This window comes from Halomonas shengliensis, from assembly GCF_900104135.1.
Classification (GTDB): Bacteria; Pseudomonadota; Gammaproteobacteria; order Pseudomonadales; family Halomonadaceae; genus Halomonas; species Halomonas shengliensis.
This window is the reverse complement of sequence record NZ_FNIV01000014.1, coordinates 51,224-95,514: the sequence shown is the minus strand read 5'-3', so window position 1 is coordinate 95,514 and position 44,291 is coordinate 51,224. Positions and strand designations below refer to the sequence as shown.

Genomic DNA, 44,291 nt, shown 5'->3' with positions numbered 1-44,291 from the left:
AGGGCTTAGTCGTTCTTCGTGAACCGCCGTGGTACGGAACCGTATGCCCGGTGGTGTGAGAGGACGGGGGAGGCGACTCCCCCTCCTACTCGATTCCCGGTCCAGCCCCCGAAGCGTTGACCCCGCTCACGCTGCGCCCCGCAAATGCGCCGATTCGGCGACGATTTTCGCTTGACTTGTCCACCCCTCGCGGTTCCGCACCGCCTCCTGTGCATGACACGGCCGCCAGGCCCCGTGCCCATGGGGCTTATGATAATTTCTTTCTAAATCAATAGGTTAAGCAAGATCAAAAATTGACCAATCTAAGGGCAGCCCGCTATCCATGGCGATTAGGCGACCTTTTCGAGGGGTTGTGAACAGGGTTATCCACAGAATGTGTGGAAAACGGCGCGGCGCCGGAAACGGTGGGGTGGGAGGGGCTCTGTCAACCCCGAATGGGGGAGGAGAGGGCCATCGCAGCCTGGCCGGCTGCGATAGCACCAGAGCTTACTCGGGCTTCACGGCACGCAGGCGGCGCAGCAGCGAGGAGGTGTCCCAGCGGCCGCCGCCCATCGCCTGGACGTCGGCATAGAACTGGTCGACGAGCGCCGTGACCGGCAGGCGTGCCTCGAGCTGGCGTGCCTGGTCCAGGCAGATGGCGAGGTCCTTGCGCATCCAGTTCACGGCGAAGCCGTGTTCGTACTGGTCGTCGATCATGGTGGCGTGGCGATTCTCCATCTGCCAGGAACCGGCGGCCCCCTTGCTGATGACGTCCACCACCCGCCGGCGGTCGAGGCCCGCCTGCTCGGCGAAGTGGAGCCCCTCGGCCAGCCCCTGGACCAGCCCGGCGATGCAGATCTGGTTGACCATCTTGGTCAGCTGGCCGCTGCCGGCCGGGCCCATCCGGGTCACCGCGCGGCCATAGTGATCGAGGAGCGGCTCGGCGCGGGCGAAGTCGGCCTCGCTGCCGCCGCACATGATGGTCAGCGCGCCGTTCTCCGCCCCCTGCTGGCCGCCGGAGACCGGCGCATCCAGAAAGCCGATGCCGTGCTCACGGCAGGCGGCATCGAGCTCCTCGGCCAGGTCCGCCGAGGCCGTGGTGTGATCCACCAGCAGGCTGCCCTCGGCCATGCCGGAGAGGGCGCCCTGCTCGCCGATGGTCACCTGGCGGACGTCGTCGTCGTTGCCCACGCAGACCAGCACCAGGTCGGCGCCCTGTGAGGCCTCGCCAGGGGTGGGGTGGTGGCTGCCGCCGTGCTCGGCGGTCCAGGCCTCGGCGCGGGCGGCGGTGCGGTTGTAGACGCGCACCGCGAGGCCGGCGCGGGCGAGGTGGCCGGCCATGGGGTAGCCCATGACGCCCAGGCCGATGAAGGCGACGGTGGAAATCTGCTTGCTCATCCTGGTGGTTTCCTCTTGTTGGCGGATGTCGGGTGGTGGAAGGGCAGCGTGCTCATGACGCAGAAAGCCGCCCGAGGGCGGCTTTCTGTGGTGGGGCATGCCTGCCGATCGTGCTTACTTGGCAGGATAGTCGCGCTGGGCGTGACCGGTATAGAGCTGGCGCGGGCGGCCGATCTTGTAGCTGTCGCTGAGCATCTCGTGCCAGTGGGAGATCCAGCCGATGGTGCGCGACACCGCGAAGATCACGGTGAACATGTTGGTCGGGATGCCCATGGCCTTGAGGATGATGCCGGAGTAGAAGTCGACGTTGGGGTAGAGCTTGCGCTCGACGAAGTACTCGTCCTCCAGGGCGATCTGCTCCAGGCGCTTGGCGATCTTCAGCTGCGGGTCATCGATGCCGAGCTCGGCCAGTACCTCGTCACAGGTCTCCTTCATCACCTTGGCGCGCGGGTCGAAGTTGCGATAGACGCGGTGGCCGAAGCCCATCAGCTTGAAGGGGTCGTCCTTGTCCTTGGCCTTGTCGATGAAGCGCTGGATGTTCTCCTCGGAGTCGTCACCGATCTCGTCGAGCATCTTCAGCACCGCCTCGTTGGCGCCGCCGTGGGCCGGTCCCCACAGCGCGGCGATGCCGGCGCTGATGCAGGCGAAGGGGTTGGCGCCGGTGGAGCCCGCCAGGCGCACCGTGGAGGTGGAGGCGTTCTGCTCGTGGTCGGCGTGGAGCATGAAGATGCGATCCATGGCGCGGGCATAGACCGGGTTGATCTTGTACTCCTCGCACGGCGTGCTGAACATCATGTAGAGGAAGTTCTCTGCATAGTTCAGGTCGTTGCGCGGGTAGTTGAAGGGCTGGCCGACGTTGTACTTGTAGGACATCGCGGCGATGGTCGGCATCTTGGCGATCAGGCGAATCGCGCTGATGATGCGGTCTTCCTCGACGTTGATGTCCATATGGTCGTGGTAGAAGGCGGCCAGGCCACCCACCACGCCGCACATGATCGACATGGGGTGGGCATCACGGCGGAAGCCCTTGAAGAAGTTGTTGATCTGGTCGTGGACCATGGTGTGGTTGCGGACCCGCGACTCGAAGTCGGCATACTGCGCGTCGTTGGGCAGCTCGCCGAACAGCAGCAGGTAGCACATCTCGACGAAGTCGGACTGCTTGGCCAGCTGGTCGATCGGGTAGCCGCGGTGCAGCAGCACGCCCTTGCCGCCATCGATGTAGGTGATGGCCGACTGGCAGGAGGAGGTGGCCATGAAGCCGGGGTCATAGGTGAACAGGCCTTCGGCACCGAGCCCGCGGACGTCGACCACGTCCGGGCCCAGGGCGCCCGAGTAGACGGGCAGTTCGATCGTCTTCTCCAGGCCGTCTACCGTCAGCGTCGCTTTCCTGTCAGCCATGGAAGGCCTCCTCTCGAGTTCGTGATTAGGGCGATAAGTCGTTCTTTCTGTGAGTATCTTCGCGGGGGATGCCGGCGAAAAGGTTCGCCCACTATAGAAGCGTCCCAGCGATTGTCAATTAGCCCATGGCCCGGCGCGTGCTGTACACGATCATGCTGGGCGTAGAGGTTGTGAACAGGAAATGGTGCAGAGCACCATGGGCCGTGGCCTGCGCTGGGGGGCGCCTTCCGAATAGCCGCCGCGGCGGCGCCCGGATGCTTTGCACCATGGTCTAGTGGGGCGCCACTCGGTTTGTCATGGCGGGGGCGGACCCCTATAATCCACCCCGCGCGACTGGCAGGAGCAGCCGGTCTTGCCCCCTCGGCAACGGCCGACGCCTTCCCGAAACCACCGCCCGCCCGACGCCTGTTCGGGGCTTCCTTCGGCGGGCCATAGAGAGTGTGTAGAGAGCCGTGAATAGCAAACGACCCGTAAACCTGGATCTGTCCACGATACAGTTTCCGCTACCCGCCCTGACGTCGATCGCCCACCGCATCACCGGCGTCATCCTCTTCATCGGCCTGATCTTCGCCTTCTGGGCGCTGAGCACGTCGCTGTCCTCGCCGACCGGCTTCGTGGCCGTGAGCGATGCCCTGGCAGGCAACTTCCTGGCCAAGCTGATCGCCTGGGGCCTGCTCTCCGCCCTGGCCTTCCACTTCGTGGCCGGCATCAAGCACCTGCTGATGGACATGGATATCGGCGTGACCCTCGAGGGCGGCCACAAGAAGGCGCAGATCACCGTGGTGGTGAGCGCCGTCCTGATCATTCTGGCGGGAGTCTGGGTATGGTAACCAACATCACGAACCTCGGCCGCAGCGGTCTCTCCGACTGGCTGATCCAGCGGGTCTCCGCCGTCATCCTGGCGGTCTACACGCTCTTCATCGTTCTCTATCTGCTGTTCAACCCGAACCTCGACTACGCCACCTGGAGCGGCCTGTTCGCCCAGACCTGGATGCGTATCTTCTCGCTGCTCGCCTTCATCTCGCTCGCCGGGCACGCCTGGGTCGGCCTGTGGACCGTGACCACCGACTACCTGAAGCCGACCGCGATCCGCGTGAGCGTCCAACTTCTCGTCATCCTGGCCATCTTTGCCTTCCTGGTCTGGGGCATTCAGATTCTGTGGGGAGCCTGATTCATGTCCAACATGCGTAGCCTGTCCTTCGACGCCATCATCATCGGCGGTGGCGGTGCCGGCCTGCGGGCCGCCCTGGAACTCGCCAAGTCCGGCAAGAAGACCGCGGTGCTCTCCAAGGTCTTCCCGACTCGCTCCCATACCGTCTCCGCCCAGGGCGGCATCACCTGTGCCATCGCCTCGGCCGACCCCAACGACGACTGGCGCTGGCACATGTACGACACCGTCAAGGGCGGCGACTACATCGCCGACCAGGACGCCGCGGAGTACATGTGCTCCGAGGGCCCCAAGGCGGTGTTCGAGCTCGAGCACATGGGTCTGCCGTTCTCCCGCTTCGACAACGGCCGCATCTACCAACGTCCGTTCGGCGGCCAGTCCAAGGACTTCGGCGCCGGCGGTCAGGCGGCACGTACCTGTGCGGCGGCCGACCGTACCGGCCATGCCCTGCTGCATACGCTCTACCAGAACAACCTGAAGAACAACACCACCTTCCTTAACGAGTGGTACGCCGTCGACCTGGTCAAGAACGCCAACGGCGACGTGGTGGGCTGCATCGCCATGGACATCGAGACCGGCGAAGTGGTGCACGTGAAGTCCAAGGCGACCGTGCTGGCCACCGGTGGCTCCGGGCGCATCTACGCCTCCACCACCAATGCCCTGATCAACACCGGTGACGGCATCGGCATGGCGCTGCGTGCCGGCTTCCCGATGCAGGACATGGAGATGTGGCAGTTCCACCCCACCGGCATCTACGGCGCCGGCACCCTGGTCACCGAGGGCTGCCGCGGCGAGGGTGGCTACCTGGTCAACAAGGATGGCGAGCGCTTCATGGAGCGCTACGCGCCCAACGCCAAGGACCTGGCCGGCCGCGACGTGGTCGCCCGCTCCATGGTCATGGAGATCCTCGAGGGCCGCGGTTGCGGCGAGAACGGCGACCACGTCTACCTCAAGCTGGATCACCTCGGCGAGGAGGTCCTCGGCAAGCGCCTGCCCGGCATCGTCGAGCTCTCCAAGACCTTCGCCCACGTGGACCCGGCCAAGGAGCCGATCCCGGTGGTGCCGACCTGCCACTACATGATGGGCGGCGTGCCGACCAACGTGCACGGCCAGGCCATCATGCGCGGCGAGGACGGCAAGGACCAGATCGTCAACGGCCTGTTCGCCTGCGGCGAGGCAGCCTGCGTCTCGGTCCACGGCGCCAACCGCCTGGGCGGCAACTCGCTGCTCGACCTGGTGGTGTTCGGCCGCGCGGCGGGCATGTTCATCGAGGGCGCCCTCAACGAGGGCATCGACTACCTCGAGGCCTCCGAGTCCGACGTCGAGAGCGCCATGAAGCGCATCACTCGCTGGAACGAGTCCGAGGGCGGCGAGACCGTGCCGGAGCTCAAGCGCGAGCTGCAGGGCATCATGCAGAACTCCTTCGGCGTGTTCCGCGAGGAGGAGAACATGCAGAAGGGCGTCAAGCAGCTGGCCGAGCTGCGCGGCCGCATCGCCAACGCCCACCTGCCGGACAAGTCCAACGCCTTCAACACCGCGCGCGTCGAGGCGCTGGAGCTGGACAACCTGATGGAGGTCGCCGAGGCCACCGCCATCGCGGCGCTGGAGCGCAAGGAGAGCCGTGGCGCCCACTCCCGCTACGACTACCCGGACCGTGACGACGTCAACTGGCTGAAGCACTCGCTCTACTTTCCGACCGAGAAGAAGGTCGGCAAGCGCGACGTCAACTTCGCACCCAAGACCGTCGACATGTTCGAGCCGAAAGTCCGCACCTACTGAGGGGAGTCACGATGCTTCAGGTATCCATCTACCGCTACAACCCGGAAACCGACTCCGCACCCTACATGCAGGAGTTCCAGGTCGACACCCAGGGCCGTGACGTCATGGTGCTGGACGTCCTGCACATGATGAAGGAGCAGGACAACGGGCTGGCCTACCGCCGCAGCTGCCGCGAGGGCGTATGCGGCTCCGACGGCATGAACATGAACGGCAAGAACGGCCTGGCCTGCATCACCCCGCTCTCTGAGGTGGTGAAGAACGGCAAGCTGACGTTGCGTCCGCTGCCGGGCCTGCCGGTGATCCGCGACCTGGTGGTCGACATGGGGCTGTTCTACCAGCAGTACGAGCGCATCCAGCCCTACCTGCAGAACGACGAGCCGGCGCCGGCCATCGAGCGCCTGCAGTCGCCGGAGGATCGCGACAAGCTCGACGGCCTCTACGAGTGCATCCTGTGTGCCTGTTGCTCCACTTCCTGCCCGTCGTTCTGGTGGAACCCGGACAAGTTCGTGGGCCCGGCCGGTCTGCTGCAGTCCTACCGCTTCCTGGTGGACTCCCGCGACACCGCCACACAGGAGCGACTGGCGGAGCTCGAGGACCCGTTCAGCGTGTTCCGCTGCCGCGGCATCATGAACTGCGTGGCGGTCTGCCCCAAGGGGCTCAACCCCACCCGCGCGATCGGCAAGATCCGCGAGATGCTGCTGGCCAGCGGCACCTGAGCCGATGGCACTTAAATCGTGTCCCGCGGCTTGTTATCATGAGTCGCACGTCATCGCCTGTGACCCGGTGTCGCAGGCGGTCGGGACACGCGTCATGGAGCCGGTGCCCTGGGCACCGGCTCCTGACCATGGAATTCAGGCTTCCCGGCCAGTGACGGCCGGAAGCGCCGGCAACGCCTAGCCCCCGCCGGCAGGGCACCACCGATGTCGCCGTGGCCGCGTCGCGGTGACGCCGATACCACCCCATCAGTGCAGGGTGACCGAGAGATGCAACAAGGCATAATGGAGTTGATGTGGCGCTCCTCCCACGTCAGTGGCAGCAACGTCCACTACGTGGAAGCGCTCTACGAGCAGTACCTCGACGATCCCTCCGCCGTTCCCGACGAGTGGCGCCAGTACTTCGACGAGCTGCCGCGTCCCGACGACGGCCCTTCCCATGATGTCCCGCTGACCCCCGTACGCGAACAGTTCCACCAGCTGGGCAAGCAGCGCCGCACCGCCCTGGCGCCGGCCGCCGGCGACGGCGAGGAGAACCGCAAGCAGGTTCGGGTGCTGCAGCTGATCAACGCCTACCGCTTCCGGGGTCACCAGAAGGCCAACATCGACCCCCTGGGCCTGCGCAGCCAGCTTCCCGTTCCCGACCTCGACCTCTCCTTCCACCAGCTCGCCAAGCAGGACCTGGACACCGAGTTCCAGACCGGCTCCTTCTTCCTGGGCATGGACAAGGCGCCGCTGAAGGAGATCGTCGACGCCCTGGAGCAGACCTACTGCCGCTCCATCGGCTGCGAGATCATGCATATCGTCGACACCGAGGAGAAGCGCTGGCTGCAGCAGCGCTTCGAGTCGGTGCGCAGCGCGCCCTCCTTCAGCAACGAGGTGCGCCAGCACGTGCTGGAGCGCCTGACCGCCGCCGAGGGGCTCGAGAACTACCTGGCCTCCAAGTACCCGGGCACCAAGCGCTTCGGCCTCGAGGGCGGCGAGTCCTTCATCCCGATGATGGATGAGCTGATCCAGCGCGGTGGCGGTTATGGGGTCAAGGAGGTGGTGATCGGCATGGCCCACCGGGGTCGCCTCAACCTGCTGGTCAACATCCTCGGCAAGAATCCCGGCGAGCTGATCGATGAGTTCGACGGCAAGAAGGTGATCGAGCGTGGCTCCGGCGACGTCAAGTACCATCAGGGATTCAGCTCCAACGTCATGACCCCGGGTGGCGAGGTCCACCTGGCGTTGGCCTTCAACCCCTCCCACCTGGAGATCGTCTCCCCGGTGGTGGAGGGCTCGGTGCGCGCCCGCCAGGACCGCCGCGACGACAGCGACGGTACCAAGGTGCTGCCGATCAACGTCCACGGCGACGCCGCCTTCGCCGGCCAGGGCGTGGTCATGGAGACCTTCCAGATGTCCCAGACCCGTGCCTACAAGACCGGCGGCACGGTGCACATCGTCATCAACAACCAGGTCGGCTTCACCACCTCCAATCCGCTGGATGCGCGCTCCACGGAGTACTGCACCGACATCGCCAAGATGGTGCAGGCGCCGATCTTCCACGTGAACGGTGACGACCCGGACGCGGTGCTGCACGCCACCCAGGTGGCGTTGGACTATCGCCAGCAGTTCAAGAAGGACGTGGTGATCGACCTCGTCTGCTACCGCCGCCGCGGCCACAACGAGGCCGACGAGCCCAGCGGCACCCAGCCGATGATGTACCGCAAGATCAAGGAGCATCCCTCCTCGCGGGCCGTCTACGCGCAGCGTCTGGTGGAGCAGGGCGTGCTCTCCGAGGAGGACGCCAAGGCGATGATCGAGACCTACCGCGAGGACCTGATGGCCGGCAACCACGTGGCCAACGCCCTGGTGCAGGAGCCCAACACCTCGCTGTTCGTCGACTGGAAGCCCTACCTCGGTCACGAGTGGACCGGCCACGCCGACACCTCGGTGCCGATGAAGAAGCTGCAGCGCCTGGCGGCGCGGATGTGCGAGATCCCCGACGGGGTCGAGGTGCAGCGCCAGGTGGCCAAGATCTACGACGACCGTCGCAAGATGCGGGCCGGCGGTATGGCCCTCAACTGGGGCTTCGCCGAGACCCTGGCCTACGCCACCCTGCTCGACGATGGACACCCGGTGCGCATCACCGGCCAGGACGTCGGCCGCGGCACCTTCTCCCACCGCCATGCGGTGGTGCACAACCAGAAGGACGGCAGCGCCTACGTGCCGCTGCAGCACATGGCCGATGGCCAGCCGCGCTTCACCATCCACGACTCCTTCCTGTCGGAAGAAGCCGTGCTGGCGTTCGAGTACGGCTACGCCACCACCGCCCCCAACGACCTGGTGATCTGGGAGGCGCAGTTCGGCGACTTCTTCAACGGCGCCCAGGTGGTGGTCGACCAGTTCATCTCCTCCGGCGAGACCAAGTGGGGACGCCTGTGTGGCCTGACCATGCTGCTGCCCCACGGTTACGAGGGACAGGGGCCCGAGCACTCCTCGGCGCGCCTGGAGCGCTTCCTGCAGATGTGCGCCGAGCACAACATGCAGGTCTGCGTGCCCACCACCCCGGCGCAGATCTTCCACCTGCTGCGCCGCCAGGTGATCCGCAAGCTGCGCAAGCCGCTGGTGGTGATGTCGCCGAAGAGCCTGCTGCGCCACAAGGACGCCACCTCGAGCCTGGACCAGCTGGCCGAGGGCCGCTTCGAGATGGTGCTGCCCGACCAGGCCAACCTCGAGGCGACCAAGGTCGAGCGCATCATCCTGTGCGCCGGCAAGGTCTATTACGACCTCGCCGCCTGGCGCGAGGAGAACGGCCGCGATGACGTGGCGATCCTGCGCATCGAGCAGCTCTACCCCTTCCCCAAGGAGGAGCTCTTCGAGGCGATCGAGGCCTACACCAACGTCACCGACATCGTCTGGTGTCAGGAAGAGCCGCTCAACCAGGGCGCCTGGTACCCCAGCCAGCACCATATGCGCGCCGTGGCGGAGATGCTCCAGGAGGGCCTCGGCGGCCGCCTCAAGTTCGCCGGCCGCCCGGCCTCGGCGGCACCCGCGGCGGGCTACATGTCCGTGCACATCGAACAGCAGCGCCAGCTGGTGGAAGACGCCTTCAACCTCTGAGGCCGCCCACCGGGACGAGAGAGAACACACAAGGGATACGACATGGCTACCGAGATCAAGGCCCCAACCTTTCCGGAATCCGTTGCCGAGGGCAGCGTCGCGGCCTGGCACAAGAAGCCGGGCGACAGCGTCGAGCGTGACGAGCTTATCGTCGAGATCGAGACCGACAAGGTCGTGCTCGAGGTGCTGGCCCCCGAGGCCGGCGTGCTCAGCGAGGTGCTGGCGGAAGAGGGCGACACCGTGGCCTCCGAGCAGGTGCTGGGCAAGCTCGGCGAGGGTGCCGGTGACAAGCCGGCCGCCAAGGATGAGGGCAAGGCCGACGCCAAGGCCGCCAAGGGCGATGCCAAGGCTGACGCGCCGGCCGCCGGTGGCGGCCAGCAGCATGAGGTGAAGGCGCCGACCTTCCCCGAGTCGATCCAGGAAGGCACCGTGGCGAGCTGGGCCAAGCAGGTCGGCGAGGCCGTCAAGCGTGACGAGGTGCTGGCCGAGATCGAGACCGACAAGGTGGTGCTCGAGGTGGTCGCGCCCGCCGACGGCGCGCTTGCCGAGATCAAGGCCGAGGAGGGCAGCCAGGTGACCTCCGAGCAGGTGCTGGCGATCTTCACCGAGGGCGCCGGTGGCGAGGCCGGGACCTCCGCCGACGCCGAGCCTGCCGCCTCCGCCGACGACGGCGCCAGCGACGAGAAGGTGGGCGACAAGATCCTCGCCCCCGCCGCGCGCAAGCTGGTGGCCGAGCATGACCTCGACGTCAGCAAGATCGAGGGCACCGGCAAGGGTGGGCGCATCCTAAAGGAGGACGTGCAGCGTGCCGTGAAGGAGGGCTCCGCCAGCAAGTCCGCCAAGCCGGCCGCCGGCGGTGGCGCCAAGGCCGCCGCGGCCGCGCCCGCCGTCGAGGGCGAGCGCCCCGAGAAGCGCGTGCCCATGAGCCGCCTGCGCCAGACCATCGCCAAGCGCCTGGTCCAGGCCCAGCAGACCGCCGCCATGCTCACCACCTACAACGAGGTGGACATGGGCGCGGTGATGGACCTGCGTGCCCAGTACAAGGACACCTTCCTCAAGACCCACGACACCAAGCTCGGCTTCATGGGCTTCTTCGTCAAGGCGGCCAGCGAGGCGCTCAAGCGCTTCCCCGACGTCAACGCCTCCATCGACGGCAGCGACATCGTCTATCACGGCTACCAGGACATCGGCGTGGCGGTCTCCACCGACCGCGGGCTGGTGGTGCCGGTGCTGCGCGATACCGACAGCATGAAGATCGCCGACGTCGAGAAGGGCATCGTCGACTTCGGCAAGCGCGCCCGTGACGGCAAGCTGGGCATCGACGAGATGCAGGGCGGCACCTTCACCATCACCAACGGCGGCATCTTCGGCTCGCTGATGTCCACGCCGATCCTCAACCCGCCGCAGACCGCCATCCTGGGCATGCACAAGATCCAGGAGCGTCCCATGGCGGTGAACGGCAAGGTGGAGATCCGCCCGATGATGTACCTGGCGCTCTCCTACGACCACCGCATGATCGACGGCAAGGATGCGGTGCAGTTCCTGGTCACCATCAAGGAGCTGCTCGAGGATCCGGCGCGCCTGCTGCTGGACATCTGAGCCCGTTTCGACGACGGAACCGCGCGAACAAGCAACGACAGGAGCCAACATGGCCGACAAGTATGATGTGATCGTGATCGGTGCGGGCCCCGGTGGCTACGTGGCCGCCATCCGTGCCGCCCAGATGGGCCTCAAGACCGCCTGCGTCGAGAAGTGGATCGGCAAGGAAGGCAAGGTCGTCTTCGGCGGCACCTGCCTCAACGTGGGCTGCATCCCCTCCAAGGCGCTGCTCGAGGCCTCCCACAAGTTCGTCGAGGCCAAGCACGACTTCGACGACATGGGCATCCAGGCCGGCGACGTCCAGATGGACGTCAAGAAGATGATCGCCCGCAAGGACAAGATCGTGAAGAACCTCACCGGTGGCATCGCCGGCCTGTTCAAGGCCAATGGCGTCACCGGCATCGAGGGCACCGGCAAGGTGACCGGCAGCAAGCAGGTCGAGGTCACCGACCAGGATGGCAAGGCCACCACCTATGAGGCGGACAACATCATCATCGCCGCCGGCTCCGTGCCGGTGGAGATCCCGCCGACCCCGCTCACCGACGACATCATCGTCGATTCCACCGGTGCCCTGGAGTTCACCGAGACGCCCAAGCGCCTCGGCGTGATCGGCGCCGGCGTCATCGGCCTGGAGCTGGGCAGCGTGTGGAACCGCCTGGGCTCCGAGGTCACCGTGCTCGAGGCCATGGACAGCTTCCTGCCGATGGTCGACGCGGCCATCGCCAAGGAGACCCAGAAGCTGCTCAAGAAGCAGGGCCTGGACATCAAGCTGGGCGCGCGGGTCACCGGCTCCGAGGTCAAGGATGGCGAGGTCACCGTCAAGTACAGCGACGGCGACAGCGACCAGGAGATGACCTTCGACAAGCTGATCGTCTGCGTCGGCCGCAAGCCCTACACCCAGGGCGTGATCGCCGACGGCGTGGGCGTGGAGACCGACGAGCGCGGCTTCATTCAGGTCGATGACCAGTGCCGCACCAGCGTGCCGGGCGTCTACGCCATCGGCGACTGCGTGCGCGGCCCGATGCTGGCCCACAAGGCCTCCGAGGAGGGCGTGATGGTCGCCGACATCATCGCCGGCCACAAGGCCGAGATGAACTACGACGCCATCCCCAACGTCATCTACACCTTCCCCGAGGTGGCCTGGGTCGGCATGACCGAGCAGGACGCCAAGCACAAGGGCATCGAGGTCAAGACCGGCAGCTTCCCGTTCGCGGCCAGCGGCCGTGCCATGGCCAACAATGCCACCGAGGGCCAGGCCAAGATCATCGCCGACGCCGAGACCGACCGCGTGCTGGGCATGCACATCGTCGGCCAGCACGCCGGCGAGATGATCGCCCAGGGCGTCATCGCGCTGGAGTTCGGCTCCAGCGCCGAGGACCTGGCGCTGACCTGCTATGCCCACCCGACCATGTCGGAGGCGGTCCACGAGGCGGCGCTCGCCGTGGAGGGCCACGCCATCCACATGGCCAATCGCAAGAAGCGCAAGTAAGCCGCACAACGAGCGCCGCCGTCAGCCGGCGGCGCGCCCCTTCCGGCCATGCATCGGAGGGGACGGTGGTGCCCCGCACCCTCGGCCCGCGCGGCCATGCAGGGCGCCGTTCGAGTCACATGCAACCAATGGCATGAATCGATGAACCTTCACGAGTATCAGAGCAAACAGCTGTTTGCCGACTATGGTCTGCCGGTGTCCAAGGGCTTCGCCGTGGATACCCCCGAGGAAGCCGCGGAAGCCTGCAAGAAGATCGGCGGCGACATGTGGGTGGTCAAGGCCCAGGTCCACGCCGGCGGTCGCGGCAAGGCGGGCGGCGTCAAGCTGATCAAGAGCCCGGAAGAGGCCAAGGCCTTCGCCGAGCAGTGGCTGGGCAAGAACCTGGTGACCTTCCAGACCGACGAGCACGGTCAGCCGGTCTCCAAGATCCTGGTCGAGACCTGCACCGATATCGCCAACGAGCTCTACCTTGGCGCCGTGGTCGATCGCGGCACCCGCCGCGTGGTGTTCATGGCCTCCACCGAGGGTGGCGTCGAGATCGAGAAGGTCGCCGAGGAGACCCCCGAGAAGATCCTCAAGGCCGAGATCGACCCGCTGGTGGGCGCGCAGCCCTACCAGGCGCGCGAGCTGGCCTTCGCCCTGGGCCTCAAGGGTGACCAGGTCAAGCAGTTCACCAAGATCTTCCTGGGCCTCTCCAAGCTGTTCCACGACAAGGACCTGGCGCTGCTCGAGATCAACCCGCTGGTGATCACCGACGAGGGCAACCTCCACTGCCTCGACGCCAAGATCAACCTCGACGGCAACGCCCTCTATCGCCACCCGGACCTGCAGGCGATGCGCGACCCCTCCCAGGAGGACGAGCGCGAGGCCGAGGCGGCGGCGTGGGAGCTCAACTACGTGGCCCTCGACGGCAACATCGGCTGCATGGTCAACGGCGCCGGCCTGGCCATGGGCACCATGGACATCGTCAACCTGCACGGCGGCAAGCCGGCCAACTTCCTTGACGTCGGCGGCGGCGCCACCAAGGAGCGCGTGGCCGAGGCGTTCAAGCTGATCCTCTCCGACTACAACGTCAAGGCGGTGCTGGTCAACATCTTCGGCGGCATCGTGCGCTGCGACATGATCGCCGAGGGCATCATCGGTGCCGTCGAGCAGGTCGGCGTCAACGTGCCGGTCGTGGTGCGCCTGGAAGGCACCAACGCCGAGCTGGGCGCCGAGAAGCTGGCATCCAGCGGACTCAACATCATCGCTGCCGAGAGCCTCACCGACGCGGCTCAGCAGGTAGTCAAGGCAGCGGAGGGCAAGTAATGAGCATCCTGATCGACAAGAACACCAAGGTCATCTGCCAGGGCTTCACCGGTGGCCAGGGGACCTTCCACTCCGAACAGGCGATCGCCTACGGCACCCAGATGGTCGGCGGCGTGACCCCGGGCAAGGGCGGCCAGGAGCACCTCGGCCTGCCGGTGTTCAACACCGTCAAGGAAGCCGTGGAGAAGACCGGCGCCGAGGCCAGCGTGATCTACGTGCCGGCCCCGTTCTGCAAGGACTCCATCCTCGAGGCCGCCAACGCCGGCATCAAGCTGATCGTGTGCATCACCGAGGGCATCCCGACCCTCGACATGCTCGACGTCAAGGTCAAGTGTGACGAGCTGGGCGTGCGCCTGATCGGTCCCAACTGCCCGGGCGTGATCACCCCCGGCGAGACCAAGATCGGCATCATGCCGGGCCATATCCACAAGCCCGGCAAGGTCGGCATCGTGTCGCGCTCCGGCACCCTGACCTACGAGGCGGTCAAGCAGACCACCGACTACGGCTTCGGCCAGTCCACCTGCGTGGGCATCGGCGGCGACCCGATCCCGGGCTCCAACTTCATCGACATCCTCGAGATGTTCGAGAAGGACCCGGCCACCGAGGCGATCGTGATGATCGGCGAGATCGGCGGCACCGCCGAGGAAGAGGCGGCCGCCTACATCAAGGCCAACGTCTCCAAGCCGGTGGTCTCCTACATCGCCGGCGTCACCGCCCCTCCCGGCAAGCGCATGGGCCACGCCGGCGCCATCATCGCCGGTGGCAAGGGCACCGCGGACGACAAGTTCGCTGCCCTGGAGGCCGCGGGCGTCAAGACCGTGCGCTCCCTGGCCGAGATCGGCAGCGCCCTGAAGGAAGTGACCGGCTGGTAAGCCGAGCGCTTCGCAAGCGATGTCGAAAGGGCGCCTTCGGGCGCCCTTTCTCGTCGATGCCATCGCGACAGGACGCCGAGGGAGGGGAGAGAAGCACATGACACGGTTTGTCTGGATGCTGGTGGGCGTCGCGCTGCTGCTCGCCGGCTGCAGTGAGACGCCCACCGGGCGCTCGCGGCTGGCGCTGGTGCCCGACGGGATGCTGGCCGAGATGGGCGAGCAGAGCTTCGCGGAGATGCGCCGCCGGCGCCCCGAGGTGACCGGCTCCCCGGCCAACGCCCTGGTGCAGTGCGTCAGCCGCGAGGTGGCTGCCGCCGCGGGCGCGGTCTACCCCGGTGTCAGCCTGCCCGCTGCCTGGGAGGTGGTGCTGTTCGAGGACCCCAGCCCCAACGCCTTCGCCCTGCCCGGTGGGCGCATCGGCGTGCACAGCGGGCTGCTGCGGGTGGCCGAGTCCCCCGCCCAGCTGGCGGCGGTGCTCGGCCACGAGGTCGCCCATGTGCTGGCCGAGCACGGCAACGAGCGCCTCACCCAGCGTCTCGGCATCCGCGCGGTGCTGCTAGTGGTGGGGCTGTTCAGCGAGGGCGACCTGGCCGGCGACACCCTGATGCGGGCGCTGGGCCTGGGGGCGCATCTGGGCATCGCCTTGCCCTTCAGCCGCGCCCACGAGGAGGAGGCCGATGCCATGGGCCTGGCCATCATGGCCGAGGCAGGCTTCGATCCCCGCGAGAGCGTCGCGCTGTGGCGCAACATGGCCGCCGCCGGCGAGGGCCAGCCGCCGGCGTTCCTCTCCACCCACCCCGCCCATGATGCCCGCATCGCGGGCCTCGAGGCCGACATGGAGGCCGCCCTGGCGCGCTACCGGGAGGCCAGCCTCGCCCGCTGCGGTTGAGGAGGCGAGGGGCGGGCAAGCCGTGCCTCGTCTCCATGCCGCTACCTTCGCGCGACCTCTTGGCAGCAAGGCCGTCAGTCAGCCGGCGAGCGCGCCAGCCAGCGGGTGGCCTGGACGAGGAACAGCGGCGCACCGGCGGCCAGGTAGAGGTGGTAGGAGGCCAGGCGCCACACCAGCACGGCGGCGGCGGCCTGCTCGGCTCCCAGCATCGGCAGCAGCAGCCCGCCGACACCCAGCTCGGCGGCCCCGGCGCCTCCAGGCAGGAAGCTGAACTGGCTCGCGGCCATCGCCAGCATCTGGGTCAGGAAGATCCATAGCCAGTCGATGCTGCCGCCCACGCCCAGCACCGCCAGGTAGAGCAGGCTATAGCGCAACAGCCAATGGGCGCTGGTCAGCATCAATACCGCCAGCAGTGTGGTGGGGGGCAGCCGCAGGGTCGTCAGGATCGCCTGCCGACAGACCAGCAGTCGGCGTGCCAGCCAGCGGCGTCGCCTGCCGCTCAGCCAGCATGCCGGCGGCTGGACGGGAGAGCGCAGCAGACGGGGCAGGCAGGCCATCGCCAGACAGGCAGCGAACGCCACCAGGGCCAGCGCGACGAGGGCCAGCTGGACCAGCCAGCGGTGGGGCCACGCGGTGTCGCCCAGCAGGGAGTAGGCCACCACCCCGGTCAGCATGCACAGGAAGAACAGCAGGTCGCAGCCCTGGTCGAGCAGGAAGACCGCGGCGCCCCTGGAGGGCGGCAAGCCGCGCCGGGCCAGCAGCACCAGCAGGGTGGCCGGGCCGCCGCTGCCGCCTGGCGTGGCGCACAGCGCGAACTTGGACGCCAGCTCGATGCCCAGGGCGCCACGCTGGCCGAGCCACCCGGCCCGGCCGTCCAGCATCAGGCGCAGGCGGGCGGCGTTGAGGTTCCAGCAGGTGAAGGCCACCAGCACCATCAGCCCCAGCAGGCCGGGAGGGAAGCGCCTGATCGCCGCCAGGGACTCGGCACCGCCCAGCCAGGCGGTGACCAGCACAGGGGCCAGCAGCGCCAGCACGATCGTCAGGCCGTGCCATGGCCGCCAACGTGGCAGCGGCCGGCGAGGGTCAGCCATTCAGCGAGATCGCCTGATGCGGGCTGCCCTGGCACAGCCGCCGATAGTGGCCCAGCAGGTCGTCGATGACCCGGGGCCAGGCGAAGTGACGCTCCACATGGCGGCGGGCATGACGCCCCATGGCGTCGGGGTCGTTGAGTAACAGCTCGCGGGTAGCGCGGGCCATGTCACCGGCATCCCGGGGCCGGCAGAGGATGCCGGCACCCAGCGGCACATACTCCGCCAGGGCGCCGGCCCGGGCGGCCACCACCGGCAGGCCGCTGGCCATGGCCTCCTGAGCCACCAGCCCAAAGGTCTCCCGGGTGCCGGCGTGCAGCATGGCATCGGCGCTGGCGAGCGCGGTGGCCACCTCGTCGGGAGGGCAGTAGCGCGGCACCACGCTGACGTTGGCGGGCACCCGGCCGGGCATGCCCGGCCCCATCAGCAGCAGGTGATAGCCCGCGCCGAGGCGGGCCATGGCCGCCAGCAGCACGTCGATATGCTTCTCGGGGGAGTGTCGCCCGGCGAACACCAGCAGGCGGGTCGCGTCGCCGAGCCCCAGCCGGCGGCGCAGGTCGGGGTCCCGATGGCGGGGGTGGAAGCGCTCCAGGTCGACGCCCAGGGGCTGCACGCGGACACGCTCGACGCCCCAGTCGGCGAGCCGGCTGGCCATGGCGGTGCAGGGCGCCAGGACGCTGTCGAAGCGGCCATAGAGCTCCCCGACATAGCGTTCCAGGCGCCGACGCACGCCACCGCCGAAGCGATCGCCCATCAGCCGCGGCAGGTCGGAGTGGAAGAAGCCCACCGTGGGCACCCCCAGGCGCTGGCCGGCCTCCACGGCGGCCCAGGCGGTCACGTAGGGGTCGCCGGCCTCGACCAGGTCGGGCCCCATGGCGATCAGGGCGTCGCGCCAGGGCGCCCGGCGCAGGGGGAAGCGATACCCCTGACCGAACGGCAGCCGCGGGGCGGGCAGTGTGTGGATATCGCCCAGGGAGCCGGCCTCGGCACCGGGCACCAGCAGGCTGGCGCGCAGGTCGGGATGCCGGGCCAGCAGGCGATGCTTGGCCTCGAGATAGGTGCGTACCCCGCCGCTGGCGGGGGCGTGGAACATGGTGATATCGACGAGATGCACGCGGCCTCCTGACGCCTGGTGATCCCTTCAGGCTAGGGCGCGAGTGCGACAGTTCGACGACAGTGCGGCAGGACCGGAGACGAAACGCGACACGGCGGCCCGAGGGCCGCCGTGCGATAGGGGGGAGGGCTGTGGTGGACCGAGCCTATTCCGCGGGGCGCGCCACCAGCGAGCGGGTCTCCTCGCGGGCCTCAATCAGCGCCACGCGGATATGGTCGCCCAGCTTGAAGCGCTCCTCGCTCTCCACCTGGATGCGCCCCTCCTTGTCGTCGATGGCCACCTTGTCGCGGTCGCTGTGCAGCATCGGGGCCGGCACGAAGGCAGTGGCGCCGTTGGCGGTGAGGCGCACCCGCATGCCGCCGCGGTTGATGGCGATGATCTCGGCGTCGAAGGCCTCCTGAGCCTCGGCGGCCGGGCTCAGGTAGCGCACGTAGAGCCAGTCCTTGACGTCGCGCTCGGCCATGCGGTTGAGGCGACGGCGCTCGGTGAGCTGCTCGGTGAGCGCCAGGCTCGCCTCGGCCGGCGCCTGCTCGCCCTTGAGCACTCGCTTGATCAGGCGATGGTTGACCATGTCGCCGTACTTGCGGATCGGCGAGGTCCAGGTGGCGTAGGCGGGCAGGCCCAGGCCGAAGTGGGGGCCGGGCTTGGCCGACATGCTGGTGAAGCCCTGGAAGCGACGCAGGCGGGCGTCGAGCCAGGCGTCGTCGCGCCCCTCGAGCTCGCGCTTGAGCTCCCGGTAGCGCGAGAGCTCGGTGAGGGCCTCGCGCTCCACCTCGATCTCCTGGCTGGCCAGGAACGCCTGGGCGGCCTCGGCCTTGTCGTCCTCGAAGGCGCGGTGCACGTTGAAGATGCCGTGGCCGACGTGTTCGGCGAGCAGGTGGGCGCAGCAGGCGTTGGCCGCGATCATCGACTCCTCGATCATGCGGTTGGCGATGCGCCGATGCTCGGTGCGGATATCCAGCACGTTGCCGGCCTCGTCGAGGTCGAAGACGAAGTCGGGGCGGTCCTTGAACACCAGGGCATGCTTCGCGCGCCAGGCGGCACGGGCCTCGGTGAGGTCACGCAGCGCCTTGAGCTGCTCGCCGATCTCCGCCTCCGGCGCCCACTCGCCCTGGCCCTCGAGCCAGTCGGAGACGCGGTCGTAGACCAGCTTGGCCTTCGAGGTCGCGGTGGCGGCGAAGAAGCGGTAATCGCCCAGGCTGCCGTCGGCATCGACCACCAGGGTGCAGGCCAGCACCGGGCGTTCCTTGCCCTCCCACAGCGAGCAGAGGTCATCGGCCAGCTGCTCGGGCAGCATGGTGACGTTCTGGCCCGGCAGGTAGACGGTGAAGGCGCGGGTGCGCGCCTCGAGGTCGGCGGCGTGGCCCTCCTCGACATAGGCGGTGGGGTCGGCGATGGCCACCGTCAGCTCCCAGCCCCCCTCGGCGCGCGGCACGATGCGCAGGGCGTCATCCATGTCGCGGGTCTTCTCGCCGTCGATGGTGAAGAAGGGCTCGGCGGTGAGGTCCTCGCGCGTCAGGCCCTCGTCGCGCAGCGGCCAGTCGTCGCCGGCATCGGGGCACTCCTGCTCCAGGGCGTGGCGGGCCAGGGTCACGCGCCACGGCACCGCCGGGTCGTCGGCCTTGGCCACCAGCTCGTCGATCTGGGTGAAGAAGCCGCGGTCGTCGGGCTTGAGCGGGTGGCGCACCAGCCGCGCCACCACCCAGTCGGCGTCGCCGATGCTCGCCTCGTCGAGGCTGCGCTTGATGCGCGCCTTGAGGACATTGCGGATCGAGGGGTGGTCGGGCACCACCGCCAGGCGTCCCTCGCGCTTCTGCACCCGGGCGATGAAGCGCTCGAGGCCCGGCTCGATCAGGGTGTCGGGCTCGACGCTCTTCTTGTCGCCCTCCTCGTGAAGCACCGCCTCGACGCGATCGCCGTGCAGCACCTGCTTCATGGCGGGGGGCGGCACGAAGTAGGAGTCGCCCTCGTCGGTCTCGAGGAAGCCGAAGCCCTTCTCGGTGGCCTTGATCACGCCCTCGACACGAGGGGTGGTGGAGCGGATCTGTTGCTTGAGCTGGGCAAGCAGGGCGTTGTTCTGCAGCATGATCACGAACGTCTGGCGGGAGGTAGGGGGGCCACTATACGGATTCGCGGGCGCGGCGCCAAACGCCGCGGCGTGGGCCATGGCGAATCAGTGGCTTGGGAAGAGAACGGGGGGCAGGGACACGGGCCGGCGCCGCCGCAGGGACTGCCAGAAGGCCTGCCGGAGTGGCTCAGCGCACCGTGATCACGCTGCACTCGGCGGCGTGGGCCACCTTGTGGGAGACGCTGCCCACCACGAAGCCCTTGAGGTCGCTCAGCCCGCGGCTGCCCATGACGATGGCGTCGACGCCGCGCCGGCGCGCCTCGCCGAGGATGGTGCGCGCGGGGTCGCCCTGGCCGATCATCGTCTCGACCCTGGCCGCGCCCTGCTCGCGGGCGGCCTCGGCGGCACGCTCGATCACCTGCTTGCCGGCCGCCTCGCGCTCCGCGCGGCTGGCCTCGATGGCGATGGCGCCGATGCCCCATACCAGGGTGGTCTCGTGGGCGAGTGTCTCGGGGATATGCAGCAGGTGTAGGGTGCTGTCCTCCTGGCGGGCCAGCTGGCAGGCCACGGCCAGCGCCCTCCTGGCATGTTCGGAGCCGTCGACGGGTACCAGGATGGAGGTGAACATGGCAGGGATCCTAGTGGCGGATGGGAAGAGGCGTGCAGGGGGATACCTCGAGCCTAGCGGGTTTCGCGGGCGAGGTCATGCCGGCTGGCGCCCGGTGGCCTCAACCTTGACCTGCATCAGGCCGCCGCTCGCCTTCCGCCTCCAGGCGGCGCAGCTGCTGCCACAGCTCCCGGCGCAGGTCGGCCAGGCGCGGTGCCTGGCCCTCGGCGAAGGGCAGCGGCCGGGTCAGGCGCTGGGTACGCAGGCCCAGGCGGGCGCTGGTCAGGCCGATCCCCAGCCCCTGGGCGGCGCGGGTGGAGAGGCGCCCGGCGAGGTTCATGGAGAGCAGCTCCATGCCGGCATCGCCGGTCATCTCGGTGGCGCCGGCGAAGGCCATCTGGCGCAGCACCTCGCGCAGCAGCCGCAGGCGCGCCGCATAGCCGAGCTCCAGGCCGTAGAGCCGGCACAGGCGGTCCACCATGGCCAGGCTGCGCCAGGCCACCAGCGCCATGTCCACCAGGGTCAGCGGGCTCACCGCCACCATCACCGCGGTCTCGCCGGACATCCGCGACACCAGGCGGCGTGCCTCGCGGTCGCGGGGGGCCAGCAGGTGGTGGTCGAGCAGGACGAGCAGCTCGGCGCCGCCGTGGTGGGGCTGGCGGGCAGCCAGGAAGGCCTGCCAGTGGGGATGGTCGTCGTGCAGCGCCAGGGCGCGGCGCAGCGCCTGGGCGGTGGCATCGGCCTCGCCGCGGGAGGCCGCGGGCAGGGCGGTCAGCCGCTCGCGCAGCCGGTCGTGGCGGCGCAGGCGACGCAGGCGCCACAGCTCGCTCGCCAGCGCCGAGCCGCCGAGGCCCAGGGCCAGCAGCAGCACCAGGCTCCAGGCGCCAGCCAGCCAGTCGCCGCCGAGGCCCGCGCTGACCAGGGTGAGGCCGGCCTCCACGACGCCCAGGCCCAGGGTGGCGGCGAGCAGCAGTAGCAGTCCCCAGCGACGGCGGCGCGGCCGTCCCAGGTCGGGTGTTGGCCCCGCCTCGCTCGCCGTGTCGCCGGCCACCAGCGCCTGGCTCTCCCGGTCGTGGGCGAAGGCCTCGGCCGGGCGCGGGTCGGCCCCCGGGGCCTCGGTCGGCGGCGCCTCGGGGGCGAAGCGCTGGCCCGGGCGGGGATCCTGGGGGTGGCTCATTGCAGCTTGTCTCCGATCAGCCAGTCGAGGGCGGCATCCATGCGGATATGGGGCAGCGCGCCGCCCTCCAGGGGCAGCGGGCGAAAGGCGGGGAAGGCGAAGCCCTGACGGGCCCAGAAGGCGTCGTCGGGGAGCCGCTCCGGCACCTCGCCGGGGAACAGCAGCAGCGGCTCGCCGTCCAGCCCGGTGCCGCGCAGCGCCGGGGTGCGCCGCCCGTGATGTTCCACCTCGCGCGCCTCGCTTGCGCGGATCGCCGCCACCGACAGGGCGCGCACCGGCACGTCGGCGAAACGCAGGTCCTTGAGCGGCTCGGCCAGCAGCGCCTCGAGCAGCGCCACCAGGCGCGGATGCTGCTCCGGGGTGACGTGGTCGGCCTTGGTGGCGGCGATGGCCAGGCGGTCGATGCGCGGCGCGAAGAGCCGCGAGAGCAGGCTGCGCCGGCCATAGTCGAAGCTCTGCATCAGGTTGGCCAGGGCCCGGGCGAGGTCCTGGAAGCGCTCGGGGCCGGCGTTGAGAGCGCCGAGCAGGTCCACCAGCACGATCTGGCGATCGAAGCGGCGGAAGTGGTCGCGGTAGAAGGGGCGCACGATGTGCTGCTGGTAGTAGCGGAAGCGCCGCGCCAGGGTGGCGTAGTTGCTGGTCTCCGGCAGCGCGGCCAGCGCCTCGGGGTCCGCCTCGGCGATCCCGGGGAGCGGGAAGAACTGCAGCACCGGGGCGCCGGTGAGGTCCCCGGGCAGCAGGAAGCGTCCGGGCTGCAGGTCGGCGAAGCCCGCCTCCCGGGCACCGCGCAGCCCCGCGGCGTAGTGCTCGGCGATCTCGGCCAGGCGTGCCTCGTCGGCCTCGCCGGCGGGGTCGAGTCCGGCCACCGCGGCCTGCCAGTCGGCGAAGTGGGCGGCGCGCTGCTCGCCGCCCAGGGAGGCCTGGCTACGGCACCAGCTGGGGTAGTCATGGGCCAGCAGCGGCAGGTCGAGCAGCCACTCGCCCGGGTAGTCGAACAGGTCCAGGGTCAGCTGGCGGCTGTCGCCCTCGAACCAGCCGGGGCGGGCCGGGCGGTAGCGGATCGTCAGGCGCAGTTCGCTGATGCCGCGGGTGGGCTCGGGCCAGCGCGGCGGTGTCGCCGACAGCGCCGCCATGGCCGGATCGTAGGGGAAGCGCGGCACCCCCAGGTCCTGCTGGTTGACGCGCCGCGCGCCCAGCAGGCGTCCCTCGCGGGCCGCCGGCAGCAGGTCTAGGCGCGCCTCGAGGCCGGCATGGCGCAGCTGGTTGACCAGCGAGGTGAGGAAGGCGGTCTTGCCGGAGCGGGAGAGGCCGGTCACGGCCAGGCGCAGCTGGCGGTCGCGGCCGCGCTCGAGCAGGTCCTTGAGCTCCCGGGAGAGGGGCTGGCGCATGGGCACTCCTCAGCTGCCTAGGAAAAGGCCGTAGAGGGTCGGCGAGGCAGCCAGCAGGAAGCCGGCGCCGGCCAGCACCCGTCCCGGCCAGCGGTAGCGGCTGTAGTGTGCCAGGCTCAGGCCCCCCAGGCAGATCAGCATGCCGAGGATGTTGCAGACATAGGTGATCATCGACCAGACGGGGTCGGGGTTCATGCGCTCGGGCTCCTCGCTTGTGGTGTCACGGCGAGGATGGTATCAGGAGAGCAGGCCCAGCGGCAGCGAACAGGGAGATGCGATGACGACGCCGGAGCAGGTGCTGGCCTTCTGGTTCGACGAGCTCGAGCCGGCCCAGTGGTTTCGCAAGGACCGGGCGCTGGACGACGAGATCGCCGGGCGCTTCGGTGCCTGCCTGGCGGCGGCGCGGCGCGCCGAGCTGTGGGGCTGGCGCGAGACCCCCGAGGGGCGGCTCGCCGAGGTGATCGTGCTTGACCAGTTCTCGCGCAACGTCCACCGCGACACCCCGACGGCCTTCGCGGCCGACCCGCTGGCGCTGGGGCTGGCCCAGGAGGCGGTGGCCCGTGGCGCCGACGCGGCGCTGTCGCCGGTGCGTCGCGCCTTCCTCTACATGCCCTGGATGCACAGCGAGTCTCGGCGGATCCACGACCAGGCGCTCACCCTCTTCGACCAGCCGGGCCTGGAGGAGAACCTGCGCTTCGAGCGACGCCATCGTGACATCATCCTGCGCTTCGGCCGCTATCCCCATCGCAACGCCATCCTCGGCCGCGTTTCCACCCCGGAGGAGCTGGCCTTCCTGGCGCAGCCCGGCTCCTCCTTCTAGCGTTGTCATCACTCACCACTCTCTCGACAAGGAGGCACCATGGGCATCATCGCCTGGCTTATCATCGGCGGGCTCGCCGGCTGGATCGCGGGCCATATCATGCGCGGCGGGGGCTTCGGCATCCTCGGCAACATCGGCGTCGGCGTGGTCGGCGCGGTGATCGGCGGCTTCATCTTCCAGCAGATTCTCGGCATGGGCACCGGTGGCTTCCTCGGTTCGCTGTTCAGCGCCGTGGTTGGCGCGGTGATCCTGCTGTGGGTGATCAGCAAGGTGAAGACGGGGTGACGAGGCGCTAGCTGGACTAAAGTTTACGTCAACGTCATCCAAGAGATAGGCGCCGTTACTGTCGACAGTAACGGCGCCTATCTGCGTCTAACGCGCCGATAATCGCCGCCAAACCGGCCAGAACCGCTCTCCCTGTCGACAATGTCCGCGGCGTCGCGACGCCTGGCGCTGACCCAAAGTCGAATGTTCGCAGCTGCAGCATGCACGTAAAACCTCGGGGCATAACAACAACGATGCGAGGAACCCCAGGTGAATAACCAGAAACGATGAGGACATGACGTGCTGCTGAAACGCCAACACGGTGAGGAACACCCCTACTGGCCGCTGGGCCCCTTCAAGCTCCGCCTGCCGTTCATCCACTTCCGCTGGGAGGTCCCCGAGACCATCCAGGCCCTGGTGATGTTCGTGATCGCCATGGGCATGATCCCGCTGCTCGAGCAGTACCTCGGCGTGCCCTACGAGGTGGCGCTGGCCTTCGTGGTGGTCTGCGGGGTGGGCTTCATGCTGCCACCGCTGCTCGGCGTGCCCTTCATCGCCGGCTGGATCACCCCGGCGATCCCGGTGGTGCTGCTGTTCCTGGGCGACTTCGCGCCGGGCCCGGAGGCGATCCGCGCCATGGTGGCGCTGCAGCTGGTGGTGACGGCGATCTTCCTGTTCATGGCGGTGACCCGGCTGGGCTCGAAGCTGGTCAACAACGTGCCGGACTCGATCAAGGCGGGCATCCTGCTGGGGGCCGGCATCGCCGCCATCAGCGGCGAGATCAGCGAGGGCGGGCGGCTCTACAGCACGCCGATCTCGCTGGGCATCGGCGGCCTGGTGACCCTCTACGTGCTGTTCTCGCTCTCCTTCCGTGACCTCACCGAGAAGCATCGCTGGGCGCGCAACATCGCCGCCTACGGCATGGTGCCGGGCATGCTGGTGACCATGGGCATCGGCTGGGGCGTCGGCGAGTACCCGCTGCCCAGCATCGAATGGGGCGTGGCGCTGCCGGACTTCGCCGGCATCTGGGCCTACCTGCCGTTCTCGGTGGGGCTGCCCGGCGTCGAGCTGCTGCTGGCCGCCGTGCCCACGGCGATCATCGCGTACATCATCGCCTTCGGCGATATCATCGTCGGCCAGAGTCTGATCAAGCGCGTCGACCACCTGCGCCCCGACGAGCGGATCGAGGTCAACGTCGACCGCGTGCACCTGATCACCGGCCTGCGCAACCTGATGCACTCCCTGCTGGCACCCTATCCGGGGCTGGCCGGCCCGCTGTTCACCGGGGCCATGGCCACCGTGGCCGAGCGCTACCGCTACGGCCGCAAGGCGATGGACTCCATCTACGGCGGCGCCTCGGTGTTCTGGATCGTCGGCTTCCTGGCGCTGTTCATGCTGCCGCTGATCACCCTGTTCCGGCCGGTGCTGCCCATCGCGCTCTCCATCACCCTGCTGATCACCGGCTACCTGTGCATCGCCGTGGCGGTGGAGCAGATCCGGAACGCCACCGCCATGGGCGTGGCCGGCATCATGGGCGTGGTGTTGGCCACCCACGGTGCCGCCTGGGGCCTGGGCGTGGGGCTGGTGCTCTACTTCATGATCGAGCACCGCCAGCGAGGGGCCCGGGAGGCGGAGGAGCAGGAGCCGATCCATGTCGAGGACGACATGGCGGTGGAGGCCGAGCCGGAAGCGGCGACCCGCTGAGCCCTCTCCCCTCGCACCGTCGGTGCCATGACGGGCCGCCCTCGGGCGGCCCGTCGTCGTGGTGGTGCAGGGCAAGGGCGCCGGCTCAGGGCAGGTGGCCGGTGTAGCACGTCGGGTCGTCGCTGATGGCGGCATCCACGCCCCAGCCCCAGCGGTTGGCGAAGGCCGCCGGGTCGTTGGGGGTGTAGCAGAGCAGGGCGTAGCCCTCGGCCTTGACCGCGGCGGCGCCGCGCCGGCTGAGGCGGCGCCAGTCGGCGTGCACGCCGAAGGCGGACACCGCCTCACAGCGGGCGCGCCAGTCGCGGGTCATCCCCTCGAAGAGCACGCCCAGCGCCAGGCGCGAGGGCGGGGCGATCTCCCGGGCGCAGGCCAGGGCGTCGTCGTCGAAGGAGGAGACGATCAGCCGCTCCGGGGGCAGGGCGTCCAGCGCCTTGGGCAGCGCCGATTCCACCAGGGCGGCGGCACTGCGCCCGCGGTTGACCTTGAGCTCGAGGTTGAGGCCCATGCCGAGTTCGGCGATCAGCGCCAGCATCTCGGCCAGGGTGGCGATGCGCTCGCCGCGGAAGGCATCACCGAACCAGGCGCCCACGTCGAGGCGGCGGGCGGCCGGCAGGTCGAGCTCGGCCAGCCGGCCGCGGCCATCCGAGCAGCGCAGTACCGTGGCGTCGTGCCAGATCACCGGGGTGCCGTCGCCCAGCAGCTGGACGTCGAGCTCGACCCAGTCGCAGCCGGCGTCGTGGGCGGCGCGCACCGCGGCCAGGGTGTTCTCCGGGGCATGGGCAGACAGGCCGCGATGAGCGAGGAGGCGGGGGAGGGCGATGTCGGGGTGGGGCATGGGCCGTCTTCCTTGTCAGCGGGGGGCGTCACCGGCGGCGAACCTGCCGCTAGGAGCCTGTCGGGTTTGACCGATCGTAACGAGAGATTCGGATTTCGAGACAAGTTTATCGATCTGATGAGGCGAATAGCGTGCTATTTAACGAATCAGATCGATGAAATTGGCCGAAAGACCGGATCTCGCAGTAGATCAGTGTTAAGCCCGACAGGCTCCTAGCCTATCGCCCTCCGCCGCGTCCTGGATATGGTAGGCTGCGCGTTTTTTCGACCCTGGCGATGGCGCCATCGGCGCCGCGTGGAGACCGAGATGAGAGTCGTGCATATCAAGAACCCCCGTCAGCGCGAGGCCTGCCTGGCCCGGCTATGCGCCGAGGCCTATGGCTATGAGGCGGGGCTGCGCCCGCTGGCGACCTTCGCCGGCACCCAGGGGGTGCTGATCGAGCAGGAGGCGGCCCGGGTGCTGGCGCTGGTGGATGACCACTCGCGCCCGGTGGCCCTGGCGCTGCTGGTGCTGGATGAGCTGGGCAGCGGCATGACCGTGATGCTGCTGGCCGAGCTGGAGCAGGAGCGGCAGGGCGTGGTGCGGCCGGCCGAGCGGCTGGTGGCCGAGCTGGCCCGCAAGGCCCCGCTGCGCGTCGATGCCCGGGACGCCGAGCAGGAGGCACGCTTTCGCGCGGCGGGGATCTCGCGCTGGCTGGACGGCAAGGCCGGTGTGCGCATCGGGTTGGGCCCTCGCCATCCGGCCGGCTCCCTGGACGACCTGCCGCGGACGCTGACCTTCGACGAGGCGGCGGTGATCCACTCCTTCAAGCAGGACCGCGAGCAGTTCGACGACTACAAGGCGCGCTTCCTGCGTGGCCTGGAAGCCTTTCCCACCACGCTCTGACATTGGCATGACTTGACCCTGCCGGGCCATGGCGCTTGACTGGAGGGTCCATCCAGCAGGCAGCACAAGGAAACACCCTTCATGGCCAAGCGCATCCAGTTTGCCCGTACCGGCGGCTCCGAGGTCCTCGAACTCGTCGACGTCACGCCGGCGGAGCCGGGGCCCGGCGAGGTTAGGGTCGCCAACCGCGCCGTCGGCCTCAACTTCATCGACATCTACTTCCGCACCGGCCTCTACCCGGCGCCGTCGCTGCCCTCGGGGCTGGGCACCGAGGGGGCCGGCGTGGTCGATGCCGTGGGCGAGGGGGTGACCCACCTCAAGCCGGGCGATCGCGTCGCCTATGCCCAGGGCCCGCTGGGGGCCTACGCCGAGCTGCATACTTTGCCCGCCGCCAAGGTGGTGGTGCTGCCCGAGGGGATCGACTTCGAGACCGCCGCGGCGAGCATGCTCAAGGGTCTCACCGTGCAGTACCTGATGCGCCAGACCCACCGCCTCGAGGCCGGCGAGACCATCCTCTGGCACGCCGCCGCCGGCGGGGTCGGCTCCATCGCGTGCCAGTGGGCCAGGGCACTTGGCGTCAGGCTGATCGGTACCGTCAGCTCCCCGGAGAAGGCGGCGCTGGCCGAGAAGAACGGCGCCTGGGCGACCATCGACTACACGAAGGAGGACGTGGTCGAGCGGGTGCGCGAGCTGACCGACGGTGCCATGTGCGATGTCGTCTACGACTCGGTGGGCAAGGACACCTGGGAGACCTCGCTGGACTGCCTCAAGCCGCGCTCGTTGATGGTCAGCTTCGGCAACGCCTCAGGCGCCGTGGAGGGGGTCAACCTGGGCATCCTCAACCAGAAGGGCTCGCTGTTCACCACGCGTCCCAGCCTCAACGGCTACGCCGACACCCGCGAGCGCCTGGAGGCGATGGCCGCCGAGCTCTTCGAGATGCTCGAGAGCGGCAAGGTGACGGTGGATATCTCAAGTCGCTACCCGCTGGCCGAGGCCGGCAAGGCCCAGGACGCCCTGCAGGGCCGTCAGACCACCGGCTCCACCATCCTGTTGCCCTGAAACCGCTCCAAGGCACAAGGATCAAGCCGCAAGGAAACCCCTTGTGGCTTATCCGTTCTCCACATAGGCGCCCATCGCCCGCATCCGCGACTCGAAGCTCGCCACGTTGTCCACCAGCGCATCCGGGCCGAAGGCCACGCACTCGGCGAGCAGGGTCTCCACCAGGGTGATGGCGGAGAGGATCGACGGGAAGAAGTGCGGGGTGGCGTTGGCCACCGGGAAGGTCAGGGTGGCCCCCGGCACCAGCGGCGAGCGCAGGGTGTCGGTGATGACGATGGCGCTGACCCCCGCGGCCCGGGTGATCTCGAGCGCGCGCATGGTCTCCGCGCAGTAGGGCTCGAAGCCGAACACCACCACCACGTCGCCCTCGCCATAGGGCGCAAGCTCGGTGAGCAGCCCCCCCTCCTGGCCGCGGATCAGCTGGATATTGGGCATGGCGATGCGCCCCACATAGGCGAAGTGGTAGGCGCAGGCGAAGGTGTCCCGGAACCCCACCACGGCGATCCTGCCGGCCTGCAGCAGCAGGCGGGCGGCATCGCGTACGCGTGCCTGGTTGTCGGCGGTGAACAGCCGGCCGATGTTGTCGAAGGCGGCGTCGCCGACATCGAGGAACACCTGGTCATCGGTCTGGCTGGCCAGGGTGCGCAGCTGGCTGGCGCGCCCCGAGAGCTCCACCGGGCCGGCCTGCACCGCCGACTGGAACACTTCACGGAACTGCTCGTAGCTGTCGAAGCCCAGCCGCTTGGCCAGGCGCACCAGGGTCGAGGCGGTGACCTCGGCGGCGGCCGCCGACTTGCGGATCGACTGGAAGGCGATCTCCACCGGGTGCTCCAGCACATAGCCCGCGGCCAGCTTGAGCTGCGGGCTGAGCTCCGGGTAGGCCTCGGCGAGCTCGCGGTTCACCGCATCCAGGCGGTTCGGGCCGGTGTCCAAGGGAGCCGGGTCGGATTCCAGCACGGGCGGTCTCCTGGGGTGGTGAGGGACGGATCGGGGCGCGCATTGTAACCGATCGAACCGACCCTTGAGTGAAACATCTGTTCCCCCTGGGCGTTTTTATCGGCACGGACGTATTGACTACGGTACGACCCTTGGCTAGCATGCCGGCAAAACAAGCGTGTTGGAAATTTTCCAATAATGACACGTTTGTTTTCAGTGGCGGCAAGGTCCGCCGCCCGTTATCGATCGTCGTGTCATTCATCCTCACCACGCCGGAGCGCCTTCGCCACCATGAGCCATGCCGCCTCGTCAGACCCCGAAACCCTCATCCTGCGCCGTCACGGCCAGGTGCAGGAGATTCGCCTCAACCGCCCCCATCGACTCAACGCCGTGACCCAGGGGCTCTACGACGAGCTGGGCGACGCCCTGACGGCGGCCGAGCAGGATCCCGAGGTGCGTGTCGTGGTGATCACCGGCGAGGGGCGCGCCTTCTGCGTGGGCGCCGACCTCAAGGAGCACAAGGCGGGGCGCACCGCCTTCGATCGCCGCCAGTACCTGCAGGGCGAGCAGCTCGTCTGCAAGCGCCTGATGGAGATGCAGACCCCGGTGATCGCCGCGGTGAACGGCTACGCCCTGGGCGCCGGTGCCGAGATCGCCATCGCCGCCGACTTCCTGCTGATGGCCGACAGCGCCCAGCTCGGCCTGCCCGAGGTCTCCATCGGCAACTTCCTGGGCGGCGGCGTCACCTGGCTGCTGCCACGCCTGGTGGGCCTGGCCAAGGCCCGCGAGCTGGTGTTCCTGGGCGAGCGCATCGACGGCGCCGAGGCGGTGCGCATCGGCCTGGCCAACCGCCACTATCCCGATGCCGACTTCTTCGCCTCGGTCCTCGCCTTCGCCGAGCAGGTGGCCGCCAAGGCGCCCTTTTCCATGGCGCTCGCCAAGGAGCAGCTGACCCTGTCCGGCGAGCGCACCCTGGACGCCTGCCTCACCGCCGAGCTCGAGGGCATGATGTTCGTCGGCACCACCCGCGACTGGCAGGAGGGCGTGGACGCCTTCGCCGAGAAGCGCGCGCCGCGCTTCGAGGGCCGCTGAGCCCCGCCCTCCCTGGACACTTTTCCGCCCGGCGGTGGCCGGGCTTCGACCACTCTCCATCGGCCATGAGGCCAAGGTCAGCCAGCACATGAATCCCATCGAAGGACACCTCCCGACCCGCAGCCCGCTGCATGACATCCTGGCGCCCTCCGGCATCGCCGTGGTGGGCGCCTCCGCCGACCCCACCAAGCGTGGCTACAAGGCCATGGTCGGCCTGATCAAGGACGGCTACCGGGGCGAGATCTACCCGGTCAATCCCAAGGCCGACATGATCCTCGGGGTCAAGGCGTGGCCCTCGGTCACCGCCATCCCCGGCAACCCGGAGCTGGCGCTGCTCTGCACCCCGGCAGCCACGGTGCCGGGGTTGATCGCCGAGTGTGGGCGGCGCGGCATCAAGGGCGCAGTGATCCTGGCCAGCGGGTTCGCCGAGACCGGCGAGGAGGGCGCGGCGCTGGAGCGCGAGATGATGGAGAAGGCCCGCGCCCACGGCGTACGCATCATCGGCCCCAACACCTCGGGCATCTTCAACCTGCACCACAGGGTCAACCTGCTGTCGCTGGACAACGTCAAGCCGGGCGATGTCGGCATCATCTCCCAGTCCGGCAACATGCTGCTGTCGCTGGCGCTGGAGGCGCAGCACAACGGCCAGGTGGGCTTCTCCACCTACGTCGGCCCCGGCAACCAGAGCGACATCGGCTTCAACGACTACCTGCGCTACCTCGGCGAGGACCACCACACCCGTGTCGCCACCCTCTACGTGGAGGGCTTCCGCGACGGGCGCAAGTTCCTGGAGGTGGCCCGCGAGGTCGCCGCCATGAAGCCGGTGGTGGTCTACAAGTCCGGCTCCACCGCGGCGGGCCAGAAGGCCGCCAGCTCGCATACCGGGGCGCTGGCCGGCAGCTACGCCATGACCGTGGACCTGCTCAAGCAGTCCGGGGTGAGCGTGGTGCACCAGTCCGACGAGATCCTGCCGGTGGCCGAGGGGCTGGGGCTGTTGCAGAAGGCGCGCGGCAAGCGGGTAGCGGTGATCTCCGACGGCGGCGGCCAGGCCACCATCGCCTCCGACCGCCTCTCCGAGGCCGGGCTCGAGCTCGCCGAACTCTCCGAGGCGACCCGGGCGAAGCTGCGCGAGGTGCTCTTCCCCCAGGCCTCCACCGTCAACCCGGTGGACGTGGCCGGCTCCACCGACGCCAACCCCTCGCTGCTGGCCACCTGCATGGAGATCGTCGCCGCCGACGACAACGTCGACAGCGTCTTCCTGGTGGGCATGTTCGGTGGCTACAGCCTGCGCTTCGCCGAGTCGCTGCTGGGCGACGAGATGCGCGGCGCCGAGGCGATGGTGGACCTCTCCAAGGCCACCGAGAAGCCGCTGGTGATCTACAGCCTCTATACGCCGGTCAAGCCGCCGGCGCTGCGCCGCCTTCACGAGGCGGGGCTGCCGGTCTACGCCTCCATCGAGCATGCCGTGCGAGTGCTCTCGGCGCTGGGCGAGCGTGGCCAGTACCTGGCACAGGCCCGGGGCCAGAGCCGCGAGCAGAGCGTCGAACCACGTCCTGAGCTGACCGCCATGTTCCATGCGGCCCGGGCCGAGGGGCGCGACCTCTTCGAGTACGAGGCCAAGCGGCTGCTGCGCGAGCACGGCATCGAGGTGCCGCTGGAGCTGGTGGTAAGGAGCGAGCAGGAGCTGACCGACGCCGCCGGTCGGTTCGGCGAGACGCCGCTGGCCATGAAGGTGGTCTCCAAGGATATCCTCCACAAGTCCGACGCCGGTGGCGTGAGGCTCAACCTGGTGGGCGAGGCCGCCATGCACGAGGCCCGCGAGGCGATCCTCGCCTCCTGCCGCGCCTACGACGCCAGCGCCGAGATCGAGGGGGTGCTGGTCACCCCCATGGCGAAGAAGGGCGTCGAGGTGATTCTCGGGGTAATCCGCGACCCGATCTTCGGCCCGGTGCTGATGTTCGGCCTCGGCGGCATCTTCGTCGAGATCCTCGAGGACGTGGCCTTCCGCTCGATCCCGCTCAGCCGCCAGGATGCCGAGTCCATGGTGGAGCAGATCAAGGCCAAGAAGATCCTCGGCGGGGTACGCGGCGAGAAGCCGGTGGACAAGGCGGCGCTGGTCGACCTGCTGATCAAGGTCTCGCGCATCGTCGAGGCCTACCCGGCGCTCTCCGAGCTCGACCTCAACCCGGTGATCGTCAACGCCGATGGCTATGCGGTGGTGGATGCCCGAGTTATCGTCGAGCGTGACAGCGAGACAACCGACAAGGATGCCGACGCATGAGCCAGCAGCCGCAACTGACCGATGCCCGCCTCTCCCTGGAGGGGCGGGTCGCCACCCTCACCCTGGACCGCCACGATGTGCGCAACGCCCTGACCGGCACCGCCCTGGTGGACGACATCATCGCCGTGGCCCAGTGGGTCAACGCCTGTGACGACGTCTCGGTGCTGGTGATCACCGGCGCGGGCAGCGCCTTCTCCGCCGGCGGCAACGTCAAGGACATGGCCAATCGCGGCGGCGACTTCGCCGGCGACGTCGCCGAGGTCTCGGCGCGCTACCGCCGCGGCATCCAGCGCATCCCGCTGGCGCTCGCCGAGGTGGAGGTGCCGATCATCGCCGCCGTCAACGGCCCCGCCATCGGTGCCGGCTTCGACCTGGCCAACATGGCGGATATCCGCATCGCCTCGCGCAAGGCCAAGTTCGGCGAGACCTTCCTCAACCTTGGCATCATCCCCGGCGACGGCGGTGCCTGGTTCATGCAGCGCCTGATCGGCTACCAGCGCGCCTTCGAGCTGACCCTCTCCGGGCGGGTGATCGATGCCGAGGAGGCCAGGGAGTACGGCATCGTGCTGGAGGTGTGTGATCCCGAGGCGCTGATGGAGAGGGTGGGCGAGCTCGCCACTCGCATCGCCGCCCAGCCGCCCAAGGCGACACGCCTCACCAAGCGGCTGATGAAGATGGCGCAGCGCACCGAGCTCAAGGACTTCCTCGACCTTTGCGCGGTCTTCCAGGGCGTGTGCCACAACGAGCCCGAGCACCTGGAGGCGGTCAACGCCATGCTGGAGAAGATGGCAAAGTAGCCACTTTGCTCGAGGCTGTTCCGGCGAAAGGCCTACGAGGGGGCGCTGTGAATACCTCCCTGTACGCTACCGATGCCATCCCTGGCATAGGACCCCCTCTACGTCCTTTCCCCGGCGCCTCTCGCAGCATACGGCGGGTCTTCTCGTTAAGGAATGACTTAGCTGTCCATCGCGCCCGGCCTCGGCCGGGCGCGCGCATTTCAGAAGAAAACACTTGTGTAATACGGGGCCGCCTGGCGATGCTGGAGAGACCCGATCTCACAAAGGGGTGAACCGATGGCCGACAGCACCCTGGTCTTCCTCGTGCTCGGCGCGACCCTGGCCGCCTTCGTCTGGGGCCGCTTCCGCTATGACCTGGTGGCGCTGGCCGCGCTGCTCGGCTCGGTGATGCTGGGCCTGGTGCCCGGCGACGAGGCCTTCCTGGGCTTCGGCCACCCGGCGGTAATCACCGTGGCCGCGGTGCTGGTGCTGAGTCGCGCCTTCGAGCACTCCGGCGTGGTGGACGTGATCGCCGACCAGGTGCTCAAGGTGGGGGAACGGCTCTTCCTGCAGCTGGCGGCGCTCACCGGTACCGTGGTGGTGCTCTCCGGCTTCATGAACAACGTCGGGGCGCTGGCGTTGCTGCTGCCGGTGGCCATGCGCCTGGCCCGGGAACACGACACCTCGCCGTCGCTGCTGCTGATGCCGTTGGCCTTCGGCTCGCTGCTTGGCGGGCTTACCACCCTGATCGGCACCCCACCCAACATCATCATCGCCAGCTACCGCGGCGACGTCACCGGCGAGGGCTTCGGGCTGTTCAGCTTCACGCCGGTGGGGGCCACGGTGGCCCTGGCGGGGCTCGCCTTCATCCTGCTGATCGGCTGGCGGCTGGTCCCCCAGCGGGCCGGCAAGGCCTCTCTGGATGCGATGTTCGACACCGCCCACTACCTGGTGGAGCTGCGCGTCGACGAGGACTCCAGGGCCAACGGCCTGAGCCTGCGCGAGCTGCAGCAGGAGCTGGAGGAGACCATCCCGGTGCTGGCCGTGGTGCGCGACGACAGGCGCCGGGCCGGCCACGCCTTCTTCGGCACCCTCCGGGAGGGCGATATCCTGCTGATGGAGGCCGGCCCCGAGGAGATGAAGCTGCTGGAGGAGAAGGCCGGTCTGAGCCTGGGCCAGGACGCCGAGGAGGAGCCGCAGGAAGAGCAGGAGGAGGCGGGCAGCGAGGCGGAGGGACATCGTGAGGACGCAACCCGGGATCCGGCCGAGAAGAAGGCAACAGGGAAGGGCGAACGAAAAAAGAACAAGGAAGAGAAGCGCGGCGTGGACACCGAGGGACTGCAGCTGATGGAGGCGGTAGTGCGCAACGACTCCATGATGGTCAACCGCACCGTGACCCAGCTGCGTCTCCACAACCAGTTCGGCCTGCACCTGGTGGCGGTGGCTCGGGACGGCGGGCGCCTCAAGCAGCGCCTGCGCGAGATCCGCTTCCGTCCGGGGGACGTGCTGCTGCTGCAGGGCGGCGAGAGCGAGCTCGCCGAGAGCCTGACGACCCTGGGTTGCCTGCCCCTGGCCCGCCGTGACCTGCAGCTCGGCCAGCCGCGCATGTTGCTGGTGTCGCTGGCCATCTTCGCCGCCGCCATCCTGGCCATCCTCACCGGAGTGCTGCCGGCGGCGGTGGCGCTGGCCACCGCCGCGCTGGTCTCGCTGCTGGTGGGGGTGCTGCCACTGCGCGAGGGCTATCAGGCGATCGACGGCCCGGTGATTGTGCTGCTCGGCGCCATGATCCCGGTGGGGCAGGCGCTGGAGACCAGCGGCGGCGCCGCGCTGATCGCCGAGGCGATGCTCGCCTGGGGCAGCGAATGGCCGGTGGTGGTCACCCTGACCGGCCTGTTCGTGGTCACCATGATGCTCTCCGACGTGGTCAACAACGCCGCGGCGGCGGTGCTGATGGCGCCCATCGCCGCCAGCCTGGCCAGCGGCTTCGAGGTCTCCCTGGACCCCTTCCTGATGGCGGTGGCGATCAGTGCCTCCTGTGCCTTCCTGACCCCCATCGGCCACCAGTCCAACACCCTGGTGATGGGGCCCGGCGGCTATCGCTTCGGTGACTACTGGCGCATGGGACTGCCTCTGGAGGGGGTGATCACCCTGGTGGCGATCCCCATGATCCTGCTGGTGTGGCCGCTTTGAATCAGCGGCAGAGTGCGAGAGGCGCCGGGGAAAGGACGTAGAGGGGGTCCTATGCCAGGGATGGCATCGGTAGCGTACAGGGAAGTATTCACAGCGCCCCCTCGACGGTCCGGCGCCCCGGGGCCTTTCGCCGGAAAAGCCTCGAGCAGGGTGGCTTAAGAACTGCACGCCCCGGCACTGGGCCGGGGCGTGGGGTTGGCAGGGATGAAAGCCGTCAGGCGGCGTGGTGGCGCAGCACCTTGGACTTGTCGGTGACGAAGGCGTCGTACTCGAAATCGTCCACGCTGAGCAGCTCCAGCACCCGGGCCTCCCGTTCGCGCATAAAGGTGGCGTCGTCTGCCGAGATTAGTCCAGCCTCCAGCGCGGCCTCTATCCGCTGCTCGGGGTGCAGCGCCTCCGCGGGCAGCTCCCCCTTCGCATAGGCCTTGTTGACGGTGCGGTAGAGGGCCTCGGCGCGCTCCTGGGTGGCCAGCAGGGCGTTGTACTGCGCCAGCGGGTTCGGCTGTGCGCCGTCGTCGGTGCTCCAGGTGTTGGCCAGCAGCTTGGTGCGCAGGGCGCTCTCCCGGGAGACCGCCTGGGCGATGCGGCGGGCTAGGTCGTCATGGGGGCGCTTGAAGCGCCTGCCCCGGGGCATCACCACCCGGCGCAGCAGGTGGGCCAGTGCCCGGTGGGGCAGGTTGTCGAACAGCTCGTCCAGGGCCTGCTCGGCACGGCCCAGCAGGAGCTGGCAGCTGTAGTGTAGCAGCGCCGCCTCGCCCTCGACCTTGTCCCCCTCGTGCCACTGCTTGAGCACCATGGAGGTGAGGTAGAGGTTCGACAGCACGTCGCCGAGGCGCGCCGAGAGCATCTCGCGCAGCTTGAGGGTGGCGCCGAGGCTCGCCATGGCGGCGTCGGCACAGAGCCCGAAGCCGGCGGAGAGCCGGGCGACCTCCTGGGCGTAGCGCTCGGCCTCGCCGTCGAAGGGCACCGCCGGGCGGCCGAGCCCGAGCCCCTGGGTGAGGGCGCGGGCGGCGTTACCGAAGATCAGCCCGGCGTGGCCGAAGAAGGCGCGGTCGAATGCCTGAAGGTCGTCGGCGTCCCTGGCGGCCAGCTCCTCGAGCACATAGGGATGGCAGCGGATCGCCCCCTGGCCGAAGATCATCAGGTTGCGGGTCATGATGTTGGCGCCTTCCACGGTGATCGCCACCGGGTTGGCGCTGTAGCCGATCCCCAGGTAGTTGCGCGGGCCGAGCGTGACCGCCTTCCCGCCGTGGATATCCATGGCGTCGCCGAGGATCTGGCGCTGGAACTCGGTGAGCTGGCTCTTGAGGATCGCCGAGGGCACCGCCGGTTTCTCGCCGCGGTCGATGGTGTTGGCGGTCTGGTAGACCGCCGCCTGGGCGATATAGCCCAGCGCCGTCATGCGCGCCAGGGGTTCCTGGACCCCCTCCATCTCGGCCACCGGCACGTTGAACTGGCGACGGATACGGGCGAAGCCGCCGCTCCAGCCGATGGCGTAGCGGGCGGTGCCGGTGGCGCCGGAGGGCAGGGTGATGCAGCGGCCGATGGAGAGACACTCCACCAGCATGCGCCAGCCCTGGCCGATCATCTCGGTGCCGCCGATGATGGTGTCCAGCGGAACGAACACGTCCTTGCCCTTGATCGGGCCGTTGAGGAAGGGGCTGCCGATGGGGTGGTGGCGACGGCCGATCTCCATGCCCGCGGTGTCGCGGGGAATCAGCGCCAGGGTGATGCCGCGGTCCTCCTCGTCGCCCAGCAGCTTCTCCGGATCGAAGAGCCGGAAGGCCAGGCCCACCACGGTGGCGATGGGCGCCAGCGTGATCCAGCGTTTCTCGAAGTTGAGGCGCACCCCGAGCACCTCCTGGCCATCCACCATCTGCCGGCAGACCACGCCGGTGTCGGGCAGCGAGGTGGCGTCACTGCCGGCGCGGGGGCCGGTGAGGCCGAAGCAGGGGATCTCACGGCCGTCGGCCAGCCGCGGCAGGTAGTGGTTCTTCTGCTCGTCGGTGCCGTACTTGAGCAGCAGCTCCCCCGGGCCCAGGGAGTTGGGCACGCCCACGGTGACCATCAGGGTCTCGTTGATGGCGAGCTTCTGCAGCACCAGGGACTGCGCCTTGGCGGAGAAGCCCAGGCCCCCGTACGCCTTGGGGATGATCATCCCGAAGTAGCGCTCGCGCTTGAGGTGGTCCCAGAGTTCCTGGGGCAGGTCGGCGCGCTCCTTGGCGATCTCCCAGGCGTTGCACATGCCGGCGGCCACCGAGCATTGGTGATCGATGAAGGCGCGCTCCTCGTCGGTGAGGCCGTCGTCGCGGGCGTCCAGCAGCGCCTGCCAGTCGGGCCTGCCAGTGAAGAGCTCGCCGTCCCAGGCCACGCTGCCGGCCTCGAGCGCCACGCGCTCGGTGTCAGAGACCTTCGGCGAGACCTTCTTGAACATCGCGAAGAGGCGCGGGGTCAGCCACTTGCCGCGCAGGGTCGGCAGGCCGGCCGCGGCCACGACCGCGGCCCCGGCGAGCAGGATGACGCCGAGCACCGCAGAGGCGGCGACCAGGCTTGCCAGGCCGGTGACGGCGAGCACCGCCAGGGCAGGCAGGGCGCCCGCCTCGCGGCGCATCACCACGAGAAGGCCGACGATGGCCGCAAGCAGCAGGATCAGGGTGAGCATGGGGTGACTCCGGTTGTCGTAGATGCCAGGATTCGAACATCTGTTTGAATTCTTGCAGACTAGCCCATCTCGCTGCAACCGGCCAGCGGCACGACTCTTGGCTAAGGCGTTGGAGAGGAGCGAGAGGCGCCTGTCGCCGGATAAGCTTCGAGCGTGGTAGTCATCTGCGGCTAAGTGCCATCCAAAAAAACGCCCCGCGCTGCAGTGGCAGGGCGGGGCGTTGTGGACAGCGAGGGGGTGGCGCTATCCCTCGAGGCGACGCTGCGGCTCGCCGCGGGCGGGGGCGTCGCCCGCCACATGGTAGGGGGCGTCGCTTGGCGGCAGCGGCTCGCGGCCGCGGATGCGGTCGGCGATCTTCTCCGCGAGCATGATGGTCGGGGCGTTGAGGTTGCCGGTGGGAATCAGGGGGAAGAGCGAGGCGTCCACCACGCGCAGCCCCTCGACGCCGTGCACCCGACCCTGGCCATCCACCACGGCGTCGTCCCCTTCGCCCATGCGGCAGCTGCCGCAGGGGTGGTAGGCGGTCTCGGCGTGGGCCTTGACGAAGGCGTCCAGCTCGGCATCGGACTGCACGTCCGGCCCCGGCGAGATCTCCCGGCCGCGGTAGGGATCGAAGGCGGGCTGGGCGATGATCTCCCGGGTCAGGCGGATGGCGTCGCGGAACTCCTGCCAGTCCTTGTCGGTGGACATGTAGTTGAACAGGATGCTCGGCGCCGCCTCCGGGTCCCGTGACGTCAGGCGGATGCGCCCGCGGCTCTCCGAGCGCATGGAGCCGACGTGGGCCTGGAAGCCGTGGGCCTGCACCGCACTCTTGCCGTTGTAGCTGATGGCGATGGGCAGGAAGTGGTACTGCAGGTTGGGCCACGCCTCCTGGTCGTTGGAGCGGATGAAAGCGCAGGACTCGAACTGGTTGCTGGCGCCGATGCCGCGGCCGAGGAACAGCCACTCGGCACCGATCTTCGGCTGGTTCCACCACTTCAGCGCCGGGTAGAGGGAGATCGGCTGCTTGCACTCGTACTGAATGTACATCTCCAGGTGGTCCTGGAGGTGGGCGCCGACGTTGTCGTTGACGTGCACCGCCTCGATCCCGAACTCGTCGAGCACCTCGCGGGGCCCCACCCCGGAGCGCTGCAGGATCTGTGGCGAGGCGATGGCACCGGCGCACAGCAGCACCTCGCGCCGGGCCTGCACCCGCTGCGCCTGGCCGCGACGGCGGTAGCGCACGCCCACCGCCCGCTTGCCCTCGAACTCGATGACGTCGGTGATGGCGCGGGTCTCGATGGTGAGGTTCTCGCGCGGCTTCGCCAGGTCGAGGTAGCCGCGGGCGGTGGAGGCGCGCCGCCCGTTGGGCGTCACGAAGCGGTCCATGGGGCCGAAGCCCTCCTGGCGGTAGCCGTTGACGTCCTCGGTCTCGGCGTAGCCGGCCTGCTTGCCCGCCTCGATGAAGGTGCGGTAGAGCGGGTTGTTGCCCTCTTTGGGCGTGGTCACGCTCACCGGCCCGTCGCCGCCATGGTAGTCGTTCGGGCCGATATCGCGGCTCTCGGCCTTGCGGAAGTAGGGCAGGCAGTCGGCGTAGGTCCAGTCCTCGAGGCCCGGCGCCTTGGCCCAGTGGTCGTAGTCCAGGGCGTTGCCGCGGATGTAGCACATGCCGTTGATCAGCGAGGAGCCCCCCAGCCCCTTGCCGCGGCCGCACTCCATGCGCCGGCCATCCATGTGCGGCTCGGGGTCGGTCTCGAAGGCCCAGTTGTAGCGCTTGCCCTGCAGCGGGTAGGCCAGGGCCGCCGGCATCTGGGTGCGGAAGTCGAGGCGGTGGTCGGGGCCGCCGGCCTCGAGCAGCAGCACCGAGACCTCAGGGTCCTCGGTGAGGCGGGTGGCGAGCACGTTGCCGGCGGAGCCGGCGCCGATGATGACGTAGTCGAATTCACGGATCTGGGACATGGAGTCTCCCGAGGCAACTTCTTACTGGGCGTCTCCGGCGGCAGGCATCGCGAGGGCGTCAGGAGCGGCCCCTCGCGACGGTCTGCCCCGGCGCCCCTGACGGGTGGGGTAGGCGGGTAGGTGACGTCAGGCCTAGAACACCGATTCGAAGGGGCCCATCTCCACCTGCACCGACTTGGTCTGGGTGTAGTGGGCCAGGGTCTCGAGGCCGTTCTCGCGGCCCACGCCCGACTGCTTGACCCCGCCCACCGGCATCTCGGCAGGGGACTCGCCCCAGGTGTTGATCCAGCAGATGCCCGCCTCGAGGCGGTGGATCACCCGGTGGGCGCGGTTGAGGCTCTCGGTGAAGACCCCGGCGGCCAGCCCGTAGTGGGTGTCGTTGGCGCGGCGGATCACCTCCTCCTCGTCGTCGAAGGCCAGTACTGCCATCACCGGGCCGAAGATCTCCTCTCGCACGATGCGCATCTCGTCCGTGCAGTCGGTGAACACCGTGGGCGCGGCCCAGGCGCCGTTCGCCCGCTCGTCCTCGTTCCAGGCCTCGCCGCCGGCCAGCACCCTGGCGCCTTCCTGCCTGCCCAGCGCGATGTAGGAGAGCACCTTCTGCTGGTGCTCGAAGCTCACCAGGGGGCCGAAGTTGACGCTGGGGTCCAGCGGGTCGCCGGCGCGGATGCGGGCCACGCGCTCCTTGATCCTGGCCTCGAAGTCCGCCTTCACCGAGCGCTCGACGAAGACCCGAGTACCGTTGGTGCAGATCTGCCCGCTGGAGTAGAAGTTGGCCATCATGGCGGCGTCGGCGGCGCGGTCAAGATCGGCGTCGGCGAAGACTACCAGCGGCGACTTGCCGCCCAGCTCCATGGTCACCTCTTTGAGGGTGGAGCCACCCGCGGCGGCCATCACCTTCCGGCCGGTGCCTACCTCGCCGGTGAAGGAGACCTTGTCGATGTCGGGATGCTCGGTAAGCAGGGCGCCCACCTCGCCGGCACCGTGGACCACGTTGAAGACGCCGTCCGGCAGGCCCGCCTCGCTGAGGATCTCGGCCAGCTTCATGGCGGTGAGCGGGGTCACCTCGCTGGGCTTGAAGACCACGGCGTTGCCGGCGGCCAGCGCCGGGGCGGCCTTCCAGCAGGCGATCTGGATGGGGTAGTTCCAGGCGCCGATGGCGCCCACCACGCCCAGCGGCTCGCGGCGGGTGTAGACGAAGGAGTCCTCGCGCAGCGGGATCTGGGTGCCCTCGATGGCGGCGGCGAGGCCGGCGTAGTACTCCAGGGCGTCGGCGCCGGTGACGATGTCCACCGCGGCGGTCTCGCTGATCGGCTTGCCGGTGTTGCGGGTCTCCAGCTCGGCGAGCTCGTCGTTGCGCTCCCGGAGCAGCGCCACGGCGCGCTGCAGGATGCGCCCGCGGGCCATGCCGCTCATGGCGGCCCACTCGCGCTGGCCGCGGCGGGCGGCGGCCACGGCGGCATCGATGTCGGCGGCACAGGCCTGCTGCACGCGGGCCAGCAGGCTGCCGTCGTAGGGGTTCACCACCTCGAAGGTCTCGCCGGCGGTGGCGTCCACCGGGCGGCCGTCTATGTAGAGGGGCAGGGGGGATGAGATGGCCATGGGGCGTCTCCTCAGTGAACGGGATGGGGAGCGGCGTCGAGCAACTGGTCGAGGGTGGCCAGCGCGGTGCGGCGGGCCGCCTTGGCGTCGAGGCCCTCGGGGGTCAGGGCGCCGCGCAGCCACAGGCCGTCGATGACGGCGGCCAGGGCCTGGGCGGCGCGGTGCGCCTCGTCGCGCGGCATCAGGCGGCGGAACTGGGCGCACAGGTTGGAGTGCAGGCGGCGGTCGTTGACCTGCTGCAACCGCTGCAGCGCCGGCTTGTGCATGCTGCTGGCCCAGAAGGCGAGCCAGGTCTTGGCCACCGGGCCGGTGACCTGGCTGCGGTCGAAGTTGCCCTCGATGATCGCCTGCAGCTGCGCCCGGGGCGAATCGTCCGGCCGGTCGCGGCGGCGCGCGGCCACGGCGTCACCCAGGTCGCTCAGGATCCGGCGCATGGTCGCCTCCAGCAGGCCGTCCTTGCCGCCGAAGTAGTGGCTGATGATGCCGGCGGAGACCCCGGCATGACGGGCGATGCGCGCGACCGTGGCATCGGCCAGGCCGACCTCGTCGATGGCCGCCATGGTCGCCTGGATCAGCTGCTGGCGGCGGATGGGTTCCATTCCAACCTTGGGCACCGTCGAGCCCTCCCTGTTTGCGGATGACTTGCCACCACACCGGTGGGTGCGGTTAGGATAGGACAGCTTGCCATTTTTTTATTGAACGTTCAATCAATAAAGGAATGGCAATCGCCGACTATACTCAAGTTCCTTCCAAGGAGGTTACGCCATGAACGCATCCCCCCTGACCCGCACCATGACGCGCCGCATGAGCCTGGGCCTGGGCGCCGCCACCCTGGCGCTGAGTGCCGCCCCGGCGCTCGCCCAGGAGGGCGAGAGCTGCGCCACTGTCCGCTTCGCCGAGGTTGGCTGGACCGACATCACCGCCACCACCGCCCTGACCACCGAGGTGCTGGAGGCGCTGGGCTATGACACCCGCATCGACACCGTCTCGGTGCCCATCGCCTACCAAGGCATGAAGAACGGCGACTTCGACGTCTTCCTGGGCAACTGGATGCCCTCCATGGCCTCGATCAGCGATCCCTACGTCGAGGATGGCAGCGTCGACCGCCTGGACGCCAACCTGGAGGGGGCCAAGTACACCCTGGCGGTGCCCCAGTACGTCCACGATGCCGGGGTCACCTCGGTGGCCGATCTCGCGGAGCATGCCGAGCGGTTCGACAGCAGCATCCATGGCATCGAGGCCGGCAACGACGGCAACCAGCTGATCCAGCAGATGATCGACGACGACGCCTTCGGTCTGGGTGACTGGCAGCTGATCGACTCCAGCGAGGCGGGCATGCTCGCCGAGCTCAGCGCCCGGGAGCCGGACCAGCAGTGGATGGTGTTCCTGGGCTGGGAGCCACACCCCATGAACACCAACTTCGACATGGCCTACCTGGAGGGTGCCGATGACTATTTCGGCCCCAACCTGGGCGGTGCCACCGTCTACACCAACACCCGCGGCGGCTACGTCGAGGAGTGCGGCAACGTCGGTGCCCTGCTGGCAAACCTCGAGTTCACCCTCGAGATGGAGAACCAGTTGATGGGCGAGATCATGGACGAGGGCGAGGACCCGCGTGATGCCGCGCGCGCCTACCTCCAGGCCAACCCCGAGGTACTCGAGGCGTGGCTCGAGGGCGTCGAGACCCGTGACGGCGAGGCCGGCCTGCCCGCGGTGCGCGAGGCGCTGGATATCGCCTCCTGATCGGATCGACGCGGGCTTGCCAAGCGGTGGGCCCGCGTGCATAATGCGTCTCCATTGCTCGGCCACGGCCGGGCAATCGCGTGAAAAGGCTACGTAGCTCAGTTGGTTAGAGCACATCACTCATAATGATGGGGTCCCCTGTTCGAGTCAGGGCGTAGCCACCAGGATCCCAGCAGCGCCCGCCCGGCATCGCCAGGCGGGCGCTGTGCGTTACAGGGCGGGGCGAGGCAGGATGATCGACCGCGGTCCTTGACCTGGCAGAGCGGATCCGTATACTACGTCCCGTGTTCGAGGTCGTTCCCGGATAGCTCAGTTGGTAGAGCAAGTGACTGTTAATCACTGGGTCGCAGGTTCGAGTCCTGCTC

General features: G+C 68.8%; 35 protein-coding genes and 1 tRNA gene. 21 read left to right on the top strand and 15 right to left on the bottom strand.

All coding sequences use genetic code 11. The features are described 5' to 3' along the window. Positions 1–486: 486 nt before the first annotated feature. Positions 487–1,377 (bottom strand): NAD(P)-dependent oxidoreductase, encoded by an 891-nt coding sequence (locus tag BLP95_RS15825; protein ID WP_089681008.1) that lies wholly within the window; start codon positions 1,375–1,377, stop codon positions 487–489. A 114-nt stretch (positions 1,378–1,491) separates the two neighbouring features. After that, complete coding sequence (gene gltA / locus BLP95_RS15820; RefSeq protein WP_089681006.1) at positions 1,492–2,775, bottom strand: citrate synthase; 1,284 nt, start codon at positions 2,773–2,775, stop codon at positions 1,492–1,494. A 452-nt stretch (positions 2,776–3,227) separates the two neighbouring features. On the opposite strand from gltA, the gene sdhC reads away from it, so the two are divergent. The 10 genes from sdhC (at position 3,228) to BLP95_RS15770 (ending at position 15,697) form a co-directional block, all read left to right on the top strand. Next, positions 3,228–3,605, top strand: coding sequence for a succinate dehydrogenase, cytochrome b556 subunit (gene sdhC / locus BLP95_RS15815; RefSeq protein ID WP_023007265.1), 378 nt, complete (start codon positions 3,228–3,230; stop codon positions 3,603–3,605). Continuing rightward, positions 3,599–3,946, top strand: coding sequence for a succinate dehydrogenase, hydrophobic membrane anchor protein (gene sdhD, locus BLP95_RS15810; protein WP_023007266.1), 348 nt, complete (start codon positions 3,599–3,601; stop codon positions 3,944–3,946). Before sdhC ends, sdhD begins: the two co-directional genes overlap by 7 nt. A gap of 3 nt (positions 3,947–3,949) precedes the next feature. Continuing rightward, positions 3,950–5,722, top strand: a complete 1,773-nt coding sequence (gene sdhA, locus BLP95_RS15805) for a succinate dehydrogenase flavoprotein subunit (RefSeq protein WP_023007267.1) — start codon at positions 3,950–3,952, stop codon at positions 5,720–5,722. A gap of 11 nt (positions 5,723–5,733) precedes the next feature. Continuing rightward, positions 5,734–6,438 carry a succinate dehydrogenase iron-sulfur subunit gene (locus BLP95_RS15800; RefSeq protein WP_023007268.1) on the top strand — a complete coding sequence of 235 codons (705 nt, stop codon included), beginning with the start codon at positions 5,734–5,736 and terminating at the stop codon, positions 6,436–6,438. 267 nt (positions 6,439–6,705) lie between these two features. Next, entirely contained in the window at positions 6,706–9,540 is a 2,835-nt protein-coding gene (locus tag BLP95_RS15795) for a 2-oxoglutarate dehydrogenase E1 component (RefSeq protein WP_089681004.1), read from the top strand. Positions 9,541–9,582: 42 nt separating this feature from the next. Continuing rightward, positions 9,583–11,139: a 2-oxoglutarate dehydrogenase complex dihydrolipoyllysine-residue succinyltransferase gene (gene odhB, locus BLP95_RS15790; protein ID WP_089681002.1), complete on the top strand. Its 1,557-nt coding sequence runs from the start codon at positions 9,583–9,585 to the stop codon at positions 11,137–11,139. 49 nt (positions 11,140–11,188) lie between these two features. Further along, positions 11,189–12,628, top strand: a complete 1,440-nt coding sequence (gene lpdA / locus BLP95_RS15785; RefSeq protein WP_023007271.1) for a dihydrolipoyl dehydrogenase — start codon at positions 11,189–11,191, stop codon at positions 12,626–12,628. Positions 12,629–12,769: 141 nt separating this feature from the next. Continuing rightward, on the top strand, positions 12,770–13,936 hold the full coding sequence (sucC, locus tag BLP95_RS15780) for an ADP-forming succinate--CoA ligase subunit beta (RefSeq protein ID WP_089681000.1): 1,167 nt from the start codon (positions 12,770–12,772) through the stop codon (positions 13,934–13,936). Next, positions 13,936–14,808, top strand: coding sequence for a succinate--CoA ligase subunit alpha (gene sucD / locus BLP95_RS15775; protein ID WP_023007273.1), 873 nt, complete (start codon positions 13,936–13,938; stop codon positions 14,806–14,808). Before sucC ends, sucD begins: the two co-directional genes overlap by 1 nt. A 97-nt stretch (positions 14,809–14,905) precedes the next feature. Next, complete coding sequence (locus tag BLP95_RS15770; protein ID WP_089680998.1) at positions 14,906–15,697, top strand: M48 family metallopeptidase; 792 nt, start codon at positions 14,906–14,908, stop codon at positions 15,695–15,697. 74 nt (positions 15,698–15,771) lie between these two features. On the opposite strand, the gene gpgF is transcribed toward BLP95_RS15770, so the two are convergent. The 7 genes from gpgF to BLP95_RS15735 all read right to left on the bottom strand — a co-directional run bounded on the left by gpgF (position 15,772) and on the right by BLP95_RS15735 (position 23,334). Next, complete coding sequence (gene gpgF, locus BLP95_RS15765) at positions 15,772–16,788, bottom strand: glucosaminyl phosphatidylglycerol flippase (protein WP_089680996.1); 1,017 nt, start codon at positions 16,786–16,788, stop codon at positions 15,772–15,774. Beyond that, positions 16,781–17,899 (bottom strand): N-acetylglucosaminyl phosphatidylglycerol synthase, encoded by a 1,119-nt coding sequence (gene gpgS, locus BLP95_RS15760; protein ID WP_089680994.1) that lies wholly within the window; start codon positions 17,897–17,899, stop codon positions 16,781–16,783. Before gpgS ends, gpgF begins: the two co-directional genes overlap by 8 nt. A 145-nt stretch (positions 17,900–18,044) precedes the next feature. Continuing rightward, entirely contained in the window at positions 18,045–19,985 is a 1,941-nt protein-coding gene (locus BLP95_RS15755) for an exoribonuclease II (protein ID WP_089680992.1), read from the bottom strand. A gap of 169 nt (positions 19,986–20,154) precedes the next feature. Continuing rightward, a complete protein-coding gene (locus BLP95_RS15750; protein ID WP_089680990.1) occupies positions 20,155–20,595 on the bottom strand; it encodes a universal stress protein in 441 nt (146 codons plus the stop codon). Between the two features lie 100 nt (positions 20,596–20,695). Further along, on the bottom strand, positions 20,696–21,751 hold the full coding sequence (locus BLP95_RS15745) for a YcjF family protein (protein WP_089680988.1): 1,056 nt from the start codon (positions 21,749–21,751) through the stop codon (positions 20,696–20,698). Then, complete coding sequence (locus BLP95_RS15740) at positions 21,748–23,139, bottom strand: YcjX family GTP-binding protein (protein ID WP_089680986.1); 1,392 nt, start codon at positions 23,137–23,139, stop codon at positions 21,748–21,750. Before BLP95_RS15740 ends, BLP95_RS15745 begins: the two co-directional genes overlap by 4 nt. Before the next feature lie 9 nt (positions 23,140–23,148). Beyond that, a complete protein-coding gene (locus tag BLP95_RS15735; RefSeq protein ID WP_089680984.1) occupies positions 23,149–23,334 on the bottom strand; it encodes a hypothetical protein in 186 nt (61 codons plus the stop codon). 82 nt (positions 23,335–23,416) lie between these two features. Here BLP95_RS15735 and BLP95_RS15730 point away from each other — a divergent pair, with 82 nt between their 5' ends. The 3 genes from BLP95_RS15730 to BLP95_RS15720 all read left to right on the top strand — a co-directional run bounded on the left by BLP95_RS15730 (position 23,417) and on the right by BLP95_RS15720 (position 25,927). Further along, positions 23,417–23,959, top strand: a complete 543-nt coding sequence (locus tag BLP95_RS15730; RefSeq protein WP_089680980.1) for a DUF924 family protein — start codon at positions 23,417–23,419, stop codon at positions 23,957–23,959. A gap of 39 nt (positions 23,960–23,998) precedes the next feature. Further along, positions 23,999–24,244 (top strand): GlsB/YeaQ/YmgE family stress response membrane protein, encoded by a 246-nt coding sequence (locus BLP95_RS15725; protein ID WP_023007283.1) that lies wholly within the window; start codon positions 23,999–24,001, stop codon positions 24,242–24,244. A 279-nt stretch (positions 24,245–24,523) separates the two neighbouring features. Beyond that, on the top strand, positions 24,524–25,927 hold the full coding sequence (locus BLP95_RS15720) for a xanthine/uracil/vitamin C permease (RefSeq protein WP_089680978.1): 1,404 nt from the start codon (positions 24,524–24,526) through the stop codon (positions 25,925–25,927). 85 nt (positions 25,928–26,012) lie between these two features. Here the strand turns inward: BLP95_RS15720 and BLP95_RS15715 are convergent, their stop codons facing one another. Then, positions 26,013–26,762 carry a glycerophosphodiester phosphodiesterase family protein gene (locus BLP95_RS15715; protein ID WP_089680976.1) on the bottom strand — a complete coding sequence of 250 codons (750 nt, stop codon included), beginning with the start codon at positions 26,760–26,762 and terminating at the stop codon, positions 26,013–26,015. 306 nt (positions 26,763–27,068) lie between these two features. Between BLP95_RS15715 and BLP95_RS15710 the strand changes: the two genes are divergently transcribed. Beyond that, positions 27,069–27,647: a hypothetical protein gene (locus tag BLP95_RS15710; RefSeq protein ID WP_089680974.1), complete on the top strand. Its 579-nt coding sequence runs from the start codon at positions 27,069–27,071 to the stop codon at positions 27,645–27,647. A gap of 81 nt (positions 27,648–27,728) precedes the next feature. Next, positions 27,729–28,706 (top strand): NADPH:quinone reductase, encoded by a 978-nt coding sequence (locus BLP95_RS15705; protein WP_089680973.1) that lies wholly within the window; start codon positions 27,729–27,731, stop codon positions 28,704–28,706. A 48-nt stretch (positions 28,707–28,754) separates the two neighbouring features. On the opposite strand, the gene BLP95_RS15700 is transcribed toward BLP95_RS15705, so the two are convergent. Next, complete coding sequence (locus tag BLP95_RS15700) at positions 28,755–29,663, bottom strand: MurR/RpiR family transcriptional regulator (protein WP_245678780.1); 909 nt, start codon at positions 29,661–29,663, stop codon at positions 28,755–28,757. 270 nt (positions 29,664–29,933) lie between these two features. On the opposite strand from BLP95_RS15700, the gene BLP95_RS15695 reads away from it, so the two are divergent. The 4 genes from BLP95_RS15695 to BLP95_RS15680 all read left to right on the top strand — a co-directional run bounded on the left by BLP95_RS15695 (position 29,934) and on the right by BLP95_RS15680 (position 35,981). Beyond that, the gene (locus BLP95_RS15695; protein ID WP_089680971.1) at positions 29,934–30,734 is read left to right on the top strand and encodes an enoyl-CoA hydratase/isomerase family protein; all 801 of its coding nucleotides are present in this window, start codon (positions 29,934–29,936) and stop codon (positions 30,732–30,734) included. Between the two features lie 88 nt (positions 30,735–30,822). Further along, positions 30,823–33,015: an acetate--CoA ligase family protein gene (locus BLP95_RS15690; RefSeq protein WP_089680968.1), complete on the top strand. Its 2,193-nt coding sequence runs from the start codon at positions 30,823–30,825 to the stop codon at positions 33,013–33,015. Beyond that, positions 33,012–33,812: an enoyl-CoA hydratase-related protein gene (locus BLP95_RS15685; RefSeq protein WP_089680966.1), complete on the top strand. Its 801-nt coding sequence runs from the start codon at positions 33,012–33,014 to the stop codon at positions 33,810–33,812. Before BLP95_RS15690 ends, BLP95_RS15685 begins: the two co-directional genes overlap by 4 nt. Positions 33,813–34,088: 276 nt before the next feature. Beyond that, entirely contained in the window at positions 34,089–35,981 is a 1,893-nt protein-coding gene (locus tag BLP95_RS15680; protein WP_089680964.1) for an SLC13 family permease, read from the top strand. 214 nt (positions 35,982–36,195) lie between these two features. Here the strand turns inward: BLP95_RS15680 and BLP95_RS15675 are convergent, their stop codons facing one another. From BLP95_RS15675 to betI, 4 genes are all read right to left on the bottom strand, one after another. Then, positions 36,196–38,643: an acyl-CoA dehydrogenase gene (locus BLP95_RS15675; protein ID WP_089680962.1), complete on the bottom strand. Its 2,448-nt coding sequence runs from the start codon at positions 38,641–38,643 to the stop codon at positions 36,196–36,198. A 243-nt stretch (positions 38,644–38,886) separates the two neighbouring features. Then, positions 38,887–40,581, bottom strand: a complete 1,695-nt coding sequence (gene betA, locus BLP95_RS15670) for a choline dehydrogenase (protein ID WP_089680959.1) — start codon at positions 40,579–40,581, stop codon at positions 38,887–38,889. A 132-nt stretch (positions 40,582–40,713) separates the two neighbouring features. Beyond that, complete coding sequence (gene betB, locus BLP95_RS15665) at positions 40,714–42,183, bottom strand: betaine-aldehyde dehydrogenase (RefSeq protein ID WP_089680958.1); 1,470 nt, start codon at positions 42,181–42,183, stop codon at positions 40,714–40,716. 11 nt (positions 42,184–42,194) lie between these two features. Further along, on the bottom strand, positions 42,195–42,797 hold the full coding sequence (gene betI / locus BLP95_RS15660) for a transcriptional regulator BetI (RefSeq protein ID WP_176760315.1): 603 nt from the start codon (positions 42,795–42,797) through the stop codon (positions 42,195–42,197). A 151-nt stretch (positions 42,798–42,948) separates the two neighbouring features. Here betI and BLP95_RS15655 point away from each other — a divergent pair, with 151 nt between their 5' ends. Together BLP95_RS15655 and BLP95_RS15650 are read left to right on the top strand one after the other, a co-directional pair. Continuing rightward, positions 42,949–43,926, top strand: a complete 978-nt coding sequence (locus BLP95_RS15655; RefSeq protein ID WP_245678779.1) for a choline ABC transporter substrate-binding protein — start codon at positions 42,949–42,951, stop codon at positions 43,924–43,926. A gap of 87 nt (positions 43,927–44,013) precedes the next feature. After that, positions 44,014–44,090 (top strand) — tRNA-Met (locus BLP95_RS15650). The last annotated feature ends 201 nt before the right edge of the window (positions 44,091–44,291 follow it).

Coding starts and splice junctions, on each gene's coding strand:
- BLP95_RS15735 (WP_089680984.1), bottom strand. CDS start 23,334: ATGAACCCCGACCCCGTCTGGTCGATGATCACCTATGTCTGCAACATC.
- betA (WP_089680959.1), bottom strand. CDS start 40,581: ATGTCCCAGATCCGTGAATTCGACTACGTCATCATCGGCGCCGGCTCC.
- BLP95_RS15695 (WP_089680971.1), top strand. CDS start 29,934: ATGAGCCATGCCGCCTCGTCAGACCCCGAAACCCTCATCCTGCGCCGT.
- odhB (WP_089681002.1), top strand. CDS start 9,583: ATGGCTACCGAGATCAAGGCCCCAACCTTTCCGGAATCCGTTGCCGAG.
- BLP95_RS15795 (WP_089681004.1), top strand. CDS start 6,706: ATGCAACAAGGCATAATGGAGTTGATGTGGCGCTCCTCCCACGTCAGT.
- sucC (WP_089681000.1), top strand. CDS start 12,770: ATGAACCTTCACGAGTATCAGAGCAAACAGCTGTTTGCCGACTATGGT.
- BLP95_RS15770 (WP_089680998.1), top strand. CDS start 14,906: ATGACACGGTTTGTCTGGATGCTGGTGGGCGTCGCGCTGCTGCTCGCC.
- BLP95_RS15680 (WP_089680964.1), top strand. CDS start 34,089: ATGGCCGACAGCACCCTGGTCTTCCTCGTGCTCGGCGCGACCCTGGCC.
- BLP95_RS15705 (WP_089680973.1), top strand. CDS start 27,729: ATGGCCAAGCGCATCCAGTTTGCCCGTACCGGCGGCTCCGAGGTCCTC.
- sdhD (WP_023007266.1), top strand. CDS start 3,599: ATGGTAACCAACATCACGAACCTCGGCCGCAGCGGTCTCTCCGACTGG.
- sdhA (WP_023007267.1), top strand. CDS start 3,950: ATGTCCAACATGCGTAGCCTGTCCTTCGACGCCATCATCATCGGCGGT.
- BLP95_RS15745 (WP_089680988.1), bottom strand. CDS start 21,751: ATGAGCCACCCCCAGGATCCCCGCCCGGGCCAGCGCTTCGCCCCCGAG.
- BLP95_RS15750 (WP_089680990.1), bottom strand. CDS start 20,595: ATGTTCACCTCCATCCTGGTACCCGTCGACGGCTCCGAACATGCCAGG.
- BLP95_RS15730 (WP_089680980.1), top strand. CDS start 23,417: ATGACGACGCCGGAGCAGGTGCTGGCCTTCTGGTTCGACGAGCTCGAG.
- lpdA (WP_023007271.1), top strand. CDS start 11,189: ATGGCCGACAAGTATGATGTGATCGTGATCGGTGCGGGCCCCGGTGGC.
- BLP95_RS15655 (WP_245678779.1), top strand. CDS start 42,949: ATGAACGCATCCCCCCTGACCCGCACCATGACGCGCCGCATGAGCCTG.
- BLP95_RS15725 (WP_023007283.1), top strand. CDS start 23,999: ATGGGCATCATCGCCTGGCTTATCATCGGCGGGCTCGCCGGCTGGATC.
- BLP95_RS15675 (WP_089680962.1), bottom strand. CDS start 38,643: ATGCTCACCCTGATCCTGCTGCTTGCGGCCATCGTCGGCCTTCTCGTG.
- BLP95_RS15800 (WP_023007268.1), top strand. CDS start 5,734: ATGCTTCAGGTATCCATCTACCGCTACAACCCGGAAACCGACTCCGCA.
- BLP95_RS15715 (WP_089680976.1), bottom strand. CDS start 26,762: ATGCCCCACCCCGACATCGCCCTCCCCCGCCTCCTCGCTCATCGCGGC.
- BLP95_RS15825 (WP_089681008.1), bottom strand. CDS start 1,377: ATGAGCAAGCAGATTTCCACCGTCGCCTTCATCGGCCTGGGCGTCATG.
- gpgF (WP_089680996.1), bottom strand. CDS start 16,788: ATGGCTGACCCTCGCCGGCCGCTGCCACGTTGGCGGCCATGGCACGGC.
- sucD (WP_023007273.1), top strand. CDS start 13,936: ATGAGCATCCTGATCGACAAGAACACCAAGGTCATCTGCCAGGGCTTC.
- BLP95_RS15685 (WP_089680966.1), top strand. CDS start 33,012: ATGAGCCAGCAGCCGCAACTGACCGATGCCCGCCTCTCCCTGGAGGGG.
- BLP95_RS15690 (WP_089680968.1), top strand. CDS start 30,823: ATGAATCCCATCGAAGGACACCTCCCGACCCGCAGCCCGCTGCATGAC.
- betB (WP_089680958.1), bottom strand. CDS start 42,183: ATGGCCATCTCATCCCCCCTGCCCCTCTACATAGACGGCCGCCCGGTG.
- BLP95_RS15740 (WP_089680986.1), bottom strand. CDS start 23,139: ATGCGCCAGCCCCTCTCCCGGGAGCTCAAGGACCTGCTCGAGCGCGGC.
- gltA (WP_089681006.1), bottom strand. CDS start 2,775: ATGGCTGACAGGAAAGCGACGCTGACGGTAGACGGCCTGGAGAAGACG.
- BLP95_RS15710 (WP_089680974.1), top strand. CDS start 27,069: ATGAGAGTCGTGCATATCAAGAACCCCCGTCAGCGCGAGGCCTGCCTG.
- BLP95_RS15755 (WP_089680992.1), bottom strand. CDS start 19,985: ATGCTGCAGAACAACGCCCTGCTTGCCCAGCTCAAGCAACAGATCCGC.